The 55,068-nt window shown below is 60.4% G+C and carries 56 protein-coding genes, 1 other RNA gene and 2 pseudogenes (2 of these 59 cut by a window edge); 39 read left to right on the top strand and 20 right to left on the bottom strand.

The annotated features are described in order from the left end of the window. The 4 genes from ACLGGT_RS09700 to ACLGGT_RS09715 form a co-directional block, all read left to right on the top strand. Positions 1-554, top strand: partial view of an aliphatic amidase gene (locus ACLGGT_RS09700; protein WP_008281575.1) — the 3' portion only. 490 nt of this gene lie to the left of the window's left edge; the window shows 554 of its 1,044 coding nt (coding positions 491-1,044); its start codon lies off the left edge, out of view; its stop codon occupies positions 552-554. Positions 555-649: 95 nt separating this feature from the next. Continuing rightward, positions 650-1,756, top strand: a complete 1,107-nt coding sequence (locus ACLGGT_RS09705) for an AAA family ATPase (protein ID WP_437195886.1) — start codon at positions 650-652, stop codon at positions 1,754-1,756. A gap of 16 nt (positions 1,757-1,772) precedes the next feature. Next, positions 1,773-2,942: a transporter substrate-binding domain-containing protein gene (locus tag ACLGGT_RS09710; RefSeq protein ID WP_219435423.1), complete on the top strand. Its 1,170-nt coding sequence runs from the start codon at positions 1,773-1,775 to the stop codon at positions 2,940-2,942. Then, complete coding sequence (locus tag ACLGGT_RS09715; RefSeq protein ID WP_037298000.1) at positions 2,935-3,534, top strand: ANTAR domain-containing response regulator; 600 nt, start codon at positions 2,935-2,937, stop codon at positions 3,532-3,534. Before ACLGGT_RS09710 ends, ACLGGT_RS09715 begins: the two co-directional genes overlap by 8 nt. A 614-nt stretch (positions 3,535-4,148) precedes the next feature. Here the strand turns inward: ACLGGT_RS09715 and ffs are convergent. Both ffs and ACLGGT_RS09725 read right to left on the bottom strand, forming a co-directional pair. Beyond that, an RNA gene (gene ffs / locus ACLGGT_RS09720) (signal recognition particle sRNA small type) lies at positions 4,149-4,245 on the bottom strand. Further along, positions 4,244-6,190, bottom strand: coding sequence for a bifunctional 2',3'-cyclic-nucleotide 2'-phosphodiesterase/3'-nucleotidase (locus ACLGGT_RS09725; protein WP_437195888.1), 1,947 nt, complete (start codon positions 6,188-6,190; stop codon positions 4,244-4,246). The genes ffs and ACLGGT_RS09725 overlap by 2 nt, the downstream gene beginning before the upstream one ends. A 231-nt stretch (positions 6,191-6,421) precedes the next feature. On the opposite strand from ACLGGT_RS09725, the gene nudC reads away from it, so the two are divergent. Further along, positions 6,422-7,393, top strand: coding sequence for an NAD(+) diphosphatase (gene nudC, locus ACLGGT_RS09730; RefSeq protein WP_151977019.1), 972 nt, complete (start codon positions 6,422-6,424; stop codon positions 7,391-7,393). 201 nt (positions 7,394-7,594) lie between these two features. Next, positions 7,595-7,915 carry a hypothetical protein gene (locus ACLGGT_RS09735; RefSeq protein WP_232279215.1) on the top strand — a complete coding sequence of 107 codons (321 nt, stop codon included), beginning with the start codon at positions 7,595-7,597 and terminating at the stop codon, positions 7,913-7,915. Positions 7,916-7,930: 15 nt separating this feature from the next. Here the strand turns inward: ACLGGT_RS09735 and ACLGGT_RS09740 are convergent, their stop codons facing one another. Continuing rightward, on the bottom strand, positions 7,931-8,773 hold the full coding sequence (locus ACLGGT_RS09740) for a prephenate dehydratase (RefSeq protein WP_437195890.1): 843 nt from the start codon (positions 8,771-8,773) through the stop codon (positions 7,931-7,933). 119 nt (positions 8,774-8,892) lie between these two features. On the opposite strand from ACLGGT_RS09740, the gene ACLGGT_RS09745 reads away from it, so the two are divergent. The 5 genes from ACLGGT_RS09745 (at position 8,893) to ACLGGT_RS09765 (ending at position 15,932) form a co-directional block, all read left to right on the top strand. Then, on the top strand, positions 8,893-10,020 hold the full coding sequence (locus tag ACLGGT_RS09745; RefSeq protein WP_437195892.1) for a c-type cytochrome: 1,128 nt from the start codon (positions 8,893-8,895) through the stop codon (positions 10,018-10,020). 158 nt (positions 10,021-10,178) lie between these two features. After that, positions 10,179-12,113: an extracellular solute-binding protein gene (locus ACLGGT_RS09750; RefSeq protein WP_257898185.1), complete on the top strand. Its 1,935-nt coding sequence runs from the start codon at positions 10,179-10,181 to the stop codon at positions 12,111-12,113. 18 nt (positions 12,114-12,131) lie between these two features. After that, on the top strand, positions 12,132-13,226 hold the full coding sequence (locus ACLGGT_RS09755; protein ID WP_437195894.1) for a microcin C ABC transporter permease YejB: 1,095 nt from the start codon (positions 12,132-12,134) through the stop codon (positions 13,224-13,226). Between the two features lie 7 nt (positions 13,227-13,233). After that, positions 13,234-14,340, top strand: coding sequence for an ABC transporter permease (locus tag ACLGGT_RS09760; RefSeq protein WP_037298139.1), 1,107 nt, complete (start codon positions 13,234-13,236; stop codon positions 14,338-14,340). Further along, a complete protein-coding gene (locus tag ACLGGT_RS09765; RefSeq protein ID WP_037298003.1) occupies positions 14,337-15,932 on the top strand; it encodes an ABC transporter ATP-binding protein in 1,596 nt (531 codons plus the stop codon). The genes ACLGGT_RS09760 and ACLGGT_RS09765 overlap by 4 nt, the downstream gene beginning before the upstream one ends. Positions 15,933-15,937: 5 nt before the next feature. On the opposite strand, the gene hemN is transcribed toward ACLGGT_RS09765, so the two are convergent. Beyond that, positions 15,938-17,293: an oxygen-independent coproporphyrinogen III oxidase gene (hemN, locus tag ACLGGT_RS09770; RefSeq protein WP_081506916.1), complete on the bottom strand. Its 1,356-nt coding sequence runs from the start codon at positions 17,291-17,293 to the stop codon at positions 15,938-15,940. A gap of 83 nt (positions 17,294-17,376) precedes the next feature. On the opposite strand from hemN, the gene fnrL reads away from it, so the two are divergent. Continuing rightward, positions 17,377-18,123: a transcriptional regulator FnrL gene (fnrL, locus tag ACLGGT_RS09775; protein WP_008281590.1), complete on the top strand. Its 747-nt coding sequence runs from the start codon at positions 17,377-17,379 to the stop codon at positions 18,121-18,123. A gap of 91 nt (positions 18,124-18,214) precedes the next feature. On the opposite strand, the gene ACLGGT_RS09780 is transcribed toward fnrL, so the two are convergent. Continuing rightward, a complete protein-coding gene (locus ACLGGT_RS09780) occupies positions 18,215-19,054 on the bottom strand; it encodes a universal stress protein (protein WP_437195898.1) in 840 nt (279 codons plus the stop codon). 202 nt (positions 19,055-19,256) lie between these two features. Here ACLGGT_RS09780 and ccoN point away from each other — a divergent pair, with 202 nt between their 5' ends. The 4 genes and pseudogenes from ccoN (at position 19,257) to ccoP (ending at position 22,683) form a co-directional block, all read left to right on the top strand. Further along, the gene (gene ccoN / locus ACLGGT_RS09785; protein WP_008281593.1) at positions 19,257-20,861 is read left to right on the top strand and encodes a cytochrome-c oxidase, cbb3-type subunit I; all 1,605 of its coding nucleotides are present in this window, start codon (positions 19,257-19,259) and stop codon (positions 20,859-20,861) included. 14 nt (positions 20,862-20,875) lie between these two features. Then, positions 20,876-21,600, top strand: a pseudogene (ccoO, locus tag ACLGGT_RS09790) (cytochrome-c oxidase, cbb3-type subunit II). A gap of 12 nt (positions 21,601-21,612) precedes the next feature. Continuing rightward, entirely contained in the window at positions 21,613-21,807 is a 195-nt protein-coding gene (locus tag ACLGGT_RS09795; RefSeq protein ID WP_008281595.1) for a CcoQ/FixQ family Cbb3-type cytochrome c oxidase assembly chaperone, read from the top strand. 3 nt (positions 21,808-21,810) lie between these two features. Then, on the top strand, positions 21,811-22,683 hold the full coding sequence (gene ccoP, locus ACLGGT_RS09800; protein WP_008281596.1) for a cytochrome-c oxidase, cbb3-type subunit III: 873 nt from the start codon (positions 21,811-21,813) through the stop codon (positions 22,681-22,683). Positions 22,684-22,846: 163 nt separating this feature from the next. Here the strand turns inward: ccoP and ACLGGT_RS09805 are convergent, their stop codons facing one another. Next, the gene (locus ACLGGT_RS09805; RefSeq protein ID WP_157132409.1) at positions 22,847-23,002 is read right to left on the bottom strand and encodes a hypothetical protein; all 156 of its coding nucleotides are present in this window, start codon (positions 23,000-23,002) and stop codon (positions 22,847-22,849) included. 101 nt (positions 23,003-23,103) lie between these two features. On the opposite strand from ACLGGT_RS09805, the gene ACLGGT_RS09810 reads away from it, so the two are divergent. The 5 genes from ACLGGT_RS09810 (at position 23,104) to ccoS (ending at position 28,328) form a co-directional block, all read left to right on the top strand. Next, complete coding sequence (locus ACLGGT_RS09810) at positions 23,104-23,991, top strand: LysR family transcriptional regulator (RefSeq protein ID WP_037298142.1); 888 nt, start codon at positions 23,104-23,106, stop codon at positions 23,989-23,991. Positions 23,992-24,081: 90 nt separating this feature from the next. After that, the gene (gene ccoG / locus ACLGGT_RS09815; protein WP_375554253.1) at positions 24,082-25,524 is read left to right on the top strand and encodes a cytochrome c oxidase accessory protein CcoG; all 1,443 of its coding nucleotides are present in this window, start codon (positions 24,082-24,084) and stop codon (positions 25,522-25,524) included. Then, complete coding sequence (locus ACLGGT_RS09820; RefSeq protein ID WP_008281601.1) at positions 25,521-25,979, top strand: FixH family protein; 459 nt, start codon at positions 25,521-25,523, stop codon at positions 25,977-25,979. The genes ccoG and ACLGGT_RS09820 overlap by 4 nt, the downstream gene beginning before the upstream one ends. Before the next feature lie 3 nt (positions 25,980-25,982). Beyond that, on the top strand, positions 25,983-28,166 hold the full coding sequence (locus tag ACLGGT_RS09825) for a heavy metal translocating P-type ATPase (protein WP_437195899.1): 2,184 nt from the start codon (positions 25,983-25,985) through the stop codon (positions 28,164-28,166). 3 nt (positions 28,167-28,169) lie between these two features. After that, positions 28,170-28,328 (top strand): cbb3-type cytochrome oxidase assembly protein CcoS, encoded by a 159-nt coding sequence (ccoS, locus tag ACLGGT_RS09830; RefSeq protein ID WP_008281603.1) that lies wholly within the window; start codon positions 28,170-28,172, stop codon positions 28,326-28,328. Positions 28,329-28,393: 65 nt separating this feature from the next. Here the strand turns inward: ccoS and ACLGGT_RS09835 are convergent, their stop codons facing one another. The 7 genes from ACLGGT_RS09835 to ACLGGT_RS09865 form a co-directional block, all read right to left on the bottom strand. Continuing rightward, positions 28,394-29,851: a D-alanyl-D-alanine carboxypeptidase family protein gene (locus tag ACLGGT_RS09835; RefSeq protein WP_037298006.1), complete on the bottom strand. Its 1,458-nt coding sequence runs from the start codon at positions 29,849-29,851 to the stop codon at positions 28,394-28,396. A 225-nt stretch (positions 29,852-30,076) separates the two neighbouring features. After that, positions 30,077-31,069 carry an ABC transporter substrate-binding protein gene (locus tag ACLGGT_RS09840; protein WP_037298008.1) on the bottom strand — a complete coding sequence of 331 codons (993 nt, stop codon included), beginning with the start codon at positions 31,067-31,069 and terminating at the stop codon, positions 30,077-30,079. A gap of 31 nt (positions 31,070-31,100) precedes the next feature. Continuing rightward, the gene (locus ACLGGT_RS09845; protein WP_422002881.1) at positions 31,101-31,946 is read right to left on the bottom strand and encodes an ABC transporter permease; all 846 of its coding nucleotides are present in this window, start codon (positions 31,944-31,946) and stop codon (positions 31,101-31,103) included. Beyond that, entirely contained in the window at positions 31,946-32,821 is an 876-nt protein-coding gene (locus ACLGGT_RS09850; RefSeq protein WP_437195900.1) for an ABC transporter permease, read from the bottom strand. The genes ACLGGT_RS09845 and ACLGGT_RS09850 overlap by 1 nt, the downstream gene beginning before the upstream one ends. Positions 32,822-32,869: 48 nt before the next feature. Then, positions 32,870-33,655: an ABC transporter ATP-binding protein gene (locus ACLGGT_RS09855; RefSeq protein ID WP_008281608.1), complete on the bottom strand. Its 786-nt coding sequence runs from the start codon at positions 33,653-33,655 to the stop codon at positions 32,870-32,872. A gap of 95 nt (positions 33,656-33,750) precedes the next feature. Beyond that, positions 33,751-35,214 (bottom strand): dihydropyrimidinase, encoded by a 1,464-nt coding sequence (gene hydA / locus ACLGGT_RS09860; protein ID WP_151977037.1) that lies wholly within the window; start codon positions 35,212-35,214, stop codon positions 33,751-33,753. A gap of 79 nt (positions 35,215-35,293) precedes the next feature. Continuing rightward, a complete protein-coding gene (locus ACLGGT_RS09865; RefSeq protein ID WP_437195901.1) occupies positions 35,294-36,544 on the bottom strand; it encodes a Zn-dependent hydrolase in 1,251 nt (416 codons plus the stop codon). A gap of 146 nt (positions 36,545-36,690) precedes the next feature. Between ACLGGT_RS09865 and ACLGGT_RS09870 the strand changes: the two genes are divergently transcribed. The 10 genes from ACLGGT_RS09870 (at position 36,691) to ACLGGT_RS09915 (ending at position 44,044) form a co-directional block, all read left to right on the top strand. Further along, a complete protein-coding gene (locus ACLGGT_RS09870) occupies positions 36,691-37,338 on the top strand; it encodes a TetR family transcriptional regulator C-terminal domain-containing protein (protein WP_081506908.1) in 648 nt (215 codons plus the stop codon). A gap of 116 nt (positions 37,339-37,454) precedes the next feature. Continuing rightward, positions 37,455-38,024: a dTDP-4-dehydrorhamnose 3,5-epimerase gene (gene rfbC / locus ACLGGT_RS09875; RefSeq protein WP_437195903.1), complete on the top strand. Its 570-nt coding sequence runs from the start codon at positions 37,455-37,457 to the stop codon at positions 38,022-38,024. Next, entirely contained in the window at positions 38,021-39,070 is a 1,050-nt protein-coding gene (gene rfbB / locus ACLGGT_RS09880; protein ID WP_437195905.1) for a dTDP-glucose 4,6-dehydratase, read from the top strand. Before rfbC ends, rfbB begins: the two co-directional genes overlap by 4 nt. A gap of 24 nt (positions 39,071-39,094) precedes the next feature. Then, the gene (gene rfbD, locus ACLGGT_RS09885; protein WP_437195907.1) at positions 39,095-39,940 is read left to right on the top strand and encodes a dTDP-4-dehydrorhamnose reductase; all 846 of its coding nucleotides are present in this window, start codon (positions 39,095-39,097) and stop codon (positions 39,938-39,940) included. After that, complete coding sequence (gene rfbA, locus ACLGGT_RS09890; RefSeq protein WP_437195909.1) at positions 39,937-40,830, top strand: glucose-1-phosphate thymidylyltransferase RfbA; 894 nt, start codon at positions 39,937-39,939, stop codon at positions 40,828-40,830. The genes rfbD and rfbA overlap by 4 nt, the downstream gene beginning before the upstream one ends. 3 nt (positions 40,831-40,833) lie before the next feature. Continuing rightward, positions 40,834-41,772 carry a glycosyltransferase family 2 protein gene (locus tag ACLGGT_RS09895; protein WP_437195911.1) on the top strand — a complete coding sequence of 313 codons (939 nt, stop codon included), beginning with the start codon at positions 40,834-40,836 and terminating at the stop codon, positions 41,770-41,772. Between the two features lie 80 nt (positions 41,773-41,852). Next, positions 41,853-42,461, top strand: a complete 609-nt coding sequence (gene cobO / locus ACLGGT_RS09900; protein WP_008281618.1) for a cob(I)yrinic acid a,c-diamide adenosyltransferase — start codon at positions 41,853-41,855, stop codon at positions 42,459-42,461. 3 nt (positions 42,462-42,464) lie between these two features. Next, entirely contained in the window at positions 42,465-42,812 is a 348-nt protein-coding gene (locus ACLGGT_RS09905) for a Lin0512 family protein (protein ID WP_008281619.1), read from the top strand. After that, a complete protein-coding gene (locus tag ACLGGT_RS09910) occupies positions 42,809-43,174 on the top strand; it encodes a Lin0512 family protein (protein ID WP_219435439.1) in 366 nt (121 codons plus the stop codon). The genes ACLGGT_RS09905 and ACLGGT_RS09910 overlap by 4 nt, the downstream gene beginning before the upstream one ends. A gap of 102 nt (positions 43,175-43,276) precedes the next feature. Next, the gene (locus ACLGGT_RS09915; RefSeq protein WP_081506901.1) at positions 43,277-44,044 is read left to right on the top strand and encodes an FCD domain-containing protein; all 768 of its coding nucleotides are present in this window, start codon (positions 43,277-43,279) and stop codon (positions 44,042-44,044) included. Between the two features lie 9 nt (positions 44,045-44,053). Here the strand turns inward: ACLGGT_RS09915 and pqqE are convergent. The 5 genes and pseudogenes from pqqE to pqqA form a co-directional block, all read right to left on the bottom strand. Next, positions 44,054-45,144: pseudogene (pqqE, locus tag ACLGGT_RS09920) on the bottom strand (pyrroloquinoline quinone biosynthesis protein PqqE). 1 nt (position 45,145) lies between these two features. Beyond that, on the bottom strand, positions 45,146-45,418 hold the full coding sequence (gene pqqD / locus ACLGGT_RS09925) for a pyrroloquinoline quinone biosynthesis peptide chaperone PqqD (RefSeq protein ID WP_422002863.1): 273 nt from the start codon (positions 45,416-45,418) through the stop codon (positions 45,146-45,148). After that, complete coding sequence (gene pqqC / locus ACLGGT_RS09930; RefSeq protein ID WP_008281624.1) at positions 45,415-46,164, bottom strand: pyrroloquinoline-quinone synthase PqqC; 750 nt, start codon at positions 46,162-46,164, stop codon at positions 45,415-45,417. The genes pqqD and pqqC overlap by 4 nt, the downstream gene beginning before the upstream one ends. Then, complete coding sequence (pqqB, locus tag ACLGGT_RS09935; protein WP_437195913.1) at positions 46,161-47,054, bottom strand: pyrroloquinoline quinone biosynthesis protein PqqB; 894 nt, start codon at positions 47,052-47,054, stop codon at positions 46,161-46,163. Before pqqB ends, pqqC begins: the two co-directional genes overlap by 4 nt. 31 nt (positions 47,055-47,085) lie before the next feature. Beyond that, entirely contained in the window at positions 47,086-47,181 is a 96-nt protein-coding gene (pqqA, locus tag ACLGGT_RS09940; RefSeq protein ID WP_037298014.1) for a pyrroloquinoline quinone precursor peptide PqqA, read from the bottom strand. 202 nt (positions 47,182-47,383) lie between these two features. Here pqqA and ACLGGT_RS09945 point away from each other — a divergent pair, with 202 nt between their 5' ends. The 3 genes from ACLGGT_RS09945 to ACLGGT_RS09955 are packed head-to-tail and all read left to right on the top strand — an operon-like array spanning position 47,384 to position 48,581. Further along, complete coding sequence (locus tag ACLGGT_RS09945; protein WP_008281626.1) at positions 47,384-47,587, top strand: hypothetical protein; 204 nt, start codon at positions 47,384-47,386, stop codon at positions 47,585-47,587. Further along, complete coding sequence (locus ACLGGT_RS09950) at positions 47,584-48,237, top strand: hypothetical protein (protein WP_437195916.1); 654 nt, start codon at positions 47,584-47,586, stop codon at positions 48,235-48,237. Before ACLGGT_RS09945 ends, ACLGGT_RS09950 begins: the two co-directional genes overlap by 4 nt. Further along, positions 48,234-48,581 carry a hypothetical protein gene (locus ACLGGT_RS09955; protein WP_008281628.1) on the top strand — a complete coding sequence of 116 codons (348 nt, stop codon included), beginning with the start codon at positions 48,234-48,236 and terminating at the stop codon, positions 48,579-48,581. The genes ACLGGT_RS09950 and ACLGGT_RS09955 overlap by 4 nt, the downstream gene beginning before the upstream one ends. Before the next feature lie 6 nt (positions 48,582-48,587). Here the strand turns inward: ACLGGT_RS09955 and ACLGGT_RS09960 are convergent, their stop codons facing one another. Beyond that, positions 48,588-49,400, bottom strand: a complete 813-nt coding sequence (locus ACLGGT_RS09960; RefSeq protein ID WP_437195917.1) for a quinoprotein dehydrogenase-associated SoxYZ-like carrier — start codon at positions 49,398-49,400, stop codon at positions 48,588-48,590. Between the two features lie 99 nt (positions 49,401-49,499). Here ACLGGT_RS09960 and ACLGGT_RS09965 point away from each other — a divergent pair, with 99 nt between their 5' ends. Beyond that, the gene (locus ACLGGT_RS09965) at positions 49,500-50,531 is read left to right on the top strand and encodes a quinoprotein relay system zinc metallohydrolase 2 (RefSeq protein ID WP_437195918.1); all 1,032 of its coding nucleotides are present in this window, start codon (positions 49,500-49,502) and stop codon (positions 50,529-50,531) included. Positions 50,532-50,537: 6 nt separating this feature from the next. Here the strand turns inward: ACLGGT_RS09965 and ACLGGT_RS09970 are convergent, their stop codons facing one another. Continuing rightward, positions 50,538-51,032: a hypothetical protein gene (locus ACLGGT_RS09970; RefSeq protein ID WP_437195920.1), complete on the bottom strand. Its 495-nt coding sequence runs from the start codon at positions 51,030-51,032 to the stop codon at positions 50,538-50,540. A 250-nt stretch (positions 51,033-51,282) separates the two neighbouring features. Here ACLGGT_RS09970 and ACLGGT_RS09975 point away from each other — a divergent pair, with 250 nt between their 5' ends. From ACLGGT_RS09975 to ACLGGT_RS09990, 4 genes are all read left to right on the top strand, one after another. Continuing rightward, positions 51,283-52,395 (top strand): S-(hydroxymethyl)glutathione dehydrogenase/class III alcohol dehydrogenase, encoded by a 1,113-nt coding sequence (locus ACLGGT_RS09975; protein ID WP_008279651.1) that lies wholly within the window; start codon positions 51,283-51,285, stop codon positions 52,393-52,395. 115 nt (positions 52,396-52,510) lie between these two features. Continuing rightward, positions 52,511-54,313 (top strand): lanthanide-dependent methanol dehydrogenase XoxF5, encoded by a 1,803-nt coding sequence (gene xoxF5 / locus ACLGGT_RS09980; protein WP_008281632.1) that lies wholly within the window; start codon positions 52,511-52,513, stop codon positions 54,311-54,313. Positions 54,314-54,395: 82 nt separating this feature from the next. Further along, positions 54,396-54,932 (top strand): c-type cytochrome, methanol metabolism-related, encoded by a 537-nt coding sequence (locus ACLGGT_RS09985; protein ID WP_008281633.1) that lies wholly within the window; start codon positions 54,396-54,398, stop codon positions 54,930-54,932. After that, a protein-coding gene (locus ACLGGT_RS09990) for a substrate-binding domain-containing protein (RefSeq protein ID WP_037298020.1) crosses the window boundary here: on the top strand, positions 54,916-55,068 show its beginning. It continues 675 nt past the right edge of the window; the window shows 153 of its 828 coding nt (coding positions 1-153); it begins with the start codon at positions 54,916-54,918; its stop codon lies off the right edge, out of view. Before ACLGGT_RS09985 ends, ACLGGT_RS09990 begins: the two co-directional genes overlap by 17 nt.

A 55,068-nucleotide genomic window follows, 5' to 3' on the forward strand; every position in this document is an offset into this window, starting at 1 on the left:
TCATCTGCGACGATGGCAACTATCCCGAAATCTGGCGGGACTGCGCCATGAAAGGTGCGGAACTCATCGTGCGGTGCCAAGGCTATATGTATCCGGCCAAAGACCAGCAGGTGATCATGGCCAAGGCCATGGCTTGGGCCAACAACACCTATGTCGCTGTCGCTAATGCGGCGGGGTTTGACGGGGTCTATTGCTACTTTGGCCATTCGGCGATCATCGGCTTTGATGGGCGCACCTTGGGCGAATGTGGCGAAGAGGAAATGGGCATCCAATATGCACAGCTCTCTATTCCTGAGATCCGTGATGCCCGCGCCAATGACCAGTCGCAAAACCATCTCTTCAAGCTTTTGCATCGTGGCTACACAGGCATCCATGCCTCGGGCGATGGCGACAAGGGCGTGGCCGAATGCCCGTTTGAGTTCTACCGAAACTGGGTCAACGACGCAGAGAAAACCCGAGAGCAGGTGGAATCCTTTACCCGCACAACTGTGGGTGTGGCATGCTGTCCGGTCGGCGGCTTGCCAACGGGGGCCAAGGAAAAAGAGGCGAATTGACCGGCCTTTTGCCCTCATTGGGAACGGCGCGTCAGTGCGCCGTTCCATTTCCTCTCTAAGCTTCTGGAAATGCCATGCCTTTTTTGACGGACCGCTTGCACGACACTGCCCGCCAGCAAAAACTTGCGTCAGCACTGGCCGACGAGAATGCCCGTATGACTGGCGCATCGTCTACCAAGGGCACGACACCAAACGCAGGCTTGCAAACTCGGTTTACTTTTGACCTCGACCAGGTCGAAGCCGAGTTGCGGGCGGCCATAATCGGTCAGGACGAAAGTCTCGAACAGCTTTTGGAAATTCTCAAAGTGGTCCGCGCCGATATCGGAGACCCCCGCAAACCCTTGGCGACAATTCTGTTCTGCGGGCCAACTGGCGTTGGTAAAACCGAGACCGTTCGCACCTTGGCACGTGCCCTTTATGGGGATGCCGATGCGTTTTGCAGGATCGACATGAATACGCTTTCACAAGAGCATTACGCCGCTGCCCTCACCGGTGCTCCGCCGGGTTATGTGGGGTCTAAAGAAGGAACGACCATTCTCGATCAGGAAAAAATCGAGGGCACACGCAACTTGCCGGGGCTTGTCCTATTTGACGAACTTGAAAAGGCAAGCAATGAGGTCGTGCTCGCCCTCATGAATGTCTTTGATAATGGGCTTTTGACTGTGGCCTCTGGCGAACGCACCTACTCGTTCCGGAATGCGCTTGTGTTCATGTCCTCGAACCTCGGGGCTCGGGAACTGATGGCCTTGGATGAGAACAGCGGTAATCTTTGGCAGCGTATCAGGAACTCTGGCAAGTCGCGGCGTGAACGTGCCCACGATATCGTGATGAACAGCCTCTTGGATCGGTTCCCACCAGAACTTGTCAACCGGATAGATCATGTTGATACATTCAACTGGATATCACGCGACAAGATGCCAGCTCTGGTTGATGTCGAGATGGCCAGGTTGAACCGTAGGCTCAGGAAACATGACCTGTCGCTGAGTATCAGCACAACCCTGAGGGATTTTCTTTCGGTAGAGGGATATGATAAGCGGTTCGGCGCGCGAGGGCTACGCCGGGCCATCCGGCGCAACCTAGAATTTCCATTGGCAGGTTTTCTGCTTGACGGGCCCGCCCCGGATGCACCCGCCTCTGGTCAGGCTATGACCTTGGTGTTCGCAGATCATAAAGATGGCCAGGTCCAGTTCCAATACTCCTGAATGAAGGCATCAATACGTGACACAAAAGGAAAGCTGGAAGATCGGATTGCTCTTTTCAACGACGGGCGTCACTTCGATCATTGAACAGTCGCAGCTGAATGGCGCGTTGCTCGCCTTGGATCAGATCAACGCGCGCGGCGGTGTGCGCGGACGCCCACTTGAGGCGGTCAGCTATGACCCCGGCTCGATTGTGACCCAATACGGAGAGTTGGCCGAACGCCTGATCGTAGACGACAAGGTAAGCGTCATTTTCGGCTGCTACATGTCGTCGTCGCGCAAAGAGGTTTTGCCGGTCGTTGAGCGCCGGAATGCCCTGTTCTTTTATCCCACCCTTTATGAGGGTTTTGAATATTCGCCAAATGTCATCTATGGCGGGGCCTGCCCAAACCAGAACAGTGTGCCGCTAGCGAACTACCTGATGAGCGCTTACGGTAAGCGGATTTTCTTTGTCGGCTCCAACTACATCTACCCCTACGAATCCAATCGTGTGATGCGCAATGTCCTAAGGCAAGGTGGTGGTGAAGTCGTTGGCGAGCGGTATTTTGATCTTGAGACGCGCGCCGAGGGGTTCCGCGCTGTGCTCGATGAAATCCGGGATGCGCGGCCAGATGCGATCTTTTCAACAATCGTGGGTCAGTCCTGCATCGAGTTCTACCGTGCCTATCACGCTGTGGGTGGCGATGGACGGGTTTGTCCGATCGCCAGTCTTACCACGAACGAAGGGGAAATCAGCGCTATCGGCGCTGAGGCCGCCGTTGGCCACATCACAGCCGCCCCCTATTTCCGGTCGATCAGTTCCTTGGCAAACCGTCGCTTTCTGAAGGCCTATGAACAGAAATTCGGTTCCACTATTGATGTCACCAGTTGCTGCGAAGCGGCTTATAGTCAGGTGCATCTGTTCGCGGCAGCGTTAGAGGAGACCGGGGAAATGGATACTGATTGCCTGCGAGAGGCCTTGTTGGGCGAAGCCTTCGATGCGCCCCAAGGCCAGATCAAGGTCGATCCGGACAATAACCACACCTATCTGCAATCCCGGATAGCTGTGGTCAACTCTGAGGGAGAGTTTGAAATCGACCTCAAGGTGCGTCGCGCGATCAAGCCGGACCCCTATCTCGTTTACCCGGCGATCCATGATTGGAGCTTTCGCACGCATAAGGTAACGACAAGCGGCGGGCGTCATGCATGACCTGATCCAGGACTTACGGGATCAAAACGTTCTCTTGGTGCATCCGCGTGACCGTAGCGCAGATGAGCTTTTGCAGCAGGTAAACAGGATCGGCTGTAGTTTCGAACATATGTGGCCGCTACCCCGGACCCTACCGGACAAGTTCGATATGGTTTTCGTAGACGTCACGGACCAATCACCGCAGGAATTGAAAGCATTTCTTGACCGGCGCGAACGCCCGATCACGACGATTGCCATTGTCGGCTATGAAAACCCATCCACGTTGGATGTTATTCTAGAGATTGGCGCACATTCGGTATTGATGAAACCCGTGCGCGCAGCAGGCGTGCTGAGCAGCATGTTGATGGCTCGGCGATTTCAATCGGAACAAGTGCGCTATGAAAAAGATCTGTCGAAGCTGCGCGAAAAACTTGAGAATGTGCAGAAGGTGAATGATGCCAAGTTTATCCTCATGCGGCACCGGGGTATCACCGAGCGCGAAGCCTATGATCTCATCCGCAAACAAGCGATGGCAAAGCGTACAACGACCACCGAGATTGCACAGTCCATCATTAATGCAGAGAGCATCCTGAGTAACATGGGCGATACCTAGATCTGTCGTTCTCCCTTTCTCTCCAACCGACATCATTCCCCTAGGTCGAAGGTGGCTAGTGTTTCAGTCTGCAAAAGACTGAGCCCGCAGAGCCGCGTTCTTGGCCGCGTCACGATACTCTTTTGGCATGTAAAGGTTCAGTTTTCCCCGTCCGTTCAAAGCCATGTGTCAGGTCGCTTTTGATGCGCTTTTGGAAGCTGCGGCAGCCTGCCGCATTGGACTGCGGCGCTTTGCTCTAATTTCAAATAATGAAATCATCAAAGTGGGAGACACCAAATGTTCAAGGGCCTAGGAATTTCAATCGGTATCATTTGCACAGGTATGCTGGGCCTGCCCGCCTTGATATTGGCGGCTCTATAACGCTGCTGACCGTGGAACGTCGCGCTGTTCAAATGCCTGTCTGAGAAGGCATGACTCGCGACAGCCAAGAAACAAATGAGCAAGCGTGAGATTGCTACCCCGCATCTTGGGGGATAACAGTCGCATTTTCGTGCAGCATTTTGCTAATCTTATTCGCTGCTCTGGGCAAGCTTCTACACTTCCAATAGTGACGATAGAGAAACTACAACCCCGTTTTTAAACGGGGTTTTTTCTTTGGTGACCTAAGGGGGTAGGGTGAGAGGCTGGACAACGACCCAAGCGGGGCTCGTTACGGCTGCTTCCTTCCGGACCTGACCGGGTTGGCGAGGTGCCTGCCCGCGCCAACCTCTCAAGGGGTGATATAGGCCGCTGCTGCGGGATGCGCAAGGGTAGGCTGGGCAAACGGCAAGGGCATGCCGAGACGTAAGAACCCCGCGTCCGTAATGCCGAGGTCGACGGCGTCCAAGGCGGCGATGTCGGCGGGATGGGCGCGCAGGCCGGGGCCAGTCTCTATCGTGACGCGGGTTCCGGGCTGCGGCGCAAAGCGCCATGTGGGGCGCGGTGCCGGTACGACCTGGCCCACCGCCGCAACATGATCGGCCAGCAGATCACGCACTGTGCGGGTGCCGGAGTAGATCAACCCTCGTTCCGCCAGAGGCGCAAACGGCCCGCCGCCATGCGCGCGATAGCTATTGGTGGCAATGATGAAAGGCGTGTCTGGGCGGACAGGCTTGCGCGCAAAGCATAAATCTTGGATGCGCGCCGCCTTGGGATGAATAAGCGCACCAGAAAGATCGTAACGCGCTGGCTGACTTAGGTCGATGGTATAACTAAGCCCGTCGATCACATCGAAATCATACCCCGGCACGCTTGGATCAAGCAGTGGCTGATCGGGCAGGCCGGGGTTGATTTGGTTAAAGCAGATGGCGGCGCGCTCCAGCCAGTCGCGCAGGTCTGCCCCCGTAACCAATAGACCGCAGAGCGTGTTGGGAAAGCTATAGAGATCGGCTATGTGCCGCAGAAGAAGCGGGCCTTTGGGAATATCTGTGAAATGCGCAGGGCCCCCACGCCCACCGGTTTTGAAGGGGGCGGAGGCAGAGAGCAGCGGCAGCCCGGCGTGCGGGCTATTGGCCAAGGCCAAAGTCAAGGCGCGGCGCTGTGCGTCATTGACGAGATGCAGGATCGGATCGTCGCGCAAGAGGGTGAGATAACTGTGGAGTGGAGCCGCGGTCTGGCCGATCTCACGCGCTGTGAGGGCGAGGGTGTGGCGATGCGCGGCGTCGGCCGCGATGCAGATTGCTGGGCAGGGTTGCGCGCTGGACACAGCCAAAAGACGGGAGTCATGCCCAGTCACCTGCCATGCGTTGCCATCGTGGGTCAGGGTCAGGTCAAGCTGACCGAGGTGGTTGCCGCGAAATCCCGCCATCAGGCAGGGTGTATCGTGGAGGGTGCCGTTGCTCGCGTTCGCTCCGGCTATGCCATTGTGATCGGTGCTGGGAAAGCTTTTGTGGCTGTGGCCTGCCAGAAGCGCGTCGATGCCGGGCAGGCGGGCAAGCGCGCGGGCGGCGTTTTCCATAAAGGGGCGGTCGGGGCCGGGGTCGATGCCGGTATGAGCCAAGAGCAGGACCAGATCCGCCCCCAAAGCGCGCAGGGTGGGCACCCAAGCCCGCGCGCTCTCGACCATATCGCGCACGTCAATCCGGCCCGATAGACGCGCGTGATCCCATGTCAGGATTTGTGGCGGCACAAGGCCTAACAGGCCAATCCGCAAACTATGCGATCCACCATCGCGATCCTGCATCTGTTTGTTGAGCAGCAGATAGGGTGGCAAAAGGGTTGTATCGTCGACCGGCGTCCCGCCACGGCGCGTCAGCACATTACAGCAGGTCAAGGGAAAGCGTGCCTGAGCCAGTGTGTCCATCAGCCACTCAAGGCCAAAATTGAACTCGTGATTGCCAATTGTACCCGCATCATAGCCGATATCATTCATCGCCGCGAGGATTGGATGTGGTCCGGTCCAACCGTTATCGGGTTGTGCAGTAAGATCGGTGAGCGGCGTGCCTTGCAGAAAATCGCCATTGTCCAGAACCAGGCAATTTTCGGCTCCGACTTCGGATCGTGCGCGCTTTATCTGTGTTGCAAGCCGGGCCAGACCCCACGGGCGGTCGGGCTGGTTGGTGTAATAATCAAAAGGCAGAAGGTTTCCGTGGACATCGGTAGTTTGCAATATCCGCAGGCGCAGGGTGGCACCACAGGCGGACAAAGGGGGCGTCTGAGTAATGGTGGATTCGGTCAAATCGTCAACGCTCTGAGGCCGGGTTCACGCCCGGAGGTGCCGTGGAATTCAAACCGCCTTTGCTGGCTGCAATCATAATAGTTGCCAGAGGCTTAGGCAGGTTTGCACGTCTGCGTGTCCTGGGCAATACACTATAAGTTGCAAACTGTCATGTGCCCATGCTTTGTGCCCCTTGGGGCTTGTCTTGCGGTCATGGGCGTTGTGTAGAGGGGCAGGCAAAGGAGACGCGTGATGCGAACGTCGGAACAGGTTACATTCGGGGGATCAGGGCTGAACCGGGCGGATGAGCTACGCTCTGACGAAGCCTTGCTTCAGGCGGCGATGACAGAGGGGCGTGCGCGGTCGATCGTACTCTGGCGGGGTAAACCGCTCTTGCGCGCAGAGACGCTGGATGAGTTGGTCATTTTGGCGCCCGATCATCCTGTTTTGACACGGTACAAGGTGCCGCCGATCCTATTGGGGCGAGATGAGAGTGGCGACCTGATCTTGGCGCATGACATTTCCGCTTGGGTGCCACCGGGGCTGGAACCGGATCAGCTTGATAGCTTTCTCGATGCCTCCGAGCAGGTGCATCCGGACCTGCCGCAAGAAAGCGCCTTTGCCGAGTTGCGTCGGGTAATGACTCGGCTCAGCCCACGCGATGCAGAGCTGGCAGCGACGGCCAAGGCGGTGTTTGGCTGGCACCTCACGCACAGGTTCTGCGCGCGCTGCGGCAAAGAAAGCCGGATGATCCGCGCGGGGTGGCAAAGGGCTTGCGATCACTGTGGCGGTCAGCATTTTCCGCGCACCGACCCTGTGGTGATCATGTTGATAACGCGTGGAAATTCGGTTCTGATGGGGCGATCTCCGGGGTGGCCCGAGGGGATGTATTCTCTTTTGGCGGGGTTCATAGAACCGGGCGAGACCATCGAGGCGGCGGTGCGTCGCGAGGTCTGGGAAGAGGCGGGGATCAAGGTGGGACGGGTCAGTTATCTGGCAAGCCAGCCTTGGCCATTTCCCGCATCGCTCATGTTTGGCTGTCGTGGCGAAGCGCTGAGCGAGGATATCACGATTGATCCGCATGAGATTGAAGATGCGCTGTGGATGAGCCGTGAAGAGATCCTCGCGGCTTTTGCAGGCGAGCATCCGTTCCTGATGCCTGCGCGCAAGGGAGCGATTGCGCATTTCCTGCTTGAGAACTGGCTTGCCGACTGTCTGGATTGAGGCAACAATGCGCGTGGGCAAAAGCGATAACAAACCGAAAAGGGCGGTCTGGGGATGCAGTTCACCGGCAAGGAAGACATTGAAGCCCCCATTGAGCGGGTTTTTGAGGAAATAACGGACTTTCAAGGGTTTGAGCGCTCGGCTTTGCGGCGTGGCGCGGATGTGCGGCGCACTGACAAGCTAAAGGTGCCAGGGGTCGGCATGAGTTGGCATGCCGTGTTCAAACTGCGTGGCAAGCAGCGCAAGGTTGATGTGACCGTTGCTGAATATGATCCGCCCAATGGAATCAAGCTGGGTGTGATCTCGCCCGCGATTGAGGGGCAGATGGTTGTGGAACTGGTGGCGCTGTCGCGGGGGCGGACGCGGATGACGGTCACGCTGGTGTTGCAGCCGCGCACGTTGGCGGCGCGGTTGATGATGCAATCGCTGCGGCTGGCACGCAATAACCTGACCAAACGGTTCAAGGTGCGTCTGGCGGAATACGCGGCAGAGGTTGAGGACCGGTATACGCGATCCCTCTAAAAACAGCGTCGGTATTCAGTCGGTATCGTGTCGGCGCGGATCAGCAGGGTAAACGCCCAAGATTGTGACGTTCGAGGTGAAGTAATCGAGCTCGTCAAGCGCGCGGGCGACCGCCGGATCATCGGGATGCCCCTCGATATCGGCATAGAACTGCGTCGCGGTGAAGGAACCGCCGACCATATAGCTTTCGAGCTTGGTCATATTGACGCCGTTTGTGGCAAAGCCGCCCATCGCCTTGTACAGGGCTGCCGGGATGTTGCGGACCTGAAAGACAAAGGTCGTCATCATGCCATTCTCGCCGCGTGCCGAGAAATCCGGTTCGCGCGCCATGACGAGAAAGCGGGTGGTGTTGTTGCCCTGATCCTCGATATGCCGGGCAATCACGTCGAGACCATAGATCTCGCCCGCAAGTTCGCTGGCAAGGGCCGCCATTTCCGGCTGTCCTGCTTCGGCGACGTGGCGGGCGGAGCCAGCGGTATCGGCGCCGGTCACGCGGTGGATGCCGTGGCGTTCAAGAAAGGCGCGGCATTGGCCCAAAAGCATGGTGTGGCTCATCGCGCTTTCGATTTCGTCGAGGCGTATGCCGGGCAGGGCCAAGAGGTTGATATGCACCCGCACGAACGCCTCGCCGACAATGTGCAGACCCGATTCGGGCAAGAGGTGATGGATGTCGGCGACCCGGCCAAAGGTGGAGTTCTCGACCGGCAGCATGGCAAGCTCCGCTTGTCCCTCGCGCACGGCAGAAATTGCATCCTCGAAGGTGCGACAAGGAAGCGCCTCCATCTTGGGATAGGTCTCGCGACAGGCTTGGTGCGAGTAGGCGCCAAGCTCTCCCTGAAAGGCGATGCGGTCGGTCATAGGTGATTTTCCGTATTTTTGGGCCGGTCGGGCGTTTGGTCGCGGAAACTACACCTTGCGCGCCGGTAGGGGAAGCGGATAGATACGCGGCCAACGACGGATCAAATGGAAACGGGCCTATGTTTGACACAATGACGATGACAAAGACCGCGGGTGCGCTGTGCGGCGCGCTCTTGGTGTTCCTTTTGGGCAATTGGGCCGCTGAGTCTATCTATTCGGTGGGCGGGGGCCATGGCGAGGATCATGCGCAGGGCTATGTGATCGACACCGGCGCAGATGAAGCGGAAGAAGTTGTGGACGAGGGCCCGAGCATCGCCGAGTTGATGGCCTCTGCTGATCCTGCCAATGGCGAAGGCCTGTTCCGCAACTGTGCCGCCTGTCACGCGGTGGTTGATGGCGAGAACAAGGTGGGCCCACATCTTTATGGTGTTGTGGGACGTGAGGTTGGCGGCGTCGCCGATTACGGTTCGTATTCCGGCGCTCTGACTGCCGTCGCGCAGGTCTGGACCCCGGTTGAGCTGGATGCGTTTCTGGAGAACCCCAAGGGTTACGCGCCCGGAACCTCGATGGGCTATGCCGGGATGCGCAAGGCTGAGGATCGTGCCGATCTGATCGCCTATCTCGACCAGACCGATGGCACGACTTTTGAAATGCCGGTGGAAGAATCCGCAGCAGAGCCTGCAGCAGAAGACGCGGCGGCAGAGCCTGCGGCAGAAGAAGCGGCAGCGGAGCCTGCAGCGGAAGAAGCGGCGGCAGAGCCTGCGGCAGAAGAAGCAGCAGCGGAGCCTGCGGCAGAAGAAGCAGCGGCTGAACCTGCGGCTGAGGAAGCGGCAGCGGAGCCTGCAGCGGAAGAAGCGGCGGCTGAACCTGCGGCAGAAGAAGCTGCGGCTGAACCTGCGGCGGACGCCGGCGCATCCGATTTTGCGGCACTCGTGGCTGCGGCGGATATTGCTGAGGGTGAAAAGCTCTATCGTCGCTGTGGTGCCTGCCACAAGCTGGAAGATGGTAAAAACGGGGCTGGTCCGCACCTCTTTGAGATCGTGGGCCGTGACATCGCCAACGTCGAGGGCTTTGCCTATTCCGACGCGCTCAAGGGCCTTGAAGGCACATGGACGCCTGAAAAGTTGAGTGATTGGATCGAAAACCCGCGTGCGTTCGCGCCCGGCAATCGCATGGGCTTTCCGGGCCTCAAGGATGAGGCGGATCGCGCAAATTTGATCGGCTACCTGCAAAGCGCCGCGAACTGAGCCGCGCCACATTGAAAAAAAGGCCGCTGCCCGGTTTGGGTGGCGGCCTTTTTCGTAGGCAGAGGACAGGATCGGCGCTTGAACAAGACGCGCCCCCTCCTTAGCTTGCCAGCACGCGATGAAGCACCAGATAATGGGTGCGGCAGGAGGAGGATGGCATGACCGTACGGAACACCCTGACCAAAACCCGAACCTTTGCGAGTCTGGTGCCATGGCGGCTTCGGGTGACGATGATCGGGTTCTCGATTGCGACGCTGATGGCGCAGGCGGTCTTGGCGCAAGATGAGGTGATCTCGTCTCATGGCTATTCGTTTTACGGCGATCTGAAATACCCCGCCGATTACGCGCATTTCGACTATGTGAACCCCGAAGCGCCCAAGGGCGGGGAAATTTCGCTTTTTGCGCCTGGTACATTCGATTCGATGAACCCCTACGCGCGGCAGGGGCGGGCCGGGCGGCTGTCTTGGATGGTTTACGAGAGCCTGCTGGGCGCGTCCGAGGCGAGCGGCGAGCCACTGCCGGGAGACAGCTATAACGAGGGCTACGGTCTCTTGGCGGAACGCCTGGAATATGACGCTGGCAAAACATGGGTAATCTTCCACATGCGCCCCGAGGCAAAGTTTGCCGACGGCACGCCGGTGACGGCGCATGACGTGGTGTTTTCACACAACCTGTTTCTGGAACAGGGGCTGAAATCCTATGCCGATGCGGTCAAGCGGCGGGTGTTGAGCGCCGAGGCGCTGGATGATCACACCGTCAAGTTCACCTTTGCGGACGGGATTTCACGCCGGTCGCTGATTGATCAGGTGGGCGGCACGCCAGTGTTTCCACGCAAATGGTATGAGGACACCGGCGCGCGGCTGGATGAGCCACGGCTGGAGGCGGCACCGGGATCAGGCCCCTATCAGGTCAAAAGCTATGATGTGAACCGCAACATCGTCTATGAGCGCAACCCGGAGTATTGGGGCTGGCACCTGCCGATCAACAAGGGGCGGCATAATTTCGACCGCATCCGGATCGAGTATTTTGCCGATGACAATGCCGCGTTCGAGGCGTTCAAGGCGGGGATCTACACATTCCGGCCTGAGGGAAATTCCAAGACATGGGCCACCGGATATGATTTTCCGGCGGCCAATGCGGGCTATGTGGTCAAGGCGGAATTGCCCGATGGATTGCCGCCGACACCCTCGGGGTTCGTCTTCAATCTGGGCCGCGAAAAGTTGCAGGACAAGCGGGTGCGGCAAGCGATTGCGCTGGGGTTCAATTTCGAATGGACCAATTCGTCGTTGCAATATGACCTCTTCAAGCAGCGACACTCCTTTGTGCAGGACACCCCGCTCGAGGCCAAGGGCGCGCCCGAGGGGGCGGAATTGGCGCTGTTGCAATCCTTGGGCGATATCGTGCCCGAAGAGATGCTGACCGCGACTGCGGTGATGGCGCATACCTCTGATGGTGAGCGCCTGAATGACCGGCGCAATTTGCGCGTGGCCATGAAGCTTTTGGACGAGGCCGGTTGGGCCGTGGGCGGTGATGGCAAGCGGCGAAATGCGGCGGGCGAGGTGCTTAAGATCGAAATCCCGATTTCGGCCTCTGGCTCTGCCACCATGTCGGCGGTGGTCGAGAGTTTTGTGAGCAATCTGCAGCTGATGGGGATTGATGCCAAGTTCGACAAAATCGACGCCGCGCAATACACCGCGCGCGAGCGGGATCGCGATTATGACCTGATCTTTGACAGCTATGTGGCGTTTCTGGAGGCGGGCACCGGCCTGCATCAGCGCTATGGCAGCAAGGAGGCGGCGTTCAGCCTGTTCAACCCGGCAGGGCTGGCAAGCCCGATGATCGACGCGATCATTGACCGCGCGCTCGAGTCCGGCAGCAAGGAAGAACAGGACGTGGCCTTGACCGCACTTGACCGTGCCTTGCGCTATGAGTTTTTCATGATCCCGACATGGTATCTGGACAAAAGCTGGGTGGCCTATTGGGATATGTATGCCTACCCAGACCCGCTGCCGCCCTATGCGACGGGCGTGCTCGATTTCTGGTGGTATGACGCCGACAAGGCGCAGGCGTTGAAAGACGCGGGCGCGCTGTGATCCTGAGGAGCCACTGAGATGGGGGCCTATATCCTGCGGCGGCTGTTGCTGATCGTGCCCACGCTCTTTGGCATCATGGTGATCAACTTTGCTCTGGTGCAATTCGTGCCGGGTGGCCCGGTCGAGCAGATGATTGCCAATATGCAGGGGCAGGGCAATGTGTTCGAGAGCTTTTCTGGCTCTGGCTCTGACACCGGGCAAGAGATGGTGGGGGCTGCCGGCGGCAATGACCAATACCTTGGGGCGCGGGGCCTGCCGCCGGAACTGATCAAGGAGCTGGAAGAGCAATTCGGGCTTGATAAGCCGCCCTTGGAGCGGTTTTTCAACATGATGTGGAATTACATGCGCTTTGACTTTGGCGAGAGTTATTTCCGCAAGATCGAAGTGCTGGATCTGGTTCTGGAAAAGATGCCGGTTTCCATTACGCTGGGCCTGTGGTCGACGCTTATTGCCTATATCGTGTCGATCCCTCTTGGTGTGGCCAAGGCGGTGCGTGACGGCACCAAGTTTGACACATGGACCAGCGGTGTCATCATCGTGGCCTATGCTATTCCGGCGTTTCTGTTTGCGATCATGCTGTTGGTGCTGTTCGCCGGGGGCAGCTATTTCCAGATCTTCCCCTTGCGTGGCCTGACGTCGGATAATTTCGAGCAACTGAGCCTGTTGGGAAAGATCGGCGATTACCTCTGGCATATCGCCTTGCCGGTCATTGCCTCGACCATTTCGGCCTTTGCGACGCTGACGCTGTTGACCAAGAACAGTTTTCTCGACGAGATCAAGAAACACTATGTGATGACCGCGCGCGCTAAGGGCCTGAGCGAACGCAAGGTGCTTTATGGGCATGTGTTCCGCAATGCGATGCTGATCGTGATTGCGGGCTTTCCGGCGGTGTTCATCGGGGTGTTTTTTGGCGGTTCTGTCCTGATCGAGACGATTTTCAGCCTTGATGGTCTGGGGCGGCTGGGGTTCGAGGCCGCCGTGGGGCGCGATTATCCGGTGATGTTCGGAACGCTCTTTCTCTTTGGCCTCATTGGTCTTGTGGTGGGGATCCTGTCTGACCTGATGTATGTGCTGGTTGATCCACGGATCGACTTTGAAAAACGGGAGGGCTGATCGGGTGATCCGTCTCTCGCCGCTCAACCAACGCCGGTGGCGCAACTTTCGGCGCAACAATCGGGCCTATTGGTCGCTGATCCTGTTTTCGGTGATTTTCACCATCACGCTCTTTGCCGAGTTTGTGGCCAATGACAAACCGATCCTCGTGCAATATCGCGGCGAACTCTACATGCCGATTTTCAGGTTTTATCCGGAAACAGAGTTTGGTGGCGATTTCGAGACTGAGGCGATTTACCGTGACCCCGAGGTGCGCTGTCTGATTGCGTCGGGTGGATTGGATATCTGTTTTGACGATCCCGAGGGCGTGATTGCGGATGCCGAGGATGGGGTGGTCGAAGGCGAAGAGATTGCCAAGGGTTGGGCGATCTGGCCGCCCATTCCCTATAGCTACAATACCACTGTGGACCGGCCCGGTGCGGCCCCGCTGCCGCCCAATGGGCAAAATCTGCTGGGTACGGATGACACCAAGCGCGATGTGCTGGCGCGGGTGATCTATGGATTCCGGTTGTCGGTGCTGTTCACGCTGATCGTGACGGCGCTCTCGTCGGTGATCGGCATCGCGGCGGGGGCGGTGCAGGGCTATTTTGGTGGGCGCACTGATCTTATTTTCCAGCGGATCATCGAAATCTGGGCCTCAACCCCGCAGCTTTACGTGATCATCATCCTTTTCGCGATCCTACCGCGCAGTTTCTGGCTGCTTGTCGTGATTACGGTGCTGTTTGGCTGGATGGCTTTGGTGGGTGTGGTGCGGGCCGAATTCCTGCGGGCGCGCAATCTGGAATATGTGCGTGCGGCCAAGGCGTTGGGCGTATCCAACCTTACGATCATGTTTCGTCACATGCTGCCAAATGCCATGGTGGCGACGCTGACGATGCTGCCGTTTGTCATCACCGGGACGATTTCGCTTTTGGCGGGATTGGATTTTCTGGGCTTTGGCCTGCCGTCCTCGGCCCCGTCGCTGGGGGAGTTGACGCTACAGGCCAAGCAGAACCTGCAAGCGCCCTGGCTCGCCTTTACCGCCTTCTTTGCCTTTGCCATCATGCTGTCGCTCTTGGTCTTCATTTTTGAGGGCGTGCGCGATGCCTTTGACCCCAGAAAGACCTTTGAATGAGTATGCTGGAGGTCAAAGACCTGCGGATCAGTTTTCGGCAGGACGGGCAGGTAATCCCGGCGGTCAAAGGCGTGTCGTTCAGCGTGGACCGGGGGGAAACCGTGGCGCTGGTGGGCGAGTCTGGCTCGGGCAAATCGGTGACAGCGCTGTCGACCGTGTCGCTTTTGGGGTCGTCGGCGCAGGTCACAGGCTCTGTCACCTATGCCGGGCAAGAGATGGTCGGCGCGGATGAACGGCGCCTGCGGCAGGTGCGCGGCAATGACATCAGTTTCATCTTTCAAGAGCCGATGACATCGCTCAACCCGCTGCACACATTGGAAAAGCAGTTGCGAGAAAGCCTAGAGTTGCATCAGGGGCTGACCGGCGATGCGGCGCGCGGGCGGATTGTGGAATTGCTCGAGCGCGTGGGTATTCGTGACGCGGCAAGCCGTCTGGGGGCCTATCCGCATCAGCTATCTGGCGGGCAAAGGCAGCGGGTGATGATCGCGATGGCCTTGGCCAACAAGCCCGACATCCTGATTGCCGACGAACCGACCACCGCCCTGGATGTGACCATTCAGGCGCAGATTTTGGAATTGCTGGCGGAATTAAAGCGCGAAGAGGGGATGGGCCTGCTCTTTATCACGCATGATCTGGGGATCGTGCAGCGCATTGCTGACCGGGTCTGCGTGATGAAAGACGGCGAGATTGTCGAGGCTGGGCCAGTGGCGGATGTCTTTGCAGCCCCTCAGCATGCGTATACCCGCAAACTGCTGAGCGCGCGGGCCGTTGGGCTGCCGTCGCCGGTGACAGAGGGTGCGCCGGTGGTGGCTGAAACCCATGACTTGCGGGTCTGGTTCCCGATCCAGAAGGGGTTTTTGAAACGCACTGTGGGGCATGTGAAGGCGGTGAATGCCGCCACGCTCAGCGTGCGGGCGGGCGAAACCCTAGGCATCGTGGGCGAGAGCGGGTCGGGCAAGACCACGCTGGCCTTGGCGATCATGCGGCTGATTGCGTCTGAGGGCGGCATCCGCTTTGCGGGTGAAGATGTGAATGGCTGGTCCACGCGCGAGTTGCGGCGTCGGCGGGCCGAAATGCAGATCGTCTTTCAAGACCCATTCGGAAGCCTGAGCCCGCGCATGACCGCCGCGCAGATCATTGCCGAGGGGCTGGGCGTGCATGGCAACCCCGATGGGCGGCCCGAGCGGGACTTGGTGGCAGAGGTGATGGACGAGGTGGGGCTGAACCCAGCCATGATGGATCGCTATCCCCATGAATTTTCAGGTGGGCAGCGGCAGCGCATCGCGATTGCCCGCGCCATGATCCTGCGGCCCAAGCTGGTGGTATTGGACGAGCCGACCAGTGCGCTGGACATGACCGTGCAGGTGCAGATCGTCGATCTCTTGCGGGAATTGCAGCGGAAATATGCGCTGGCCTATCTCTTTATCAGCCACGATCTGCATGTGGTGCGCGCCATGAGTCACCGGGTGATGGTGATGAAAGATGGCGATGTGGTCGAGGCGGGCGATGCCGAAACATTGTTTACCGCGCCGCAAACCGACTATGCGCGCAAGCTGCTGGCAGCGGCGCTTGAGGGGCGCACAGAGGTGTGATCCCCTCAGATCGCCGAAGAATGGCCGTCGGCGTTCATCTCATAGGTGTCGAACTGGCGCGCGATCATGCGGGTCAGCGGGCGCGCCTCGAGCGGGATGGAAAGGCCGGTGGCGTCGAGTTTCAGATGCCCGTCAAAGCGGCGTTCCACGGCAGAGAGCATCGCCTGCAACTCTGCGGCGGGGATGGCAAATTCGCGGAAAATCTCGGTGCTATCAATGCGGAAATCGCACATCAGCATTTCGATCATACGCGAGCGCAGCTTGTCCTCGGGGGAAAAGATATGGCCGCGCGTGGTTGAAAAGCGTCCGTCGCGGATGGCACCGGTATGGGCCCCTGTCGCGGGGGCATTCTGCGCATAGCCTTGCGGAAAGCGCGAGATGGAAGAGGCCCCCAAGCCGATCAACACCTCGGCGGTGTCGTCGGTGTAGCCTTGGAAATTGCGACGCAGCAGCCCGGATTTTTGCGCCACGCTCAGCCCGTCAGAGGCGGTGGCGAAATGGTCGATACCGATTTCGTCGTAATTGTCCCACAGAAACAGACGGCGCGCGGTTTCAAACAGGGCCAGACGTTCTTGCGGTGTGGGCAGGGCATCCGAGGGGATCATCTGTTGGCGCTTGGCCATCCACGGCACATGCGCATAGCCATAGAGCGCAACGCGGTCGGGATTGAGCGACAAGAGTTTCTGCACGCTCTCGGTGATGCGGGCGCGGTTCTGATGTGGCAGACCATAAAGGATATCGGCATTCAGGCTTTTGACGCCGCGGGCGCGGATTTCATCGACCGCGTGGCGGGTGATGTCATAGCCCTGCATCCGACCGATGCTCTTTTGGATTTGCTCGTCAAAATCCTGCACCCCGATTGAGGCGCGGTTCATACCGGCCCCCGCGAGCGCGTCGAGACGCGCGGCGTCTATTTCATTCGGGTCAATCTCGACCGAGAATTCGGTGGTGTCGGTAAAGGGGGCGATATCACGGATGGCCCCCGCCAATTCGCTCATCATGCCGGGCGAGAGAAGCGTGGGCGTGCCGCCACCCCAATGCAGGCGCGACAGGCGCACACCGCGTGGAAGCTGCCGACCCAGCATCGCGATCTCGGTCTTGAGCGTTTCAAGATAGGCCGCGACGGGTGCATCTGTCTGGGTGCCTTGGGTTCTGCAGGCGCAGAACCAGCAAAGCCGCCGACAGAACGGCACATGCACATAGAGAGAAATCTCTGCGCCTTCCGGTATCGCGTTGATCCAGCTTGTAAATTGATCCTGCCCCACATCGCGGTTGAAGTGGGGCGCGGTCGGGTAGCTGGTGTAGCGCGGCACTTTGGCATCAAAGAGACCCAGTTTGCCTAGTTGAGTTTTTGTGTCCATACCCCTAGAGTTAACAGGAACTTGCCATCCCGCATTGATTTAAATCAACCGACCCTGACAGCACCCCGAATAGTGGAAACTCCATGCTGAAAGAGAAAGCCTCGATCATCCCCCATGAATGCGGGGATTGTCCGATCCGGCATCGGGCCGTTTGTGCGCGATGCGAATCCGATGAATTGGCGCTGCTGGATCAGATCAAATACTACCGAAGCTACGAATCGGGGCAGACCTTGATATGGTCTGGCGACCCGATGGATTTCGTGGGTTCGGTCGTATCGGGGATTGCGACGCTGACCCAGACAATGGAGGACGGGCGCACGCAGATGGTGGGCTTGCTCTTGCCCAGCGATTTCGTGGGCCGGCCGGGGCGCAGCAGCGCTGCCTATGACGTTGTGGCGGTAACGGATATGGTGATGTGCTGTTTCCGCAAGAAACCGTTTGAAGAGATGATGGTGCGCACTCCGCATATCGCGCAGCGCCTGCTCGAAATGACGCTGGACGAGCTTGATGCGGCGCGGGAGTGGATGTTGGTTTTGGGCCGCAAAACGGCGCGTGAAAAAATTGCCTCATTAATGGCGATCATTGCGCGGCGCGATGCCACGCTGAACATGAACGGCACGCGCGGGCCGCTGGTGTTTGATCTGCCGCTGACGCGCGAAGCGATGGCGGATTACCTCGGCCTGACGCTCGAAACGGTAAGCCGTCAGGTGTCTGCTCTGAAAAAGGACGGGGTGATCGAGCTTGAGGGCAAGCGCCGCGTCACCGTGCCGGATTTCAACCGCCTGCTGGAAGAGGCGGGTGATGACAGCGACGGCGGCATGCTGATCTGAGGCCTTGCGCCTTTTGCAGGGCTTCATCTGGCTCTAAATACCTCGGGGGTTTGGGGGCTGGCCCCCAATCCGCCCAAGCTGCGCTATTTCCCTAATGCGCCATGAAAACCGGCATGGTCGCCTGTTCCAGCATATAGCGGGTGGCACCGCCAAAGATTGCTTCGCGAAAGCGCGAGTGGCCATAGGCCCCCATCACCACCATATCGGCATCCATATCGCGGGCATGGCGCAACAGCACGTCCGAGACACGGGGCAGGGTTTTGGAGAGCACGTCAATCTCGACCTTGACGCCGTGACGCGCAAGGTATTGCGACAAAAGCCCACCGGGATCCGAACGGTTGGGCCCATGCGTCGGCGGGTCGATCACCACCACATGCACCACATCCGCCTCTTTCAGCAGGGGCAGGGCGGCGCGCACGGCGCCAAGCGCCTCGTTGCTTTCGTTCCAGCCGATCATGATCCGGCCCGGATTGGGCACCGGCTCACCACCGGCGGGGGCGATAATGACCGGGGTCCGCGCCTCGAACAGGGCCGATTCGGTCGCAGGTTCCAGTTCGGCTCCGCGGCACTTGCCATAGGGCTGCGCCAGAATGACCAGATCCGAGAATCGCGCCCGGGCCGCAACATGCCGCCCCAGATCGGCCAATTGGCTGACGCCCGCCTCAACCGCCCAACGTAGGGATGAATGCTTGAGCAGGGCGCGGGCTTTGGTCTCGATGGCGGTGGCCTCTTGCTGGGCGCGGGCAATCGTTTCTTGCAGCACGATGGCGCTGGCGCCCGAATAATAATAGCCCGATTGGCTTCGATCCACGCCCAAGCAGAGCACATCAAGATGGGCATCATAGCGGGCAGCCATGCTGATGGCATGGGCCAAGGTTTCCTCAACAAGGGACTCATCGGTCAAAACGGAAAACAGGCTGTTGTAGGTCATGTCGCATTCCTTTGACTGTGTCACACGTTATGTCACCTTAGGAGTGTATTGCCGGGGCTGCCTTGACGCGGATCAATTGATCAAAGTCAGTGTTTTGACACAGATCAAGGATAGTTGAGTCTGACCCTAGCATTACGGTCACAGTCTAACGCGCCTGCGCGGGTCACGGCGACTCGGGCAGAAAGAGACGAAGGGACGCAACATGACGAATTATATCAAGCTGATCGTGCTTGGTCTGGTCACGCTTCTGGCGTTGATCGCGGCCAATTATGCGCGCGATCTGGCCTATCTGGTCAACGCGCTGACGGTGGCGTTGGTGGCTGGTGGGCTTTTTCTGTGGACCCTGCGCCACACAGACGAACCGAAATCCCAAGTGGATCTGTCGGGGGAATACATGGATGGCGTGGTGCGCGCCGGGGTGATTGCAACGGCCATCTGGGGCGTTGTCGGTTTCCTTGCGGGCACGTTCATTGCCTTTCAGCTTGCCTTTCCTGGGCTCAATTTCGATTGGGCGCAGGGTTATGCGAATTTTGGTCGGTTGCGTCCGCTGCACACCTCGGCGGTGATTTTCGCCTTTGGGGGCAATGCGCTGATCGCCACGTCGTTTTACGTTGTACAACGCACCTCTGCGGCGCGTCTCTGGGGCGGCAATCTCGCGTGGTTCGTATTCTGGGGCTACCAACTCGTGATTGTTCTGGCTGCGACCGGCTATTTGCTGGGTGCCACGCAATCCAAGGAATATGCAGAGCCTGAATGGTATGTCGATCTGTGGCTGACGGTGGTCTGGCTGGCCTATCTGGCTGTGTTCCTGGGCACGATCGTCAAGCGCAAAGAGCCGCATATCTATGTCGCCAACTGGTTTTACCTGTCGTTCATCATCACGGTGGCAATGCTGCATGTGGTCAACAACCTGAGCATTCCGGTCTCGATCTTTGGCTCCAAGTCGGTGCAGGTCTTTTCCGGCGTGCAGGACGCGATGACACAGTGGTGGTATGGCCATAACGCCGTGGGCTTTTTCCTGACGGCAGGTTTCTTGGGCATGATGTATTACTTTGTGCCCAAGCAGGCCGAACGCCCGGTTTACAGCTATAAGCTGTCGATCATCCACTTCTGGGCGCTGATCTTTATCTACATCTGGGCTGGTCCGCACCACCTGCATTACACGGCGCTGCCGGACTGGGCCTCGACGTTGGGTATGGTGTTCTCGATCGTGCTGTGGATGCCGTCCTGGGGTGGGATGATCAACGGTCTGATGACGCTCTCGGGGGCATGGGACAAGCTGCGCACCGATCCGGTGATCCGGATGATGGTGATTTCCATCGGGTTCTACGGCATGTCCACCTTTGAAGGGCCGATGATGTCGATCCGCGCGGTCAACTCGCTGTCGCATTACACGGACTGGACCATTGGGCACGTGCATTCTGGGGCGCTTGGCTGGAACGGTATGATCACCTTTGGGGCGCTCTACTTCCTTGTGCCGAAGTTGTGGAACCGCGAGCGGCTCTATTCGCTGAGCCTTGTGAGCTGGCATTTCTGGTTGGCCACCATCGGCATCATTCTCTACGCCGCTGCCATGTGGGTGACGGGGATCATGGAGGGCCTGATGTGGCGCGAAGTTGATGCCAACGGTTTCCTCGTGAACTCGTTCGCCGATACCGTGGCCGCAAAGTTCCCGATGTATGTGGTGCGCGGTCTGGGTGGGGTGTTGTTCCTCTCTGGTGCGTTGATCATGTGCTACAACCTCTGGATGACTGTAACACGTTCGCCGGCCGTCGCGCCTGTGAACAGTGCAGTCCCGGCTGAATAAGGAGGGCCGGAGAGATGGCAATTCTGGACAAACACGCAATCCTGGAAAAGAACGTCACGCTTTTGGCGATCTTTGCCTTCCTTGTCGTCACGGTTGGGGGATCGTGCAGATCGCCCCGCTGTTCTGGCTTGAAAACACCATCGAGGATGTAGAGGGCATGCGCCCCTACTCTCCGCTGGAGTTGACGGGCCGCGATATCTACATCCGCGAGGGCTGTTACGTCTGCCATAGTCAGATGATCCGCCCGATGCGCGATGAGGTCGAGCGCTATGGGCACTATTCGCTGGCGGCGGAGTCGAAATATGACCACCCGTTCCAGTGGGGGTCCAAGCGGACGGGTCCGGATCTGGCCCGTGTCGGCGGGCGCTATTCGGATGACTGGCATGTCGATCACCTGCGCGACCCGCAGTCGGTGGTGCCGGAATCGGTGATGCCCAAATACGGTTTTCTCGAGAACCGGATGATCGAGCCTGCGCATATCGAGGATCTGCTCAAGACACATCGTTTGGTGGGCGTGCCCTATAGTGACGAGATGATCGAGAACGCCAAGGCAGACTTTATGGTGCAGATTGATCCCGATGGCGATACCGAGGGTCTCTTGGCGCGCTATCCCAAGGCACAAGTGCGCAATTTCGACGGGCAGCCCGGGATTTCCGAGGCGGATGCGCTGATCGCCTATTTGCAAATGCTGGGGACGCTGGTTGATTTCTCGACCTTCACCCCGGACGCGAGCCGGTAAGGGAGCGAACCGATGGAAACCTATTCGCTGTTGCGTGAATTTGCCGATAGCTGGATGTTGCTGGCACTCTTTACGTTCTTTGTTGGCGTCGTGTTCTGGGTGTTCCGCCCCGGCGCCACCAAGAGCTATGAGAACCCGTCAACCATCCCGTTCCGGCACGAAGACAAACCGGCCCCGACCAACGGCGCCCGGCACGAGGAGGCATGAGACATGGCCAAACAACCCAATAAGAAGAACCAAGAGGTCGAAACCACCGGCCATCAATGGGACGGGATTGAAGAGTACAACAATCCCCTTCCGCGCTGGTGGCTGTGGACGTTCTACGCCTGTATCGTCTGGGCGCTGTGGTATGTGGTGGCCTATCCGGCATGGCCGCTGGTTCAGGGGGCTACGGCTGGCTACAAAGGCTGGTCGACGCGCGCCAATGTTGCGGTCGAATTGGCCGAGGCCGAAGCCGCCAATGCCGAGATCAACGCCAGACTGGCCTCGGTCGAGCTGACCGAGATTGCCGGTGATCCTGAATTGCAGGGCTATGCCACATCGGCGGGTAATGCCGTGTTCAAAACATGGTGCGCGCAATGCCATGGCTCGGGGGCGGCAGGTGTTCAGGCGGGTGGCTATCCCAACCTTCTGGATAACGACTGGCTCTGGGGCGGCACGATCGAGGACATTCATGCCACGATCGCCCATGGTATCCGCAACGAGGAAGATCCGGATGCGCGCTATTCGCAGATGCCTGCCTTTGGTGACATTCTCGAATCGGCGCAGATCGATCAGGTGGTCAACTATGTGATGTCGCTGTCCGGTGAGCCGCAGGATGCCACGTTGGTTTCCGATGGTCAGGCCGTGTTCATGGACAATTGCGCGGCATGCCATGGCGAGGCCGCAGAGGGCGATATCTATCAGGGCGCGCCGAACCTTGCCGATGCGATCTGGCTCTATGGTGGATCATTCGACACGATCAAGGAAACGGTCATCTATTCGCGCTTTGGCGTGATGCCGGCGATGGGCGGGGCCGACCTGAGCGAAGCCGAAATTCGCGCCGTGGCGATCTATGTCCACCAGCTTGGCGGCGGCGAGTAAGCGCCAGCCCTAAAAGAATACCCCGAGCCGCAAAGCTCGGGGTTAGGCACCGGTCCTTCCGTTCTGTTCGCGCGTTTCCTGGAAGGGCCGGTGCTGATTACCCATAGGTTCAGTGCGACTGTCAACTGGTTGGCCCCCTTGTGGGCCTTTTTTGTTTTGCGCCTCAGTAGCGGCGGCGGCCGATAAGATGCGCTTCGATCTCGGCCCCGGTCCGCGTGCCAAAGCGGTCTGCCGGGGGCCAGTGGAGAGGGGTCTGACGCGGCGGGGCTTGATCCATACGGGTGGCGTTCATGAAAGTATTGGCAAGAATTCCGAGCATTGTTTCGTCCTTTCGATCTGGCATTTCTGGGTTCATCATGCAGAAAACGGACGCAAATAACGAATCTGGAAAAATTTCGATTTGTAAGATATGGTTACATGATGGATTGGCTGTCTCTTCCTCCTTTGACCGCATTGCGGGCCTTTGCGGCCTTGGCCGAAACCGGCGGCACGGTGGCTGCGGGTGACCGGCTCAATGTTAGCCATGCGGCGGTAAGCCAACAGATCAAGCAGCTTGAGGCGCATATAGGCCTGGCGCTTGTGGACCGTAGCGGGCGGCAATTGCGCCTGACCGCAGAAGGCCAATATCTGGCGGATGCCCTGTCGCTTGGCTTTGGCGCGATTGCGCGCGCGGTCGAATCGCTTTCGCAGCGCAATTCCGAGCGTCCTTTGCAGATCTCGACCACACCGAGTTTTGCGGCGCATTGGCTGATGCCTTGCTTGGGTGATTTTCGCCATCGCCATCCTGACATTGACCTTATGATCGACCCGACCCCACGGTTGGTTGCGCTAGAGCCGGGCGGTATAGACATCGCAATCCGCTATGGGCCCGGTAAATGGCCGGGGCTGGAGGCAGAGCTGCTGTTCTCTTCGCCCATTGTCGCGGTGGCTGCCCCCCGCCTTATTGAGGGGCGGCGGATCGAAGAGCCATCAGATCTGGCCGATTTGCCTTGGCTTCAGGAATTCGGCACCAATGAGGCAAGCGACTGGCTGCGCCGTCGGGGCGTCACACGCGAGCGGGCAGCCGGGCTGATGCAGGTGCCGGGCAACCTGTTGCTGGACGGATTGCGCGACGGGCAGGGGGTTGCTGTGACGGTTCTGGACTGGGTGCGTCAGGATATCGCGGCGGGTCGCCTACGGCTCTTGTTTCAAGACCATGAAGACAGCGGTTATCATGTGGTGGCGCGTCCTGGCGTGCTGCGCCCTGCGGCGCGGACCTTTGTGGTCTGGCTGCGGCGCATGGCTCGACAACATAGCGTGGCGCAATAGATCGATTCAGGATTCAGAATTTGATGCAGGTCAAAGCTGTTGCGCCCGCATCCTGACAGAACACGATCAAGAGAATGATCATACCGGAGTATGTCCGTGGCCGATTCCCATCCAACCGAACCGCAATCCCTCTATGCTGCGCGCGAACCGGTGTTTCCCAAGAAGGTGTATGGCAAGTTCCGCAACCTGAAGTGGGTCATTATGATCGTCACCTTGGGCATCTATTATGTGACGCCATGGATTCGCTGGGATCGGGGGGCTGCGCTGCCGGATCAGGCGGTTTTGCTGGATCTCGCCAATCGGCGGTTTTTCTTTTTCTGGATCGAGATTTGGCCACACGAGTTCTATTTCGTGGCCGGTCTTTTGGTAATGGCGGGCTTGGGGCTCTTCTTGTTTACCTCGGCGCTGGGCCGGGTGTGGTGTGGCTATGCCTGTCCTCAAACGGTCTGGACTGACCTTTTCATTCTGGTCGAGCGTTGGATCGAGGGGGATCGCAATGCGCGGCTGCGCCTGCATCGGCAGAAGAAATGGGATGTTCGCAAGGCACGTCTGCGGCTGACCAAGTGGATCACGTGGCTATTGATTGCGGTGGCCACTGGGGGCGCTTGGGTGTTTTACTTCACCGATGCGCCGACGTTGTTGGTCGATCTCTTTACCCTCGACGCCCATCCTATCGCCTATACCACGATTGCGGTGCTGACCGGCACGACGTTCTTTTTTGGCGGGTTCGCGCGCGAGCAGATTTGCATCTATGCCTGCCCCTGGCCACGTATTCAGGCAGCGATGATGGACGAGGACACGCTGACCGTCGGCTATCGCGAATGGCGGGGCGAGCCGCGCAAGAATTCAGAGGCGGTCAAAGAGGGCGCGCCGCAAGGTGATTGCATCGACTGTATGGCTTGCGTCAATGTTTGCCCGGTGGGGATCGACATTCGCGATGGTCAACAATTGGAGTGCATCACCTGTGCGCTTTGTATCGACGCCTGCGATGACATCATGGCCAAGATCGGCAAGCCGCGTGGTCTGATCGACTATATGGCCTTTACCGATGAAGAGGCAGAGCGGGCGGGCGGCAAGCCCAAACCGATCTTCAAACATATCCTGCGTCCGCGCACGATCCTTTATACCGCGCTCTGGTCGCTGGTGGGGATCGGGCTTGTCTTTGCGCTGTTCATCCGGTCGGATATCGACCTGACTGTCGCACCGGTGCGTAATCCGACCTATGTCACCCTGTCCGATGGCTCGATCCGCAATACCTATGAGGTGCGAATCCGCAACATGCAGCACGAGACGCGCGAATTCGAGGTTACGGTCAAGGGCAGCCCGGCCATTGCTGTCGAACTGGAGGGGGCGGAAGCGGGCCGGATCAGCGTTGCCGCCGATGAAATGTACCTGCAGCGGGTTTATCTGGTGGCACCGCCGGGCTCTGAGCCCGCCACGGCCGAGCGCAGCGATGTGCGGATCTGGATCGAGGATCTGACCAATGGCGAGCGCGCCTATAAGGACACCGTCTTTAACGGAAAGGGAGAATGATGGCCGAGCGTCAAATCACCGGCAGGCATGTGTTGATCGGCTTTGTCGGGGCGTTTTCCGTGATCATCGGCGTCAATCTGGTGCTGGCGTATTCAGCGGTGCGAACCTTTCCGGGGCTTGAGGTCAAGAATTCCTATGTGGCCAGTCAGGAATTCAACGAACGCAAAGCCGCGCAAGAGGGGCTGGGCTGGACCGTGGTGGCGGATCACGCGGGCGGGCTCTTGATGCTGCATATCACCGATGTGGCTGGCAATCCCGTCGAGGTGGCGCAGCTTGAGGCGACCGTGGGGCGGGCCACCCATGTGCAGGACGACCAGACGCCCGACTTCAGCTATGATGGGCAGGCCTATGTTGCCCCGATGGATCTGGGCGATGGCAACTGGAACATCCGCATGAAGGCTTGGGATCGTGACGGCACTCTTTTTCAACAGCGTGTCGTTCTGCATAAGGAATAGACCATGACCGCCACGATGCGCCCCTCGCCTTCGGCTTGTCCGGCCTGCGCTGCCGCCCCGGCGGCCGAGGCTTTGGCGGCAAGCGCCTTGCCACGGGCGCAAATTGCGTTGTCTTTGCCCACAATTCACTGTTCGGCCTGCATTTCCAAGATCGAGCGGGCGCTCGCTGCGGATAGCCGGGTGAATTCGGCGCGTGTCAACCTGACCCTAAAAAGGGCCAGCATTGACGCGGCTCCAGGCGTGACCGCCGAAGAGATGCGTACGCTGGTTGAGGGGCTGGGATACGAGGCCTATGAACTGGATCAAGGCACGCTGAACGCCACGGCGAATGACCGCGCCGGGCGCGACCTCTTGATGCGGTTGGCTGTTGCCGGATTCGCCAGCATGAATGTCATGCTGTTGTCGGTCTCGGTGTGGTCCGGGGCCGAGGACGCAACGCGCGATATGTTCCATTGGATTTCCGCCGCGATCACCCTGCCGGCGATTGCCTTTTCCGGTGTGCCGTTCTTTCGCAATGCCTGGGCCGCGCTGCGCAACGGGCGGCTCAATATGGATGTGCCGATTGTGCTGGCGATTGTGCTGGCGATCATCACCTCGCTTTGGGAAACCATGCTGTCGGGCCATCACGCCTATTTCGATGCGGCGATGGCGCTCACGTTCTTTCTTCTTGCGGGGCGGTATCTGGATCACCGGACGCGGGCGATAGCGCGCTCTGCGGCAGAGGAACTGACCGCGCTCGAAGTGCCGCGCGCGACGCGGCTGCTCGATGGCGTAGAAGACGTTGTCAACGTCGCACAGCTGGCCGTTGGTGATCTGATCCTCGTACGGCCCGGTGGGCGGATGCCGGTGGATGGCGAGATTGTCAGCGGCACGTCCGAGATCGACCGCTCGCTTTTGACGGGCGAGACCCTGCCGGTTTTTGCGGGATTGGGGCAGGTGGTGAGTGCAGGTGAAGTGAACCTGACCGGGCCACTCACGATTCGCGCCACGGCGGTGGGGCGTGAAACCTCGCTGCACCGCATGGCCGATCTGGTGGCCATCGCGGAGTCGGGGCGCTCGCGCTATACCTCGCTCGCCGATAGCGCCGCCAAGCTCTATGCGCCGGGGGTGCATATCCTTGCGGGGCTCAGCTTTCTGGGCTGGTATCTCTACACATGGGATGTGCGCACCGCGCTCAATATCGCCGCTGCGGTTTTGATCATCACCTGCCCTTGCGCGCTGGGGTTGGCGGTGCCTGCGGTCACGACGGCGGCCTCTGGGCGGCTGTTCCGGCGGGGGATGTTGATCAAGCATGAAACGGCGCTGGAGCGCTTGGCACAGGTGGACACGGTCGTGTTTGACAAGACCGGCACGTTGACCACCGGCGCGCCGCAAGTCACCAATCTGGATGACCTGCCGCGTGAGGCGCTGGAATTGGCGTTGGGTTTGGCGCAGGGGTCTTCGCATCCGCTGGCGCAGTCGATTACCCGCGCTGCGCGCGCGGCGGGGATTGTGGCTGCTGACCTTACAGACCTCACAGAAGTGCCCGGATATGGAACCAAGGCCAGCTATATGGGCCAAGAGATCCGCTTGGGGCGCGCCAGCTGGACCGGGGCGCAGGGCCGCGCCGAGACGGCGACCTTTCTCAAGGTTGCTGATCAGGCACCGCTCGCCTTTACCTTTGCTGATGCGCTGCGGCCCGGTGCCGCCGAGGCAGTGCAGGGGTTGATGGATCAGGGCAAGCGGGTGATCCTGATTTCCGGCGATACCACTCCTGCGGTCGAGGCGCTTGCCACGCGCCTTGGCATTCCGCAGTGGATGGCCGAGGCGCTGCCCGCCGACAAGGCGGCGCGCGTGGCGGCATTGACCGCCGAGGGGGCGCATGTGCTGATGGTGGGCGACGGGCTCAACGATACGGCCGCCTTGGCCGGGGCGCATGTGTCAATATCGCCGGCTACGGCGCTTGATGCCGCGCGGGTGGCGTCGGATATCGTGCTTTTGGGCAATGACCTTGCGCCAATTGCAGCAGCTTGCGTGACGGCGAAATCCGCAACGCGCCGCATTCGCGAAAACTTTCAGATCGCTACGGTCTATAACGTCATTGCCGTGCCATTGGCCGTGGTGGGGCTGTGTTCACCGCTGATTGCGGCCTTGGCCATGTCGCTGAGTTCGATCACCGTATCCCTCAACGCGCTGAGACTGAGATAAGCGATGAATATCCTCACCTATCTGATCCCGATTTCCCTGATCCTTGGGGGCGTCGGGCTTGTGGCGTTTGTGTATACGGTGCGCTCAAACCAATATGACGATCCTGAGGGCGACTCGCGGCGCATTCTGTCCGACGATTGGGATGATCGCCCCAAACCCTGACACCGATTTCATCTGGCCGGAAATACCTCGGGGGTTTGGGGGCTGGCCCCCAATCCGCCGTGTGCTCAGCTTGGGCCGATCATGAAGCAGGTGACTTTCTTGGCCTGAAGGCGGCGACAGGCAAGATCGGCGCTTTCGCGGGTCATGCCCATGAAATTGGCGTCGAATCCGGCGGGGCGTTGCACCACTTTGCGCAGGCTGCCATCCAGTGTCGCCATCTCGTTCAACGCCGTTTGCAAAAGCATCTGGCGCGCCTTGTATTCGCTGGAATAGCGGCCCACGTTGATCCCCCAATGCCGCCCGCCAGAGGTAGAGACGCGGGTCACGACCTCGGGTTCTGGTTCCGGTGCGGGGGCGCTGGCCAGCACAATCTCGGTCGGGCGCTGTTCCGGGCGGATTTCGGGGGTGACGGCGGCGCTGCCTTGGGGAAGGGGGGCGGGTTCGGTTGTGGCTGTTGCAACCTGTTGGGCGGCCAGTAGCGCGCGTTCGATGTCATCCCGCGCGGCGATGGCTGGTATCGGGGCGGCGGGCAAGGGGCGCGATTGCGGGCGCAGGCTCTTGACCACAGCGGCAGCGGTGGTGAGGCGCACGGTCTTGGCGGCGACGCTTGGGCGGTCCTCGCCTGCGGCGATCATCACCGGGGCGGTGCCAAGTTTGCCCAGATAAGGCGGGCGCGCCGGGCGATGCACGGCGACCTGCGTCGGTGCCTTGTTAAAGCCCAAGTCCAAAAGCTCGGCCACTTTGGCATTGCGTGATGCGGTGGACTGTCCGCCAAACACAGTCGCGATGATCCGTTCGCCATTGCGCTCGGCGCTGGCGGTCAGGTTGAACCCTGCGGCGCGTGTATAGCCCGTCTTGATCCCGTCAGCCCCGCGGTAAGCCTCGAGCAGGCGGCGATTGGTGTGGCTGACCGACGTCACGCCAGCATCGGTGGTGATGCGCGAGAAGAGGTTGTAATATTGCGGAAAATCATAAAACAGGTGCCGCCCCAGAATAGTCATATCGCGGGCGGTGGACAGATGACCATTCTCGGTCAGCCCATGGGCATTCTTGAAAGTGGTGCGCGTCATGCCAAGCGCCTCGGCGGTGCGATTCATACGGCGGGCGAATTGCGCCTCGGACCCTTCGATCGCCTCACCAAGGGCGGTGGCGGCGTCATTGGCGGATTTCACCGCTGCGGCGCGGATGAGATAGCGCAGCGCAATCGAGCTGCCCGCGCGCACGCCAAGTTTGCTGGGCGGTTCAGACGCGGCGTGTTTGGAAATCACGACTTTGTCGTCAAGGCCGATTTCGCCATTCTCGATCGCCTCGAACACCACGTAGAGCGTCATCATCTTGGTTAATGAGGCCGGGTGAAGCCGCGTGTCTGCGTTGTTGGAATAAAGCACCTCGCCATTGCGGGCGTCCATCACCAATGCAGCATAGGGTGCGGCGACCGCGCTCAGCGGCACAATCACCAGCATCCAGAAAGTTGCGAACGCCACCAAGCCCCAACGGACCGGCTGTCTGCCCCGTGTTTTCATAGAACCGCTCTTTTACTGCCTCGCGCCGCCGGTTTTCCGGCTGGCATTGATTTATAGCTTTAGCGTATCACAACCATGTTTTCGTTTAAAGTGTTCATTTGAATAGATTTTTGAGATGCGCTGACAAGATGTGGTGGGGGGAGTAGTTCAAACCCCTAGATCAATGACGGGTCAAAAAAATGGCCCGGACAAGCGCCGGGCCATTGTGTGTCTTTGGATCAGGGATCAGTTCAGCGCCGCATCGCTGATCACATGGGTCCACGCGCCATCACCGGGATGCGCGCTGATCACCGGGTCAGAGCCGCCCGAGAGCAGCGATTGCACCGTGCGCTCGTAATCCTCGGGGTCGAGCGCGCCGTTGGAGCCTGCGGTCAGCTTTGCCACCTCGGTCATCATGCGGATCTGGTGCTCTTCGGTCTGCGCGCCGGTTGCGTCATTGTCGAGCACGATCATCGCGGCCTCTTCGGGGTTTTCCTCGGCCCATTTCCAGCCCTTCATCGAGGCGCGCACAAAGCGCGTCAGTTTGTCCACCTCTGCTGGATCGCTCAGCTTTTCTTCTAGAACGTAAAGCCCGTCTTCCAGCGTGGCGACGCCTTGATCCTCGTATTTGAAGGTGATGAGCTGATCCTCGGTGATGCCTGCGTCGATCACCTGCCAGTATTCGTTATAGGTCATGGTCGAAATGCAATCGGCCTGTTTCTGCAACAGGGGATCGACGTTGAAGCCCTGTTTGAGCACGGTCACGCCGTCGGCCCCGCCTTCGGTTGGAATGCCCAGCTGGCTCATCCAGGACAGGAACGGAAACTCATTGCCAAAGAACCAGACCCCGAGCGTACGCCCCGGAAAATCCGCAGGCCCCGTGACACCGGTTTCCTTGAGGCAGGTCAGCATCATGCCCGAGGATTTGAAGGGCTGTGCGATATTCACCAGCGGCAGCCCCTTTTCCCGGGCCGAAAGGGCGGCGGGCATCCATTCCACGGTGACATCCGCGCCACCCCCTGCAATCACTTGGGTGGGGGCGATATCCGGCCCGCCCGGCTTGATCGTGACGTCGAGGTCTTCTTCCTCGTAAAAGCCCTTGTCGAGGGCCACGTAATAGCCCGCGAATTGCGCTTGCGTCACCCATTTGAGTTGCAGCGTCAGATCATCTGCCGCCTGCGCCATGCCTGCGACGCTTGCCAGTGCGGCGAGGCTGAATAGTCCTGTCAGTTTCTTCATGGTTCTCTCCCGTGTTGGTGGTTTCTTGATCTTATGCCCGGCTCCGTTGGGACGGATGCCAGAATGTCACTGCCTTTTCCACAAGCGCCACAGCGCCGTAAAATCCAGAGCCCGCGATGGCCGCGACCACGATTTCGGCCCAGACCAGATCGAGCGCCAGTTGCCCGACCGAGGTCGAGATGCGGAATCCCATGCCCTTGATGGGCGAGCCAAAGAACTCTGCCACAATCGCCCCGATCAGCGCCAGAGTTGTCGCGATCTTGAGCCCGTTGAAGATAAAGGGCATCGCAGCGGGCAGGCGCAGCTTGAACAGGGTTTGCCAATAGCCAGCGGCATAGGTGCGCATCAGGTCGCGCTGCATGGCGTCGGTATCCGTCAGGCCCTGCACGGTGTTCACCAGCATGGGAAAGAACACCATGACCACGACGACCGCCGCCTTGGACTGCCAGTCAAAGCCGAACCACATCACCAGAATGGGGGCCATGCCAATGATCGGCAGAGCGGCCACGAAATTGCCCACGGGTAGCAGACCGCGTTGCAGGAAGGGAAAACGGTCGATGGCGATGGCGGTCAGGAAGGCCGCACCGCAGCCCATGATATAGCCGGTCAGCGCGCCCTTGAGCGCGGTCTGCACGAAATCGGCCCAAAGGATATGGGTGGATTTGGCGAATGTCGCGGCAATGGCGGTGGGCGCGGGCAAAAGGACCGGTGAGATGGAAAGGCCCCGCACCAGACATTCCCAGATCACCACGATGGTAAGGCCAAAGATCACAGGCACCAATAGCCGCGTGGCCCGTGTTTTAGGCCCGTGCGACAGGCGGGAATTGACCGCCCAGCCAAGCGCCCATGTCAGCACTCCAAGCGCGAGCCACCCCATCACGCCATCCCCATGCGTTTCAGCGTGATCCGCTGGATCAGGCCAATCAGCCCCACCAGAACCGCCGCCAGTGTCGCCGCCATGATCAGCGCTGACCAAATCTGGATGGTCTGGCCATAATAGCTGCCAGCCAGCAGGCGCGCGCCAAGGCCTGCGACAGCACCTGTGGGCAATTCGCCAACGATGGCCCCCACAAGGCTTGCCGCCATACCGACCTTGAGCGAGGTAAAGAGATAGGGCATCGACGAGGGCAGGCGCAGCCGCCAGAAGGTTTGGCTGGCGCTCGCGTTCCAGGTGCGCATCTGGTCAAGCTGCATGGGTGTGGGGCTGCGCAGCCCCTTTACCATGCCGACGACGACCGGAAAGAACGACAGATACATCGAGATCATCGCCTTGGGCAGCAGCCCGGAAATGCCCACGGCATTCAGCACTACGATGATCATCGGGGCAATCGCCAGAATGGGAATGGTCTGGCTCGCGATGACCCAAGGCATCACGCTCATGTCCATGGTGCGGTTATAGACGATGCCGATGGCCAGCGCGACGCCAAGGGCGGTGCCAAGAACGAACCCGAGCGCTGTGGCGCTGAAGGTGATCCAACTGTGATAAAAGAGCGAGCGTTTGGAAAATCCGCGCCCCTCCAGCACCATGGCGCCGGTGGTGTTCCAGATTTCGACCGCGACCTGATGCGGGGCGGGCAGCTTGGGCTTGTCCTGAGACCATGTGTCGGCGATGAGGTCGGGCAGCGCGAGCGTTACCTCCGCCCGCGCCGCCTGATCCCGCGCCCATTGCGCGTTGAGCGCCACAGCGGCGGCATACCAGAGCGCCAGAAGCGTGGCGACGATGGTAAGAACAGGCAGGAGATTGCGCATCATAGCCCCGCTGCTGTCAGAGGGGAGGGGGCGCCCTGCGAAAAGCGGGCGTCAGAGGTCATCGCTATGCCCTGCACGCAGCCCCTCGCGGACGCGATGGGCGATGTCGAGGAATTCCGGCGTTTCGCGGATGTCGAGCGGGCGAACGCGCGGCAGCGTGCTCTCGATCACATCGGTGATACGACCGGGGCGGGGCGACATCACCACGATCTTGGTGCTCAGATACACCGCCTCGGGGATGGAATGGGTGACGAAACAGATCGTCTTGTTGGTGCGATCCCAGAGATGCAAGAGTTGTTCGTTGAGATGATCGCGCACGATTTCATCAAGCGCGCCAAAGGGTTCATCCATCAAAAGCAGATCGGCATCAAAGGCAAGCGCGCGGGCGATGCTGGCGCGCTGCTGCATGCCCCCTGAAAGCTGCCAAGGGTATTTCCGCTCGAACCCTGCGAGATCGACCAGTTCCAGCACGCGCTTGACGCGGGCCTCCTGATCGTCGCGCGCATAGCCCATAATCTCGAGCGGCAGGCGGATATTGCCGCCGATGGTGCGCCACGGATAAAGCCCCGCCGCCTGAAACACATAGCCATAGGCGCGCGATTTGCGTGCCTCTTCGGCGCTGGCCCCATTCACGGTCAGGCTGCCGCCGGTGGGATGCTCCAGATCGGCCATGCAGCGTAGAAAGGTGGTCTTGCCACAGCCAGACGGGCCGATGAAGCTGACGAAATCGCCCTTCTCGACCTCAAGGCTCACGTCCTTGAGCGCGTGGACCGGGCCATCGCCGGTCTGAAATGTCAGCGACAGATCGCGCGCGCTGATGACTGTATTGCTGCTCAAACCCTATCCCCTGCTGGCCCGGGCGCTACTGCGCCCGGCTGGCTGATGCTTGTCAAGAGGCGCGCCCCGCCATGAGGGCCGCGCGCGCCATATTCTCAGATCCCCGCCGGGATATTAAGCGGGTCGCGCTGGATCATCTTGGGGGCGGTCAGCGCCTTCCATTTTGACAGCGCCTGATGGGCCGAAGGAAAGGCCGGGCGAGGCACAAAGCGGCCGCGCCCCGGTTGTGGCTGCGAGTTTTGTCCCCAGGCCCAGATCACCTCGCCACGGCTGATTGTATAGCGCGGCTGCGCCTTGACCTCGAACCCCTCAAAGACATTGTAATCAAGGATGGAATGGTGGTTGGAGGCGCTGATCGTCTTGGTGATCTTGGGGTCCCAGACCACGAGATCGGCATCGGCCCCTTCGACAATCGCGCCCTTCTTGGGGTAGATGTTCAGGATCTTGGCCACGTTGGACGAGGTGACGGCGACGAATTCGTTGAGCGTCAGTCGCCCGGTTTCCACACCATGCGTCCAGAGCACGGCAAGCCGTTCCTCGAGCCCGTTGGAGCCATTGGGGATGATGCGGAAATCGTTGCGCCCGGCGCGTTTCTGCGCGGTGGAAAAAGCGGCGTGATCGGTGGCGACCACTTGCAGAGACCCCGCCTGCAACCCGGCCCAGAGGCTATCCTGATGATCCTTGGAGCGGAACGGGGGCGACATGACGCGGCGCGCGGCATGATCCCAATCCTTGTTGAAATACTCGGATTCGTCCAGTGTCAGGAATTGAACCAGCGGCTCGCCGTAAACGCGCATGCCCTTTTGCCGCGCACGCCGGATCGCCTCATGCGCCTGTTCGCAAGACACATGCACGATATAAAGCGGCACGCCTGCCGCGTCGGCGATGCAGATGGCACGATTGGCGGCCTCGCCTTCGAATTCGGGGGGGCGGGAATAGGCGTGGCCCTCTGGCCCGGTGATCCCCTGATCAAAGTATTTCTGCTGCATCTCGGCCACCAGATCACCGTTTTCGGCATGAACCATCGGCAGCGCGCCCAGTTCGGCACAGCGTTTGAACGAGGCGAACATCTCATCATCCTCGATCATCAAGGCCCCTTTGTAGGCCATGAAATGCTTGAAGGAATTGACGCCCATATCGACGGCGTCCTTCATTTCGGTAAACACGTTTTCATTCCAGCCGGTGATGGCCATGTGATAGCCGATGTCAGAGCAGATCTGCGGCGCGCTCTTGCGGTGCCAGTCGTTAATGGCGTTCTTGATGCTGCCATCTGCGCCTGGCAGGCAGAAATCAACGATCATTGTCGTGCCGCCACAGGCCGCCGCCCATGTGCCGGTTTCAAAGGTTTCTGCGGCGGTGGTGCCCATGAAGGGCATTTCAAGGTGAGTATGCGGGTCAATGCCGCCGGGGATGACATAGGCATCTGTGGCGTCGATCGTGCTGTCGCCCTTCAGGTCTGTGCCGATCTGTTTGATGGTTTCGCCTTCAATCAGCACATCGGCCTTCCATGTGCGGTCGGCGGTGACGACGGTGCCGTTCTTGATGACTTTGGTGGTCATTGGGGGTCTCCCTGTCTTTGTGCCGCGTGGGCGTTCATCTGGCTCTAAATACCTCGGGGGTTTGGGGGCTGGCCCCCAATCACTCCACCACCTCCGCCGTTTCCAGCACGGCATGCAGGAGCACATCTGTGCCGGCGCGCGCCCAGTCCGGTGTGATTTCCTCGGCCTCGTTATGGCTCAGCCCGTCCTTGCAGGGGCACATGACCATGGTGGTAGGATACACTTTGTTGATCCAGCAGGCATCGTGACCCGCGCCCGAGACGATGTCCATATGGCTATAGCCCAGCCGGTCGGCGGCGTCGCGCACGCGGGCGGTGAGGGTTTCGTCAAAGGCGGGTGGGTCGAAGGCCCCGACGACTTCGGCGCTGAATTTCACGCCCACGTCTGCGCAGAGGCCGGGGGCGGTGGCCATCAGTTCCTCTGCCATGGCCTCGAGTGTTTCCAGCACGTGAGAGCGGAAATCGACGGTGAACACCACCTTTTCTGGGATCACGTTGCGGCTGTTGGGGTAGACGTCGATATGGCCAATCGCGCCCACGGCATTAGGTTGATATTGCAGGGCAATTTCATGCACCAGTTCGGTGACCCGCGCCAACCCGCGCCCGGCGTTGCGGCGCATATACATGGGCGTCGATCCGGTGTGCTGGCCTTTGCCCGTGACCGTGCATTCGATCCAGCGCAGGCCCTGCCCGTGGGTGACGACGCCGATCTGTTTGCCTTCGGCCTCTAGGATCGGGCCTTGTTCGATGTGCAGCTCGAAAAACGCGTGCATCTGGCGCGCGCCAACCTTTTCCGGGCCTTTCCAGCCGATACGCTCCAATTCATCGCCAAAGCGTTTGCCCTTTGCATCCACCCGGTCATAGGCCCAATCGCGATCCATAACGCCTGCAAAGACGCCCGAGGCCAGCATGGCGGGGGCAAAGCGGGTGCCTTCTTCGTTGGTCCAGTTGGTAAGGACGATCGGGTGCTTGGTTTTGATATCCAGATCATTCAGGGTGCGGATGAGTTCGAGCCCGGCCAGCACGCCCAAGACGCCATCATATTTGCCGCCTGTGGGCTGCGTGTCGAGATGGGAGCCGACATAGACCGGCAAAGCCTGCGGGTCGGTCCCCTCTCGGCGGGCGAACATATTGCCCATTTCATCCACGCCCATGGTCAGGCCCGCCGCAGTGCACCAGGTTTGAAAGAGAGCGCGCCCCTCGGCATCTTCATCCGTCAGGGTCTGGCGGTTGTTGCCGCCAGCGATGCCGGGGCCGATCTTGGCCATCTCCATCAGGCTATCCCAGAGCCGGGTGCTGTTGATCTTGAGGTTTTCGCCGGGTGCTGCCATGGGATTGCTCGCTTTTTTACCATTTGGTAAACTTACGATTGCGTGGGGCATGGGCAGTGTCAAGATTCGTCTTGGGGCCAGCCCCTGATCTGGCTAAGCTGGGCAACGGGGCGCTGAAAAATGTGCCTTGCAAGGAAAGGAAGAGGATGCCGCAATCCCCCGCTGCGCAGGCCGGTCGTAAATCCAGCCGGATCCAAGTGCGCAACCGCAAGCGGATTCTGGAGGCGGCGCTTGAGGTGTTTTCCACCCATGGCTATCGCGGCGCGACGCTGGATCAGATCGCGGCAGAGGCGGGGCTGAGCAAGCCAAACATCCTCTATTATTTCGAGGGCAAGGAAGAGATTCACGTCACCTTGCTCAATCAGTTGCTGGATGCCTGGTTGGCCCCGTTGCGCGCGATTGATCCGCAGGGGGAACCGCTGGACGAGTTGATGGGCTATGTGCACCGCAAGCTGGAGATGTCGCGCGATCTGCCGCGCGAAAGCCGGCTGTTTGCGAATGAGATCCTGCAAGGTGCGCCGCGCATGGTGCCACATCTCGACAGTGTGCTGAAGCCGCTGGTCGATCAGACCGCAGCGGTGATCGAGGGCTGGTGCGTGCAGGGCAAATTGGCGCCGGTCGATCCGCGCCATCTGCTGTTTTCGATCTGGGCCACAACGCAGCATTATGCCGATTTCGAGGCGCAGGTGGGGGTGCTGATGGGCGAAGTGGATGTTCATACCGGGGCGGCGGCGCATCTGGAGGCACTGTTTCGGCGGCTTCTGACACCGGGTTTAATCGTGGAGAATAGCTAGAAACCGGCCGCCCGGACTTTGTGTCTGGTCAAAAACGCGTCGATTTGCCAGAAGGTAAGGAATAGAGGCGCAGTGGGGCAATTGCCTTGCGCCACATGAGGGACTACGAGCACGGCATGCAGATTGAACAGACTAACCTACCCGGCGTGGTGATCCTAACGCCCGCCCGTCATGGCGATACGCGTGGCTTTTTCAGCGAGAGTTGGAACCGGCGGCGCATGCAAGAGGCTGGGATCACGATTGATTTCGTGCAGGACAACCATTCGCTGTCAGAGCAGGTGGGCACGGTGCGGGGGCTGCATTTTCAATCGCCGCCGCATGCACAGGCCAAGCTGGTGCGCTGTGGGCGCGGGGCGCTTTATGATGTTGCGGTGGATATTCGGCGCGGCAGCCCGACCTATGGGCAATGGGTGGGCGTGGACCTGAGTTTTGAGAACGGGCGTCAATTGCTGATCCCCGAGGGGTTCTTGCACGGTTTCGTGACGCGCGCGCCGATGACCGAGATCATCTATAAATGTTCGGATTACTACGCACCTGAGTGCGATGGTGCGGTGCGGTTCGATGATCCAGAGATTAACATTGATTGGGGGATTGATCCCGCGGCGGCGGTGCTAAGCGGTAAGGATGCCAAAGCGCCCTTGCTACGCGAGATCGTGAGCCCTTTTGTTTATGAGGCCACGGTATGAGGCTTTTGATCACGGGCGGGGCCGGGTTCATCGGGTCGGCGGTGGTGCGGCTGGCGGTGGCGCGGGGGCATGAGGTGATCAACCTCGATGCGCTGACCTATGCCGCCTGCCTCGAGAATGTGGCGAGCGTGGCGCAGAGCCCGCTCTATAGCTTTGTGCATGCCGATATTCGCGACCGCACGGCCCTTGACCGGGTGTTTGCCACCCATGCGCCCGACGCGGTGCTGCATCTGGCCGCCGAGAGCCATGTGGACCGTTCGATTGATGGCCCCGGCACCTTTGTCGAGACCAATATTACCGGCACCTACAACCTCTTGGAGGCGGCGCGCGGGTATTGGCAGGCGCGAAACAAGCCCGAGGGGTTTCGGTTTCAGCATATTTCGACCGATGAGGTGTACGGCTCTTTGCCAAGCGACCCGAGGATCAAGTTTACCGAAGACACGCCCTATGATCCGCGCAGCCCCTATTCAGCGTCCAAGGCGGCGTCGGATCATCTGGTGCGCGCGTGGCACGAGACCTATGGCTTGCCCATATTGATCACCAATTGCTCGAACAATTACGGCCCGTTCCATTTCCCGGAAAAGCTTATTCCGGTGATCATTCTCAACGCTTTGGCGGGCAAGCCGTTGCCGATTTACGGCGATGGGTCGAACGTGCGCGACTGGCTCTATGTCGAGGATCACGCCGAGGCGCTCTTGACGGTGCTGGAACGGGGCGTGCCGGGGCGGTCCTATAACATCGGCGGCGAGAATGAGCTGAGCAATCTGGACTTGGTGCGCAAGCTTTGCGCGGTGCTGGATGAATTGGCCCCGCGCGACGATGGTCTGTCTTATGCCGCGCAGATCAGCTTTGTCACAGACCGTCCGGGGCATGATGCGCGCTATGCGATTGATCCCACGCGCATCCGGGCCGAATTGGGCTGGCGGCCCTCGGTGACGGTGGACGAAGGGGTGCGGCGCACAGTGCGGTGGTATCTGGAGAATGAGGCGTGGTGGCGCGCGCTCTTGGCGCGCGACGGTGTTGGCAAGCGGTTGGGCGCAGGCTGAGCAGACAGAAGCAAGGGACGCGGAATGAGAATACTGGTTTTCGGTCGCACCGGGCAGGTGGCCACCGAGATACAGAGACAGGCAGAGGTCACGGCGCTGGGCCGAGAGGTGGCGGACCTGTCCGACCCCATGGCCTGCGCCGAGGCGATCCGCGACCACGCGCCCGATCTGGTGATCAATGCCGCCGCTTACACGGCTGTGGACCGCGCCGAGAGCGAAGAGGATTTGGCGACGGTCATCAACGGGGTGGCACCGGGTGCGATGGCGCGGGCCTGTGCCAATCTGGGCATCCCGTTTTGTCATGTCTCGACCGATTACGTGTTTGACGGCAGTGGCATGGCCCCGCGCGCGCCGTCCGATCCGGTGGCCCCCTGCAATGCCTATGGCCGCTCCAAGCTGGCAGGCGAAGAGGCGGTGCGCGCCGCAGGTGGCCAAGCCGCGATCTTGCGCACCTCTTGGGTGTTTTCGGCGCATGGCGGCAACTTCGTGAAAACCATGCTGCGCCTCTCGGAGACGCGCGATGCGCTGAGCGTCGTAGATGATCAGATCGGCGGTCCGACCCCGGCGGCGGATATCGCGGCGGCGCTCTTGATCATGGGGCGGGCGATGGTCGCGGGCCATGCGGGCGGGTTATACCATTTCAGCGGTGCGCCCGATGCGAGCTGGGCCGATTTCGCGCGTGAGATTTTTGCCCAAGCCGGGCGGGCGACGGTTGTGACAGGTATTCCCACCCGCGACTATCCGACCCCCGCCGTACGCCCGCAGAATTCCCGGCTTGATTGTGGATCGCTGGCGGCAGAGTTTGGCATCGGGCGGCCCGACTGGCGTGCGGGTCTGGCCCGCGTCCTGAAAGAACTGGAGCAAGCATGACCACGGCACGCAAGGGCATCGTTTTGGCGGGCGGATCGGGCACGCGGCTTTATCCGATCACCATGGGGCTGAGCAAGCAGCTGTTGCCGGTCTATGACAAGCCGATGATCTACTATCCGCTGACGGCGCTGATGCTGGCGGGTATCCGCGAGATTGCGATCATCACCACTCCGCAGGATCAGGCGCAGTTCCAACGCCTGCTGGGCGATGGCAGCCAATGGGGGCTGACATTCGAGTATATCGTGCAGCCCTCGCCGGATGGGCTGGCGCAGGCCTATCTGCTGGCAGAGGGGTTTTTGGGCGGGCAGGCCTCGGCGCTCGTGCTGGGCGACAATATTTTCTACGGTCACGGATTGCCGCAGCAATTGGAGCGTGCCGCGCAGCAGGAAAAGGGCGGCACCGTTTTTGGCTACCGCGTGGCGGACCCCGAGCGCTATGGCGTGGTCGAGTTTGACGGTGCCGGGCGCGCGGTCTCGATCGTGGAAAAGCCGCAAGAGCCGAAATCCGATTTTGCCGTAACGGGGCTTTATTTTCTGGATGGTGAGGCGTCAGAGCGCGCCAAGGCTGTGCAACCCTCGGAGCGGGGCGAGTTGGAGATAACCGCGCTGCTGGAGATGTATTTGCGCGATGGTTTGCTTTCGGTCGAGATGATGGGGCGTGGCTATGCCTGGCTTGATACAGGGACACATGCCAGCCTGCTTGATGCAGGAAACTTTGTGCGCACGCTGGAACAGCGGCAGGGCCAGCAAGTTGGCTGCCCCGAAGAGATCGCCTATGACAAGGGTTGGATCGACGCGGCGGCGCTGGAGGCGCGCGTCGAGCTCTTCAAGAAAACCGACTATGGCGCGTATCTGCGGCGGCTGTTGCAGGGTGGCCGGGTCAAGGGCTGAGGCATGGAGGGGCCGCAGGCACCCCATGTCGTGATCCTGCTCGCCGTGTACAACGGCGGCGATTTCCTGTCCGATCAGTTGCAGAGCATTGCCGCACAGACGCATCGTGGATGGCAAGTGCTGGCCGGTGATGACGGGTCTGAGGACAACAGCCGTGCGATCCTAGATGCCTTTGCCGCGCGCCATCCGGTCCGATGCCTGAATGGGCCGGGGGCCGGAGCGGCAGAGAATTTTCTCTCGCTCATCCGCCAGACACCGGATCATGCGCCCGCCGGGCATTGGATGGCGTTTTGTGATCAAGACGATGTCTGGCTGCCAGACAAGCTCTCGCGCGGGATTACAGCGCTGGGCACCTCCGATGATCCGCGCCCGGCGCTTTATTGCAGCCGCACCTGGATCACGGATACCGCGCTTGGTGAGCGGCGGCTGTCGGCGGCGCGCCCGCGCCCGCCGTCCTTTCGCAATGCGTTGGTGCAGAATGTGGCCTCGGGCAATACCATCCTGCTTAATCCAGCGGCGGCACGGCTGGTCGAGGAGGCGGCGCAGAAAATCGAGCGTGTCGTGGTGCATGACTGGTGGGTGTATCAGCTTATCACCGGGGCGGGCGGGCGCGTGGTGCATGACGATACGCCCACGCTCTATTACCGGCAGCATGATGTGAACCAGATCGGGTCCAACGACACGCGGCTTGCGCGGTTGCGGCGTATCCGGCAATTGTTGCAGGGGCATTTCCGGGCGTGGAACGAGGTGAACATCGCGGCCTTGTCGCGGCTGGACGGGTATCTCACGCCGGAAAACCGGGCGATTCTGGCGGAATTTGCAGCGATGCGGCGGGGGCCGATGCCCGCGCGGCTGGCGCGGTTGTGGCGTCTGGGGCTGTATCGGCAGAGCCGGATCAGCACCTTTGCGCTTTGGGTGTCGCTGGTGTTGAACCGGATCTGAAGGCGGCGCAGAAAGGCCTTGCACGTCTGGGCCGGTCTGCGACACTCTGCCGGTCCCGAGACCCCGCCAAGGAGCCTGACATGACCGACGATCCCGACCGCCACGCGATGAAAATGGCCAAGAAAAAGGCCGCGCGCGATAAGATCATGGCGACCAAGACCGATCAAAAGGGGCTGATCATCGTTCATACCGGCAAGGGCAAGGGTAAATCCTCGGCGGCGTTTGGTATGATTTTTCGCTGCATTGCCCATGGCATGCCCTGCGCCGTGGTGCAGTTCATCAAAGGCGGTATGAGCACCGGCGAGCGCGATTTGATCCTGTCGAAATTCTCGGACGCCTGCGCCTTTCATACCATGGGCGAGGGGTTTACCTGGGAGACACAGGACCGCACCCGCGACACCGAAATGGCGCAAGCCGCATGGGCCAAGGCCAAGGAGTTGATCCGCGATGAGACCAACAAGATGGTCCTGCTCGATGAGATCAACATCGCGCTGCGCTATGATTATCTGGACATCAACGAGGTGGTGCAGTTTCTCGCCGAAGAAAAGCCGCATATGACCCATGTCGTGTTGACCGGGCGCAACGCCAAGGACGAGTTGATCGAGATTGCCGATCTTGTGACGGAAATGGAGCTGATCAAGCATCCGTTCCGCTCCGGCATCAAGGCGCAGATCGGGGTGGAGTTCTGAGCCATGGCGCGGACAAGATTATTGACCGAATTCGGCATGGGTACGTCGCTGCGGCGGCAGGATTACACCGAGGCGGCGGCGCGGGCAGTGCGCGATGCGCTGTGGCACAATTCGATCAATCTGGCCGAGTTGTTCGGGTTCGAGAAGGCCGACATGCTGATTGATCTCGATATTGCCGTGCAGGCACCCGAAGAGGTGGATGTCGAGGTGTTGCGCGCGATATTTCCCTATGGGCAGGTGCGCGTGCAGGTGGCGCGGGGCGGATTGGACATTCCGCGCGCGGTGGGCAAGCCCACGGTGATCGCCAATGCCTGCATCTCGGTTTCATTCGACATGGAGGCCAAGGCATGAGCGCGCAGCGGTTCATTATCGAGATGGGCATGGGCAACGACCTGCATGGGATGGATTATCAAAAGGCCGCCGTGCGGGCGATCGAGGATGCGATCCGGCATTCTACGATCCCGATGTTCCTGAATACGCCGCTTGATCATCAGGATATGGCGGTCAAGGTCACGGTGGGGGTGCAAGAGCCGGAGCGTGTTGATCCCGAGGCGCTGAAGGCTGGTTTGCCGCGTGGGCGCGCGACCGTTCAGGTGGTGTTTGGCGGGCAGAACGTGACCGATCCGGGCAGCGGTGAGACGCTGGTGATTGCGACGGCGGCGGTTGAGGCGTTCTTTCCGTCGCAGGTGGGGAAATGGGTGTTGGGGGCGTGATGGCACCCTCGCCCTTTTTCCTTAGACCCTGAGACCAAAGCACAGGCTTGCCGCCCTTTCGATGTGGTCATATGATCTGACCAATTCAGCAAGGGCGCGCGCATGCCATTTCAGAAAGTTACCCCCGAAAAACTCTCGACTGCCGTAACGCGGCAAATCGAAAAGCTCGTGTTGCAAGGCATTTTGCGTCCCGGTGAACGGCTGCCTGCAGAGCGCGATCTGGCAGAGAAGTTGGGGGTGTCGCGTCCGTCCCTGCGCGAGGCGGTGGCGGAGTTGCAGGACAAGGGCCTGCTGAGTGCGCGCGCCGGCGCGGGCATCTATGTGGCTGATGTGTTGGGCAGCGCCTTTTCTGATGCGCTGATCCGGCTTTTTGCCGAGCATGACGAGGCGGTATTTGACTATATCGGGTTTCGCCGCGACCTAGAGGGTCTGGCCGCCTGTCGCGCGGCGCGCCTTGCGTCGGATACCGATTTGCAGGTGATCCAGACGCTGATGGACAAGATGGAGGCGGCCCATAAAAAGACCAATCCGGCGGATGAGGCGCGGTTGGATGCCGAGTTTCACATGGCGATCATCGAGGCCAGCCATAATGTCATCATGCTGCACATGATGCGTTCGATGTTCCAGTTGCTGCGTGAGGGGGTGTTTTACAACCGTCAGGTGATGTTCAAACAGCGCACGACGCGCGGCGCGCTCTTGGATCAGCACCGCGCGATCAACGCCGCCATTCAGGCGCGCGATCCCGAGGCGGCGCGTGCGGCGGTCAACGATCATCTCAACTATGTGGAAAAGGCACTGGCCGACCAGCAAAAGGCGGATCGCAACGAGGCGATTGCCAAGCAGCGCTATGAGCACGAGCAATCGCGGTAGACACGGTGTCTAAAGCGGCGTTTTCTCCATCACCCGCCATGTGAGGTCTGCGTCAGACTGGCCCGAGAAATCCTCGGCCAGGGAGCGCATTTGCGCGTGGTGGGGGATTTGATGCAGACCGGATCCGTTGCCGCCGGATCGCCCGCAATCGCCATAGCCTGACAGCGGCAGCCACCGAAATCAATCGTCTTGCGCTCGCAGGAACGGCAGGGCTCCTGCATCCAGTCTGTGCCGCGAAAGGCGTTAAAGGCTGCGCCGTTGTACCAGATATCGGCCAAGGGCCGGTCGCGCACATTGTCGAAGGTGAGCGTCTTGATCGTCTGCGCCGCGTGGCAGGGCAAGACCAGCCCATCAGGGGCTACGTTGAGGCCGGTTGTGGCCCAGCCACCCATGCAGGTCTTGGGATAATCGGCGTGATAATCGGCGGGCACATAATCGATCACCAGACGCCCCTTGAGGGCGGCGCGCGCCTCGGCGACGATGCGACTGGCCTCGCGGGCCTGTGCGCGGTCAGGCATGAGCGCGCCACGGTTCAGCATGGCCCAGCCGTGGAATTGCACGGTCGCCACCTCGATCCGGCGCGCACCCATGTCTTGCGCCATTTCAATCGCGCGGGGCAGTTGGTGCATGTTGCCGCGATGCATGACGAAATTGAGCGTGAGCGGAAAGCCGATGGCGGCGATCCATTTGGCCACCTGCATCTTGCGGTCAAAGCCGCCCTTATAGCCGCCGATGCGGTCGGCCATTTCGGCATCGGTGCCTTGGAGCGACAGTTGGATATGGTCGAGGCCCGCGTCATCGAGCGCAGCCAGACGTTTCTCGGTCAGGCCAATGCCGGAGGTGATGAGGTTGGTATAAAGGCCCGCGTCACGCGCAGCCTTGATCAGATCTTCTAGATCGCGGCGCGAGGCGGGTTCGCCGCCCGAGAGGTGAAGTTGCAGCACACCCAAGTCAGCGGCCTGTTGAAAGACCGATACCCAGTCGGCGGTGCTGAGTTCCGTTTCCCGTGCGGTCAGTTCCACCGGGTTGGAGCAATAGGGGCACGAGAGCGGGCAACGGTGCGTGAGTTCCGCCAACATGGCGATCGGGGGATTGGCCATTTTAGCGCATCTCCAGAAAGCGCCGCTCGGCCAAACCTTGCAGGAATTCGGCACTGTCGCGGGTGACATCGTCAAGCGGCGCATTGTACGTGGCGGCGAGATCGGCGGTGAGCGCACCAAAGCTTTGCACCCCGTCCACCCGGCTAAGAATGGCGTGACCGATGGGATCGAGCCGCACGGCGCGTTCGGGGGCCAAAAGCACCCAATCCTCGCGCACCCGGTCAAAATGCAGGCGCACGCCGCGCGGCAGATGGGGGATGCTGTCGGGGGTCATGCCGCGCCTTTGGCGAGCAGTCCCTCACCGGGGTGCCATGCGCCCGGCGGGATACGCGCGGGGTCGACATAGGCAGAAGAGAGGGCGTCAAGCTGCGACCAGAGCACATCGGTCTTGAAGGTCAGTGCGGCAGCGGCGGCATCCTGTTTTTCGGTGGTATCGGCGCGGTCGAGCACCCATTTGAGGCCAAAGGCCACATCCTTGGGCGCCTCTTTCAGGCGGTTGCGGAAATAGGCGAGGCTGCTGTCATCGGCAAAGGCGTAGTTGGCCAAAAGCCCCTCGATGCGCTGGGCATGGATCTTGGGCGCGAACAGCTCTGTTAGAGAGGCGGCAACCGCCTCGAGCAGCGGTTTTTCGCGAACAAAGGCGACATAGGCATCAACCGCAAAGCGGGTCGCGGGCAGCACGCCTTGGGCAGAGGCCACGTAATCGGGATCAAGCCCGACCGCTTGGGCAAGGCGCAGCCAGCGGCGAATCCCGCCCTCATTCTCGGCGGTGCCATCATGATCCTCGATCCGCGAGCGCCATATGCGGCGCAGGTCGGGGTCATCGACCCGGCTGAGAAAGGCGGCATCCTTCATCGGGATGCGGGATTGGTAATAGTAGCGGTTGATGACCCACGCGCGCACTTGATCGGGGGTGCAGTGGCCGCCGTGAAGCATGTGATGAAACGGGTGGCGGTCGTGATAGCGCTCTGCCCCGATCTGGCGCAAGCGGGCCTCAAAAGCGTCGCGGGTTGGGGTCATGCGGTGATCTCCATGCCGTCCTGTCCAATCGTCCAGCCGGCCGATTCGGCCTCGGCACGCTCGGATGCGTCGGGGCGCAGAACAGGGTTCGAGTTGTTCATATGGACGTAGATTTTGCGCCCGATCCCCAGATCGCGCAAGGCGGCAATCGAGCCGTCGGGGCCGCTCATCGAGATATGGCCCATGCGACGCCCGGTTTTCTGGCTGAGGCCCATGGTGATCATCTCGTCGTCGCGCCAGAGCGTGCCGTCAAAAAATACCATGTCAGCACCCCGCAGGCGTTCGGCAAGCCGGTCGGTGACAGCAGCGCAGCCGGGAATATAAAAGATGTTGCGGCCCTCGGCCTCGAGATGCACGCCGGTGGTCTGTTCGCCCTCAAGATCGGTTTGCACGGTCTCGCCCTCAAGATAGAGCGGCACCTTGCCGGGCACGGCAAAGAGTGTCGCGGTGAGGCCGGGTAGCAGGGGAACTGGTTGATTAAGGGCAATGGGCACGCGCGGCACCCGAGCGGGATCAACCGCCTGCATCAATGGGTTGTCGGCCAGAACGCCATGAATTTCGCCGGTGGCATAGAGGGTGAAGGGCTGCTGTTCCCGCAAGCTGAGGAGCCCCGCCACGTGATCTATATCGCCGTTCGTAAGCAGCACGCCCGCGATGGGCGTATCCCGCAGGCTGCGCGGATGAAGTGCCGGATTGGCCGCGAGTTGCGCGCGAACGTCTGGGGAAGCGTTTAAAATAACCCAACGTACCCCATCCGTTGTCACGGCAAGGGATGACTGGGTTGAGACAGGGATCTTACCGTCTCGGGCAAGATTGCAATTCTCGCAGCCACAATTCCACTGTGGCAAGCCACCGCCGGCCGCAGCGCCTAGTATCAGAGCCTTAAACACCTGTTACCTCGCTGCGACCAGTCGGGATATTTCAGAACAGGACGCCGTCGCCTTCTTGGGCGGGGCCGTACATGTTGATTTCCATTCCACAGTTCAGTTCACGCAGAACCGGCTTGCTCCATGCCATCGTCTATCCTCCTCTTAGATGTGGTCGATAGGTTTAATAGATATTCCGATCCCAGACATGTCAACTTTGCCGTAGTCTTAGAGACCTACGACTTTAGTGCAATCAGGGGATGAGGGGCTTGTGTCGCAGGCTGGACCTGAGTGACACTTAGCCCATATCTGGGCATGTGGCGGCGAGGCCGACAAAGTGCAGGAGTAGGATCATGATCGAGCTGTTGTTTGTGGCCTGTCTGGCGCGTCAGCCAGAGATTTGTGAAGAGCGGGCGTTTCAATATACCGACCGGACAGCGCGGGGATGTATGGCCGAGGCGATACCGGAATTGAGCAAATGGGCGGCGACGCATCCGCGCTGGCGCATTGCGCGCTGGTCGTGTCAGCCCCTAGGCGGGGCGAGGACGCGGGCGTGAGACGCAAAGTATCCGGGATTTTTCTAGGCCTGATGTTGGCGGTTGGTCCGGTTTTGGCGGGGACGGTCCATGAGGGCTATGATCTGATTTTTCGCACCGGCACGCTTGAAGACTTCGCGCCGGGGGATGCGCTGCATTACCAAAGCGAGACCGAGAACGCAGCCGCACCGCCCGAGGCGCAAGGCGCGCAGGGCTACGATCTGCGGATCGAAGAGGGTGGTACAGCGCGGTTGATGCGGGTTTTGGACACCGGACAGCAGCCAGTTGCCGGGTTCGATGCCACGGTGGGCAATCCGATGGCGATGTTCTTTCTCGAACGGCTGGTGCGCGATCTGGCGCAGGCCACGGGCGGCAGCACTTTCTATATCCGCAACCGGATCAAGGAATCGCTTTTGGCGCCGGTGGGGATTTCGCCGGTGCAAGTGACTTGGCAGGGAAAGGACCACGCCGGGCAAGAGGTGCTGCTGGCGCCGTTTGTCGGGGATGCCAATGCCGCGCGATTGGGCCCCTTTGCCGAGTTGCAGGTGGTGTTCGAGGTGTCAGAGACGGTGCCCGGCTGGTATCACTCGATGCGCGCCGAGACGCCTGAGCGCGACAGTGGCGGACGCTATTTTAGCTCAACACTGGCGCTGTCGGAGACCGAAGAATGAGGTGTCTGGCGATCTTGCTTTGTCTGTTTCCCACGATGGGGCTGGCGCAGAGCGTGGCGGACCAGCTTAATGACTATCCAACCGAGGCGCGCGCGGATTACGTCTTTGGCTGCATGGCAGCAAATGGAAACACGCGCGAAATGCTGCGGCGCTGCTCTTGTTCCATCGACGAGATTGCAGCGATCTTGCCCTACAAGGATTATGTCTCGGCTGAGACGGTTCTGGCGCTGCGTCAGGGCAACGGCGAGCGCATGTCGATGTTCAAGGCAGGGCCGGTGAGCGAGGGGATTGTTGCAGACCTACGCCGTGCGCAGGCGGAAGCCGAGATCATTTGCTTCAAGTAAGCGGCATCAGGAGGCGCTGGCCTTGGGCAGCACCTCTTCAAACACATTGCCTTCTGTATCTTCGGCGCGGATGCGCAGATCGGGCGTGCCGTTGTCTGTATAGCTAAAGCGGAACACCGGGTCCTCGGAGATGGAAATGCCCCCTGTCAGGGAAAAGAGCATCTCGTCACCCTGCCAGACGGTCAGATCCTGAATGAAATGCGCCGGCACGAATAGCTGGGTGATCTGGTCGCGTTGCAGGCCCGAGTAATTGGGGTGGCGGATCATCAATTGCGCATCGCGACGGCTGCCGATCTGCACCGGCGCGCTATCGAAATGGCGCAGACGCATTTCGCCCATATGGGCAAGCGCCACCTCGGGATCGCGGGTGGCGGGGGCGGCACAGCCACCGGCGGCCTTTACGAACCGCCCGTCGAGATAGCTGGCGCTGGCGGTTTCGGCAATGACGCGCAGATTGGAATAGGCGTTGACGCGCACCCGTGCCTCAAAGTTGAGCGGGGCCATGGCAGGGCCAAATTTGATTTCAGCAGCAAGCGGGGCCGGGTTTTCATCGACCACGATCTTGAGCGTGGTGATCGGCCCCACGCTCTGATCGGTTTGTGTGACGACCACGGGCACGGTGGCCGCGTCATGGGCGCGGTAGGGCGCATCGACGGCAAAGACCGCACCGGGGCTGAGTGCCTTGTTTGCGTCGAGAATGTCGGCGCGCAGATAGTCCCATGTCTCGCCATCTTGCAGCGGGTTGCGCGGCTCTTCGGCAAGGGCTGCGGTGCCGAGCGTCAGGCTCAGGCAAAGGGCGGTCAGGGGAAATCGGGTCATCTGGGCCTCCGGATCGGGCATACTCGCACTATTGGACAGTATCACGGATCGGATGCGGGTTGTATCAACCTTTGGTAGCAGTTTTGCGCGGAGTCCGAGATGTTCGAGATCGTTCTGAGCCTCTGTCTGTTGGCCAATCCCGAGACTTGCGAGACCCGGCTTTTGCCGGTGGGGGCTGCGGATTGCGCGCAGGCGCTGGCGCGGGCCGAAGAGATCGCACCGGAGTGGGGTGATGCGCTCTTGGCGGGGCCGTTCGACTGCGTGGCGCGACCCGAGAGCGGGATCGCGTTCGAGGAGGCCGCGCCGGGCGTCTTTGTACATCGCGGGCAAGTGGCAGATGTGACGCCGGACAATCTGGGCGATGTGGCCAATATTGGATTCATCATCGGGGAAGACAGCGTTGCGGTGATTGATGCAGGCGGTAGCCGTGCCGTGGGCGAGGCGGTTTATCTGGCAGTGCGGCAGGTCACCGAGAAGCCGATTTCGCATCTGATCCTGACCCATATGCACCCCGATCATGTGATGGGGGCTGAGGTGCTGATCGAGGCGGGGGCGCAGGTTGTCGGGCATCGCAAGCTGGGGCAGGCGCTGGCGGCGCGGGCCGAAACCTATGAGACCAGCTTTGCCCGGCTGATGGGGGCAGGGTTCATCGGCAGCCGGGTTCCAACGGTGGGCGAGGGAATCGCAGACCGGGCCGAAATTGATCTTGGGGGCCGTATGCTGGATCTGGTGGCTTGGGAGACCGCACATAGCGAGAGCGATGTGACCGTGTTCGATCGGCAAACGGCGACGCTCTTTACCGGCGATTTGGTGTTCGACGCGCACAGCCCCGCGCTTGATGGCTCGGTTCTAGGATGGTTGCGGGTGCTTGAGGCGATGGGCGCGCCCGCGCCTGCGCGCATCGTGCCGGGGCATGGCGGGCCGGTGCTGGAGTGGCCTGAGGGGGTCGTGGATTTGCGGCGTTATCTGGAGGTCTTGCGCGATGAGACGCGGGCGGCGGTGTCGCAAGGTCTGCGCCTTGGCGAGGCGATTGAGACGGTTGGACAAGGCGAGGCGGCGCGCTGGGCGCTCTTTGATCTTTTCCACCCGCGCAATGTGACGGCGGCCTTTACCGAGCTGGAATGGGAGTGACGCGCCTTAGTCGGGGACGTGCGCCGCCAGAATCTGCGCCAGTGCATAAAGCCGCTTTTCCAACAGGACCGGCGTTTCACAGGCATAGGTCAGCGACCGGCGGCGATCATCAAACACGCGCGCGCGCCAATCAAGATCCTCTTCCAATTGGTCGATGCGGTCGAAGTCGGGGCTCTCGGCTTTGGTGAGCGTGGCGATTTCACCGCGCAGCGCTTCGATTTCCTCGGCCATGCGCGCCTGATTGCGGGCGTAGCGGGTGATACCGCCCATGATCTCGCCCCGGCGCTGATTGAGGCGGTCAAACACGTCAGAGAAGATTGCGGTGTAGTCGTCCTTGGTCAGATTCGGCGTGGCGTCGACCGCTGATTCGGCCTCTTCCAGGGTGAGTCGGCGCAGCGCGAGCCGTTCTGCCAGCCGCGCGGCTTCGGGCGAGAGAACCGGCGCGGCGGCCTGATTCTCAGGCGGATGGGGCCACATCACCGCCGCAGAAAGTGTATCCACGCGCCGCTGAATGCAGGGCCACTCGGGGTCATTCGATCCTGCGGCGAAAACTGGAGATAATCCAGTAATAACAATGGCTAAGGCGGCAATAACTGGTCTCATCCCGTCCTCTACGACTAAGGTCTTACTGAGTTATGGCGTAATCTTGGCACATATTGTCACAGGATGAAACAGGCTGGTTTGAAAAGTATTTTTGACGTCAAATCGCCTAAAGGTTGTATCCTCCGGGATGCAAGGGAGGACAGACTGAATGCGCACACGTGCTGCGGTTGCGGTTGAGGCAGGCCGCCCGATGGAGATCATGGAGGTGAACCTTGAGGGTCCGAAGGCGGGCGAGGTTCTGGTGGAGATCAAGGCGACGGGCCTGTGCCACACCGATGATTTCACCCTGTCGGGGGCCGATCCAGAGGGGGCGTTTCCGGCCATTCTGGGGCATGAGGGCGCGGGCGTCGTGCTCGAGGTGGGCCCCGGCGTCACCAGCCTGCAACCGGGCGATCACGTCATTCCGCTTTACACGCCCGAATGCCGCGAATGCGAATACTGCCTCAACCCGAAAACCAACCTGTGCCAGAAAATCCGCTCGACCCAAGGCCAGGGCGTGATGCCCGACGGCACCAGCCGGTTTTCGATGCTGGATGGCACGCCGATCCTGCATTACATGGGCTGCTCGACCTTTGCCAATCACACGGTCCTGCCCGAGATTGCGCTCGCGAAGGTGCGCAAGGATGCGCCCTTTGACAAGATTTGCTACATCGGCTGCGGTGTCACCACGGGCGTCGGCGCGGTGATCAACACCGCCAAGGTCGAGATCGGCAGCCGGGCGATTGTGTTCGGTCTGGGCGGCATCGGCCTCAACGTGCTGCAGGGGCTGCGGCTGGCGGGGGCGGATCAGATCGTCGGCGTCGATATCAACCCGGGCCGGATCGAGATGGCGACGCGCTTTGGCATGACCGATTTCGTCAACCCCAAGGAGGTTTCGGGCGATCTGGTGGCGCATCTTGTGGCGCTGACCGGCGGGGGGGCGGATTACACATTCGATGCCACCGGCAATGTGGGCGTGATGCGCACGGCGCTCGAGGCAGCGCACAAGGGCTGGGGCGAGAGCATCATCATCGGCGTGGCACCTGCGGGCGCAGAAATCAGCACGCGGCCGTTCCAACTGGTCACGGGGCGGTCGTGGCGCGGCACGGCCTTTGGCGGCGCGCGCGGGCGCACGGATGTGCCCAAGATTGTCGATTGGTACATGCAGGGCAAGATCGAGATCGACCCGATGATCACCCACACCATGCCGCTCGAAGATATCAACAAAGGGTTTGAGCTCATGCACGCCGGCGAAAGCATCCGCAGCGTGGTGATTTACTAAGCGCGATCCCAAAGAGGGGCCGCGACCAAAAGAATGTGACCCGGTTCCATCGCAGAGGAGGGCGGTGCGGGCCGGGATGACAGAAACGACTGAAGTTTTATCCAGGGAGGACAAAATGAAGAAATCACTCTTGATGTCGGCGGCGTTCTTTGTCGGCGCATCCGGCATGGCCACGGCCAACAGCGATCTTCAAGCGCTGATTGACGATCCAACGCAATGGGCGATCCAGACCGGCGACTACGCCAACACCCGCTATTCCGAGTTGGAACAGATCAACAAGGACAACGTCGGCAAATTGCAGGTCGCCTGGACATTTTCCACCGGCGTGCTCCGCGGGCATGAGGGCTCGCCGCTGGTGATCGGGGACATCATGTATGTCCACACGCCCTTTCCCAACATCGTTTATGCGCTGGATCTGAGCAACAACGGCAAGATCATCTGGAAATACGAGCCCAAGCAAGATCCCAACGTGATCCCGGTGATGTGCTGTGACACGGTCAACCGGGGCGTGGCCTATGCGGATGGCAAGATTTTCCTGCATCAGGCTGATACCACGGTTGTGGCGCTGGACGCCAAGAGCGGCGAGGTCAAGTGGACGGCGGTGAATGGCGATCCGTCCATTGGCGAGACCAACACCGCGACCGTGCTGCCGGTCAAGGACAAGGTGATCGTGGGCATTTCCGGCGGGGAATTCGGCGTGCGCGGTCATACCACCGCCTATGACATGAACACCGGCGAACTGGTCTGGCGCGCCTATTCCATGGGGCCAGACAGCGACACGCTGATTGATCCGGAAAACACCACCCATCTGGGCAAGCCGGTGGGACCGGATTCGGGCACGAACACCTGGGAAGGCGATCAGTGGAAGATCGGCGGCGGCTCGACCTGGGGCTGGTATTCCTATGATGCGGAGTTGGACCTGTTCTATTACGGCACCGGCAACCCCTCGACCTGGAACCCGGCGCAGCGGCCCGGCGACAACCGCTGGTCGATGACGATCATGGCGCGTGACCCCGATGACGGCAAGGCCAAGTGGCTCTATCAGATGACCCCGCATGACGAGTGGGACTATGACGGTGTCAACGAGATGATCCTGACAGATCAAGAGGTTGACGGGCAAATGCGCAAGCTCTTGACCCATCCGGATCGCAACGGTCTGGCCTATACGCTGGATCGCGAGACCGGCGAATTGCTGGTGGCCGAAAAGTTTGACCCGGTCGTCAATTGGACCACGGGTGTGGATATGGACCCGGCCTCGCCAACCTATGGCCGTCCGGCTGTGGTGGCGGAATACTCCACCGAGCAGAATGGCGAGGATGTGAACTCGACCGGCATCTGTCCGGCGGCCTTGGGCACCAAGGACCAGCAGCCGTCTGCCTATAGCCCCAAGACCGGTCTTTTCTATATCCCCACCAACCACGTCTGCATGGATTACGAACCGTTCCGTGTGAGCTATACCGCCGGTCAGCCCTATGTGGGCGCGACGTTGGCGATGTATCCCGCACCGGGCAGCCATGGCGGCATGGGCAATTTCATCGCTTGGGACAATATCGAGGGCAAGATCAAATGGTCGATCCCCGAGCAGTTCTCGGTCTGGTCGGGGGCTTTGGCGACCGCTGGCGATGTGGTGTTCTACGGCACGCTCGAGGGCTATCTCAAGGCGATTGATGCCTCGAGCGGCGATGAGCTTTACAGCTTCAAGACGCCGTCGGGGATTATCGGCAACGTGATGACCTATGAGCATGGCGGCAAGCAATATGTCGGCATCCTGTCGGGTATCGGCGGCTGGGCCGGAATTGGCCTTGCGGCGGGTCTGACCGATCCGAATGCCGGTCTGGGTGCTGTGGGCGGCTATGCGGCGCTTAGCGACTATACGGCGCTTGGTGGTCAGTTGACCGTGTTCAAACTGCCGGATTGATCGCGGATCTGACCCAATGACAGGCGGCGCGGCATCTGAATGTGTCGCGCCGCCGCACCTAAGAACCCAGAAGGAGTTACGAATGTTGACGCCCCGCCGCCTCTTGTCCGCTGGTCTGACCGCATGTCTGGCGCTTGTCGCGCTGCCGGTCCTTGGCGAAGAGGCCCCGTCGCCCGATGATCCCAAATTTGCCGCCTCTTATGAACAGGACGGGCTGTATTTCACCGCTGATGATATTCCCACCTTTAACGTGGCCGAGGATGGCACGGTGGACTGGCAGACGTTTTCAGGGTTTCGCCGCTATCATGCGGAATGCCATGTCTGCCACGGGCCGGATGGTGAGGGCTCGACCTATGCCCCCGCGCTAAAGGAGTCGGCGGTGGCGATGGATTACTACGACTTTTACGGCGTCGTGGCTGAGGGACGCCAAAAGGTGAACGCCTCGGAGAATTCGGTGATGCCGTCCTTTGGCACCAACCCCAATGTGATGTGCTATCTGGATGATATTTACGTCTACCTCAAGGCCCGCGGTTTGGGGGTGGTCGAGCGTGGTCGTCCGGCCAAGAAAGAGGCGAAATCAGAGGGTATACAGGCGGCAGAAGATGCGTGCATGGGCTAAGGCGCTTGGTTTGGCTGTCGCGCTTTTGCCCGGAGTGGCGGGGGCGCAGATGGCAGAGCTGGTTTCGCAATCGGCATTTCGGGTCTGTGCCGATCCGGCCAATGATCCGATGTCGACCGAAGCCGGGACCGGGTTT

The organism is Roseovarius sp. MS2, from assembly GCF_051447875.1.
In the GTDB taxonomy this organism is placed as follows: Bacteria; Pseudomonadota; Alphaproteobacteria; order Rhodobacterales; family Rhodobacteraceae; genus Roseovarius; species Roseovarius mucosus_A.

What these genes read in the sequence shown, in the direction of transcription:
- ccoN (WP_008281593.1), top strand. Translation starts at nt 19,257, where the DNA reads ATGACGAATTATATCAAGCTGATCGTGCTTGGTCTGGTCACGCTTCTG.
- ACLGGT_RS09895 (WP_437195911.1), top strand. Translation starts at nt 40,834, where the DNA reads ATGGAGGGGCCGCAGGCACCCCATGTCGTGATCCTGCTCGCCGTGTAC.
- ACLGGT_RS09795 (WP_008281595.1), top strand. Translation starts at nt 21,613, where the DNA reads ATGGAAACCTATTCGCTGTTGCGTGAATTTGCCGATAGCTGGATGTTG.
- ACLGGT_RS09750 (WP_257898185.1), top strand. Translation starts at nt 10,179, where the DNA reads ATGACCGTACGGAACACCCTGACCAAAACCCGAACCTTTGCGAGTCTG.
- ACLGGT_RS09745 (WP_437195892.1), top strand. Translation starts at nt 8,893, where the DNA reads ATGTTTGACACAATGACGATGACAAAGACCGCGGGTGCGCTGTGCGGC.
- ccoG (WP_375554253.1), top strand. Translation starts at nt 24,082, where the DNA reads ATGTCCGTGGCCGATTCCCATCCAACCGAACCGCAATCCCTCTATGCT.
- ACLGGT_RS09985 (WP_008281633.1), top strand. Translation starts at nt 54,396, where the DNA reads ATGTTGACGCCCCGCCGCCTCTTGTCCGCTGGTCTGACCGCATGTCTG.
- ACLGGT_RS09915 (WP_081506901.1), top strand. Translation starts at nt 43,277, where the DNA reads ATGCCATTTCAGAAAGTTACCCCCGAAAAACTCTCGACTGCCGTAACG.
- ccoS (WP_008281603.1), top strand. Translation starts at nt 28,170, where the DNA reads ATGAATATCCTCACCTATCTGATCCCGATTTCCCTGATCCTTGGGGGC.
- rfbD (WP_437195907.1), top strand. Translation starts at nt 39,095, where the DNA reads ATGAGAATACTGGTTTTCGGTCGCACCGGGCAGGTGGCCACCGAGATA.
- rfbB (WP_437195905.1), top strand. Translation starts at nt 38,021, where the DNA reads ATGAGGCTTTTGATCACGGGCGGGGCCGGGTTCATCGGGTCGGCGGTG.
- ACLGGT_RS09735 (WP_232279215.1), top strand. Translation starts at nt 7,595, where the DNA reads ATGAGTTGGCATGCCGTGTTCAAACTGCGTGGCAAGCAGCGCAAGGTT.
- ACLGGT_RS09780 (WP_437195898.1), bottom strand. Translation starts at nt 19,054, where the DNA reads ATGACCTACAACAGCCTGTTTTCCGTTTTGACCGATGAGTCCCTTGTT.
- ACLGGT_RS09810 (WP_037298142.1), top strand. Translation starts at nt 23,104, where the DNA reads ATGGATTGGCTGTCTCTTCCTCCTTTGACCGCATTGCGGGCCTTTGCG.
- nudC (WP_151977019.1), top strand. Translation starts at nt 6,422, where the DNA reads ATGCGAACGTCGGAACAGGTTACATTCGGGGGATCAGGGCTGAACCGG.
- ACLGGT_RS09820 (WP_008281601.1), top strand. Translation starts at nt 25,521, where the DNA reads ATGATGGCCGAGCGTCAAATCACCGGCAGGCATGTGTTGATCGGCTTT.
- ACLGGT_RS09835 (WP_037298006.1), bottom strand. Translation starts at nt 29,851, where the DNA reads ATGAAAACACGGGGCAGACAGCCGGTCCGTTGGGGCTTGGTGGCGTTC.
- pqqA (WP_037298014.1), bottom strand. Translation starts at nt 47,181, where the DNA reads ATGGCATGGAGCAAGCCGGTTCTGCGTGAACTGAACTGTGGAATGGAA.
- hemN (WP_081506916.1), bottom strand. Translation starts at nt 17,293, where the DNA reads ATGGACACAAAAACTCAACTAGGCAAACTGGGTCTCTTTGATGCCAAA.
- ACLGGT_RS09755 (WP_437195894.1), top strand. Translation starts at nt 12,132, where the DNA reads ATGGGGGCCTATATCCTGCGGCGGCTGTTGCTGATCGTGCCCACGCTC.
- ACLGGT_RS09825 (WP_437195899.1), top strand. Translation starts at nt 25,983, where the DNA reads ATGACCGCCACGATGCGCCCCTCGCCTTCGGCTTGTCCGGCCTGCGCT.
- ACLGGT_RS09840 (WP_037298008.1), bottom strand. Translation starts at nt 31,069, where the DNA reads ATGAAGAAACTGACAGGACTATTCAGCCTCGCCGCACTGGCAAGCGTC.
- ACLGGT_RS09845 (WP_422002881.1), bottom strand. Translation starts at nt 31,946, where the DNA reads ATGGGGTGGCTCGCGCTTGGAGTGCTGACATGGGCGCTTGGCTGGGCG.
- ACLGGT_RS09910 (WP_219435439.1), top strand. Translation starts at nt 42,809, where the DNA reads ATGAGCGCGCAGCGGTTCATTATCGAGATGGGCATGGGCAACGACCTG.
- ACLGGT_RS09945 (WP_008281626.1), top strand. Translation starts at nt 47,384, where the DNA reads ATGATCGAGCTGTTGTTTGTGGCCTGTCTGGCGCGTCAGCCAGAGATT.
- ACLGGT_RS09805 (WP_157132409.1), bottom strand. Translation starts at nt 23,002, where the DNA reads ATGCTCGGAATTCTTGCCAATACTTTCATGAACGCCACCCGTATGGAT.
- hydA (WP_151977037.1), bottom strand. Translation starts at nt 35,214, where the DNA reads ATGACCACCAAAGTCATCAAGAACGGCACCGTCGTCACCGCCGACCGC.
- pqqD (WP_422002863.1), bottom strand. Translation starts at nt 45,418, where the DNA reads ATGACCCCCGACAGCATCCCCCATCTGCCGCGCGGCGTGCGCCTGCAT.
- ACLGGT_RS09715 (WP_037298000.1), top strand. Translation starts at nt 2,935, where the DNA reads ATGCATGACCTGATCCAGGACTTACGGGATCAAAACGTTCTCTTGGTG.
- ccoP (WP_008281596.1), top strand. Translation starts at nt 21,811, where the DNA reads ATGGCCAAACAACCCAATAAGAAGAACCAAGAGGTCGAAACCACCGGC.
- xoxF5 (WP_008281632.1), top strand. Translation starts at nt 52,511, where the DNA reads ATGAAGAAATCACTCTTGATGTCGGCGGCGTTCTTTGTCGGCGCATCC.
- ACLGGT_RS09905 (WP_008281619.1), top strand. Translation starts at nt 42,465, where the DNA reads ATGGCGCGGACAAGATTATTGACCGAATTCGGCATGGGTACGTCGCTG.
- ACLGGT_RS09765 (WP_037298003.1), top strand. Translation starts at nt 14,337, where the DNA reads ATGAGTATGCTGGAGGTCAAAGACCTGCGGATCAGTTTTCGGCAGGAC.
- fnrL (WP_008281590.1), top strand. Translation starts at nt 17,377, where the DNA reads ATGCTGAAAGAGAAAGCCTCGATCATCCCCCATGAATGCGGGGATTGT.
- ACLGGT_RS09955 (WP_008281628.1), top strand. Translation starts at nt 48,234, where the DNA reads ATGAGGTGTCTGGCGATCTTGCTTTGTCTGTTTCCCACGATGGGGCTG.
- ACLGGT_RS09965 (WP_437195918.1), top strand. Translation starts at nt 49,500, where the DNA reads ATGTTCGAGATCGTTCTGAGCCTCTGTCTGTTGGCCAATCCCGAGACT.
- cobO (WP_008281618.1), top strand. Translation starts at nt 41,853, where the DNA reads ATGACCGACGATCCCGACCGCCACGCGATGAAAATGGCCAAGAAAAAG.
- ACLGGT_RS09870 (WP_081506908.1), top strand. Translation starts at nt 36,691, where the DNA reads ATGCCGCAATCCCCCGCTGCGCAGGCCGGTCGTAAATCCAGCCGGATC.
- rfbC (WP_437195903.1), top strand. Translation starts at nt 37,455, where the DNA reads ATGCAGATTGAACAGACTAACCTACCCGGCGTGGTGATCCTAACGCCC.
- ACLGGT_RS09975 (WP_008279651.1), top strand. Translation starts at nt 51,283, where the DNA reads ATGCGCACACGTGCTGCGGTTGCGGTTGAGGCAGGCCGCCCGATGGAG.
- ACLGGT_RS09865 (WP_437195901.1), bottom strand. Translation starts at nt 36,544, where the DNA reads ATGGCAGCACCCGGCGAAAACCTCAAGATCAACAGCACCCGGCTCTGG.
- ACLGGT_RS09740 (WP_437195890.1), bottom strand. Translation starts at nt 8,773, where the DNA reads ATGACCGACCGCATCGCCTTTCAGGGAGAGCTTGGCGCCTACTCGCAC.
- ACLGGT_RS09960 (WP_437195917.1), bottom strand. Translation starts at nt 49,400, where the DNA reads ATGACCCGATTTCCCCTGACCGCCCTTTGCCTGAGCCTGACGCTCGGC.
- ACLGGT_RS09850 (WP_437195900.1), bottom strand. Translation starts at nt 32,821, where the DNA reads ATGATGCGCAATCTCCTGCCTGTTCTTACCATCGTCGCCACGCTTCTG.
- rfbA (WP_437195909.1), top strand. Translation starts at nt 39,937, where the DNA reads ATGACCACGGCACGCAAGGGCATCGTTTTGGCGGGCGGATCGGGCACG.
- pqqC (WP_008281624.1), bottom strand. Translation starts at nt 46,164, where the DNA reads ATGACCCCAACCCGCGACGCTTTTGAGGCCCGCTTGCGCCAGATCGGG.